The organism is Paenibacillus diazotrophicus (assembly GCF_042610465.1).
Map to the genome: position 1 here is coordinate 1 of NZ_JBGJZN010000010.1, position 57,671 is coordinate 57,671.

General features: G+C 48.2%; 46 protein-coding genes (1 of these 46 running past the window's edge). 12 read left to right on the plus strand and 34 right to left on the minus strand.

The window, feature by feature from the left end; all coding sequences use genetic code 11:
- The 6 genes from ACAN54_RS27030 to zwf form a co-directional block, all read right to left on the minus strand.
- On the minus strand, nucleotides 1-3,712 hold a 3,712-nt coding region (locus ACAN54_RS27030; RefSeq protein ID WP_379163050.1), incomplete at its 3' end, for a beta strand repeat-containing protein.
- Between the two features lie 575 nt (nucleotides 3,713-4,287).
- Nucleotides 4,288-4,773 (minus strand): VOC family protein, encoded by a 486-nt coding sequence (locus ACAN54_RS27035; RefSeq protein ID WP_379163053.1) that lies wholly within the window; start codon nucleotides 4,771-4,773, stop codon nucleotides 4,288-4,290.
- 48 nt (nucleotides 4,774-4,821) lie between these two features.
- Nucleotides 4,822-5,169 (minus strand): YciI family protein, encoded by a 348-nt coding sequence (locus tag ACAN54_RS27040; RefSeq protein ID WP_379163055.1) that lies wholly within the window; start codon nucleotides 5,167-5,169, stop codon nucleotides 4,822-4,824.
- A gap of 170 nt (nucleotides 5,170-5,339) precedes the next feature.
- Complete coding sequence (gene gndA / locus ACAN54_RS27045; RefSeq protein WP_379163058.1) at nucleotides 5,340-6,758, minus strand: NADP-dependent phosphogluconate dehydrogenase; 1,419 nt, start codon at nucleotides 6,756-6,758, stop codon at nucleotides 5,340-5,342.
- Between the two features lie 36 nt (nucleotides 6,759-6,794).
- Nucleotides 6,795-7,463 carry a fructose-6-phosphate aldolase gene (gene fsa / locus ACAN54_RS27050; RefSeq protein WP_074113640.1) on the minus strand — a complete coding sequence of 223 codons (669 nt, stop codon included), beginning with the start codon at nucleotides 7,461-7,463 and terminating at the stop codon, nucleotides 6,795-6,797.
- 39 nt (nucleotides 7,464-7,502) lie between these two features.
- A complete protein-coding gene (zwf, locus tag ACAN54_RS27055; RefSeq protein WP_379163062.1) occupies nucleotides 7,503-9,014 on the minus strand; it encodes a glucose-6-phosphate dehydrogenase in 1,512 nt (503 codons plus the stop codon).
- A gap of 99 nt (nucleotides 9,015-9,113) precedes the next feature.
- Between zwf and ACAN54_RS27060 the strand changes: the two genes are divergently transcribed.
- Together ACAN54_RS27060 and ACAN54_RS27065 are read left to right on the plus strand one after the other, a co-directional pair.
- A complete protein-coding gene (locus tag ACAN54_RS27060) occupies nucleotides 9,114-9,995 on the plus strand; it encodes a LysR family transcriptional regulator (RefSeq protein ID WP_379163065.1) in 882 nt (293 codons plus the stop codon).
- 294 nt (nucleotides 9,996-10,289) lie between these two features.
- Nucleotides 10,290-10,853 (plus strand): GNAT family N-acetyltransferase, encoded by a 564-nt coding sequence (locus ACAN54_RS27065; RefSeq protein WP_379163067.1) that lies wholly within the window; start codon nucleotides 10,290-10,292, stop codon nucleotides 10,851-10,853.
- Between the two features lie 78 nt (nucleotides 10,854-10,931).
- Here the strand turns inward: ACAN54_RS27065 and ACAN54_RS27070 are convergent, their stop codons facing one another.
- From ACAN54_RS27070 to ACAN54_RS27100, 7 genes are all read right to left on the minus strand, one after another.
- Nucleotides 10,932-12,629 (minus strand): hypothetical protein, encoded by a 1,698-nt coding sequence (locus ACAN54_RS27070; protein ID WP_379163070.1) that lies wholly within the window; start codon nucleotides 12,627-12,629, stop codon nucleotides 10,932-10,934.
- Between the two features lie 61 nt (nucleotides 12,630-12,690).
- Nucleotides 12,691-12,816, minus strand: a complete 126-nt coding sequence (locus tag ACAN54_RS27075) for a hypothetical protein (protein ID WP_379163073.1) — start codon at nucleotides 12,814-12,816, stop codon at nucleotides 12,691-12,693.
- A 35-nt stretch (nucleotides 12,817-12,851) separates the two neighbouring features.
- Entirely contained in the window at nucleotides 12,852-13,199 is a 348-nt protein-coding gene (locus tag ACAN54_RS27080; protein ID WP_379163076.1) for a cupin domain-containing protein, read from the minus strand.
- Nucleotides 13,200-13,223: 24 nt separating this feature from the next.
- Nucleotides 13,224-14,465, minus strand: a complete 1,242-nt coding sequence (ulaA, locus tag ACAN54_RS27085) for a PTS ascorbate transporter subunit IIC (protein WP_379163079.1) — start codon at nucleotides 14,463-14,465, stop codon at nucleotides 13,224-13,226.
- Between the two features lie 388 nt (nucleotides 14,466-14,853).
- Entirely contained in the window at nucleotides 14,854-15,876 is a 1,023-nt protein-coding gene (locus tag ACAN54_RS27090; protein WP_379163346.1) for a LacI family DNA-binding transcriptional regulator, read from the minus strand.
- A gap of 269 nt (nucleotides 15,877-16,145) precedes the next feature.
- Entirely contained in the window at nucleotides 16,146-16,457 is a 312-nt protein-coding gene (locus tag ACAN54_RS27095) for a hypothetical protein (RefSeq protein ID WP_379163082.1), read from the minus strand.
- Between the two features lie 2 nt (nucleotides 16,458-16,459).
- Entirely contained in the window at nucleotides 16,460-18,013 is a 1,554-nt protein-coding gene (locus ACAN54_RS27100) for a glycosyltransferase family 39 protein (protein ID WP_379163085.1), read from the minus strand.
- Between the two features lie 195 nt (nucleotides 18,014-18,208).
- Between ACAN54_RS27100 and ACAN54_RS27105 the strand changes: the two genes are divergently transcribed.
- From ACAN54_RS27105 to ACAN54_RS27115, 3 genes are all read left to right on the plus strand, one after another.
- The gene (locus tag ACAN54_RS27105) at nucleotides 18,209-19,198 is read left to right on the plus strand and encodes a DUF4003 family protein (protein ID WP_379163088.1); all 990 of its coding nucleotides are present in this window, start codon (nucleotides 18,209-18,211) and stop codon (nucleotides 19,196-19,198) included.
- A 146-nt stretch (nucleotides 19,199-19,344) separates the two neighbouring features.
- Entirely contained in the window at nucleotides 19,345-21,120 is a 1,776-nt protein-coding gene (locus ACAN54_RS27110; RefSeq protein ID WP_379163091.1) for an ABC transporter ATP-binding protein, read from the plus strand.
- Nucleotides 21,107-22,882: an ABC transporter ATP-binding protein gene (locus ACAN54_RS27115; protein ID WP_379163094.1), complete on the plus strand. Its 1,776-nt coding sequence runs from the start codon at nucleotides 21,107-21,109 to the stop codon at nucleotides 22,880-22,882. The genes ACAN54_RS27110 and ACAN54_RS27115 overlap by 14 nt, the downstream gene beginning before the upstream one ends.
- A gap of 84 nt (nucleotides 22,883-22,966) precedes the next feature.
- On the opposite strand, the gene ACAN54_RS27120 is transcribed toward ACAN54_RS27115, so the two are convergent.
- Entirely contained in the window at nucleotides 22,967-23,872 is a 906-nt protein-coding gene (locus ACAN54_RS27120; RefSeq protein ID WP_379163097.1) for a GNAT family N-acetyltransferase, read from the minus strand.
- A gap of 274 nt (nucleotides 23,873-24,146) precedes the next feature.
- Between ACAN54_RS27120 and sstT the strand changes: the two genes are divergently transcribed.
- Together sstT and ACAN54_RS27130 are read left to right on the plus strand one after the other, a co-directional pair.
- A complete protein-coding gene (sstT, locus tag ACAN54_RS27125) occupies nucleotides 24,147-25,376 on the plus strand; it encodes a serine/threonine transporter SstT (protein ID WP_379163100.1) in 1,230 nt (409 codons plus the stop codon).
- A 213-nt stretch (nucleotides 25,377-25,589) separates the two neighbouring features.
- A complete protein-coding gene (locus tag ACAN54_RS27130; protein WP_379163103.1) occupies nucleotides 25,590-26,012 on the plus strand; it encodes a VOC family protein in 423 nt (140 codons plus the stop codon).
- Between the two features lie 50 nt (nucleotides 26,013-26,062).
- Here the strand turns inward: ACAN54_RS27130 and ACAN54_RS27135 are convergent, their stop codons facing one another.
- The 3 genes from ACAN54_RS27135 to ACAN54_RS27145 all read right to left on the minus strand — a co-directional run bounded on the left by ACAN54_RS27135 (nucleotide 26,063) and on the right by ACAN54_RS27145 (nucleotide 31,375).
- Entirely contained in the window at nucleotides 26,063-26,917 is an 855-nt protein-coding gene (locus ACAN54_RS27135; protein WP_379163105.1) for a formylglycine-generating enzyme family protein, read from the minus strand.
- 85 nt (nucleotides 26,918-27,002) lie between these two features.
- Nucleotides 27,003-27,641 (minus strand): glycoside hydrolase family 11 protein, encoded by a 639-nt coding sequence (locus tag ACAN54_RS27140; protein WP_379163108.1) that lies wholly within the window; start codon nucleotides 27,639-27,641, stop codon nucleotides 27,003-27,005.
- 389 nt (nucleotides 27,642-28,030) lie between these two features.
- Nucleotides 28,031-31,375, minus strand: a complete 3,345-nt coding sequence (locus ACAN54_RS27145) for a HEAT repeat domain-containing protein (protein WP_379163111.1) — start codon at nucleotides 31,373-31,375, stop codon at nucleotides 28,031-28,033.
- A gap of 110 nt (nucleotides 31,376-31,485) precedes the next feature.
- Here ACAN54_RS27145 and ACAN54_RS27150 point away from each other — a divergent pair, with 110 nt between their 5' ends.
- Nucleotides 31,486-32,442, plus strand: a complete 957-nt coding sequence (locus ACAN54_RS27150; protein ID WP_379163114.1) for a phosphotransferase — start codon at nucleotides 31,486-31,488, stop codon at nucleotides 32,440-32,442.
- 80 nt (nucleotides 32,443-32,522) lie between these two features.
- Here ACAN54_RS27150 and yaaA read toward each other — a convergent pair whose 3' ends face one another.
- The 3 genes from yaaA to ACAN54_RS27165 all read right to left on the minus strand — a co-directional run bounded on the left by yaaA (nucleotide 32,523) and on the right by ACAN54_RS27165 (nucleotide 36,632).
- A complete protein-coding gene (gene yaaA / locus ACAN54_RS27155) occupies nucleotides 32,523-33,281 on the minus strand; it encodes a peroxide stress protein YaaA (RefSeq protein WP_379163118.1) in 759 nt (252 codons plus the stop codon).
- A 156-nt stretch (nucleotides 33,282-33,437) separates the two neighbouring features.
- Entirely contained in the window at nucleotides 33,438-35,600 is a 2,163-nt protein-coding gene (gnpA, locus tag ACAN54_RS27160; RefSeq protein ID WP_379163121.1) for a 1,3-beta-galactosyl-N-acetylhexosamine phosphorylase, read from the minus strand.
- A gap of 12 nt (nucleotides 35,601-35,612) precedes the next feature.
- Entirely contained in the window at nucleotides 35,613-36,632 is a 1,020-nt protein-coding gene (locus ACAN54_RS27165; RefSeq protein WP_379163124.1) for a glycoside hydrolase family 88/105 protein, read from the minus strand.
- Nucleotides 36,633-37,040: 408 nt separating this feature from the next.
- On the opposite strand from ACAN54_RS27165, the gene ACAN54_RS27170 reads away from it, so the two are divergent.
- Nucleotides 37,041-37,982: a helix-turn-helix domain-containing protein gene (locus ACAN54_RS27170; protein WP_379163127.1), complete on the plus strand. Its 942-nt coding sequence runs from the start codon at nucleotides 37,041-37,043 to the stop codon at nucleotides 37,980-37,982.
- On the opposite strand, the gene ACAN54_RS27175 is transcribed toward ACAN54_RS27170, so the two are convergent.
- Nucleotides 37,966-38,607, minus strand: a complete 642-nt coding sequence (locus ACAN54_RS27175; protein WP_379163130.1) for a hypothetical protein — start codon at nucleotides 38,605-38,607, stop codon at nucleotides 37,966-37,968. The genes ACAN54_RS27170 and ACAN54_RS27175 overlap by 17 nt on opposite strands.
- Before the next feature lie 228 nt (nucleotides 38,608-38,835).
- Here ACAN54_RS27175 and ACAN54_RS27180 point away from each other — a divergent pair, with 228 nt between their 5' ends.
- The gene (locus ACAN54_RS27180) at nucleotides 38,836-39,198 is read left to right on the plus strand and encodes a hypothetical protein (RefSeq protein WP_379163132.1); all 363 of its coding nucleotides are present in this window, start codon (nucleotides 38,836-38,838) and stop codon (nucleotides 39,196-39,198) included.
- 56 nt (nucleotides 39,199-39,254) lie between these two features.
- Here the strand turns inward: ACAN54_RS27180 and ACAN54_RS27185 are convergent, their stop codons facing one another.
- The 12 genes from ACAN54_RS27185 to ACAN54_RS27240 all read right to left on the minus strand — a co-directional run bounded on the left by ACAN54_RS27185 (nucleotide 39,255) and on the right by ACAN54_RS27240 (nucleotide 54,962).
- Nucleotides 39,255-40,421 carry a DUF4317 domain-containing protein gene (locus ACAN54_RS27185; RefSeq protein WP_379163135.1) on the minus strand — a complete coding sequence of 389 codons (1,167 nt, stop codon included), beginning with the start codon at nucleotides 40,419-40,421 and terminating at the stop codon, nucleotides 39,255-39,257.
- A gap of 148 nt (nucleotides 40,422-40,569) precedes the next feature.
- Nucleotides 40,570-41,310, minus strand: a complete 741-nt coding sequence (locus ACAN54_RS27190) for a hypothetical protein (protein WP_379163138.1) — start codon at nucleotides 41,308-41,310, stop codon at nucleotides 40,570-40,572.
- Nucleotides 41,311-41,658: 348 nt separating this feature from the next.
- Nucleotides 41,659-42,225 carry a DUF4256 domain-containing protein gene (locus ACAN54_RS27195; protein WP_379163141.1) on the minus strand — a complete coding sequence of 189 codons (567 nt, stop codon included), beginning with the start codon at nucleotides 42,223-42,225 and terminating at the stop codon, nucleotides 41,659-41,661.
- A gap of 272 nt (nucleotides 42,226-42,497) precedes the next feature.
- Nucleotides 42,498-43,067 (minus strand): GNAT family N-acetyltransferase, encoded by a 570-nt coding sequence (locus ACAN54_RS27200; protein WP_379163144.1) that lies wholly within the window; start codon nucleotides 43,065-43,067, stop codon nucleotides 42,498-42,500.
- Nucleotides 43,068-43,178: 111 nt separating this feature from the next.
- The gene (locus ACAN54_RS27205) at nucleotides 43,179-43,358 is read right to left on the minus strand and encodes a hypothetical protein (protein ID WP_379163147.1); all 180 of its coding nucleotides are present in this window, start codon (nucleotides 43,356-43,358) and stop codon (nucleotides 43,179-43,181) included.
- A 137-nt stretch (nucleotides 43,359-43,495) separates the two neighbouring features.
- Nucleotides 43,496-45,061 carry a limonene hydroxylase gene (locus ACAN54_RS27210; protein WP_379163150.1) on the minus strand — a complete coding sequence of 522 codons (1,566 nt, stop codon included), beginning with the start codon at nucleotides 45,059-45,061 and terminating at the stop codon, nucleotides 43,496-43,498.
- A 272-nt stretch (nucleotides 45,062-45,333) separates the two neighbouring features.
- Nucleotides 45,334-45,642: a hypothetical protein gene (locus ACAN54_RS27215; protein WP_379163153.1), complete on the minus strand. Its 309-nt coding sequence runs from the start codon at nucleotides 45,640-45,642 to the stop codon at nucleotides 45,334-45,336.
- Between the two features lie 298 nt (nucleotides 45,643-45,940).
- Nucleotides 45,941-46,729: an SDR family oxidoreductase gene (locus tag ACAN54_RS27220; protein WP_379163156.1), complete on the minus strand. Its 789-nt coding sequence runs from the start codon at nucleotides 46,727-46,729 to the stop codon at nucleotides 45,941-45,943.
- Nucleotides 46,730-46,967: 238 nt separating this feature from the next.
- Nucleotides 46,968-47,984, minus strand: coding sequence for a carbohydrate-binding protein (locus tag ACAN54_RS27225; protein ID WP_379163159.1), 1,017 nt, complete (start codon nucleotides 47,982-47,984; stop codon nucleotides 46,968-46,970).
- A gap of 242 nt (nucleotides 47,985-48,226) precedes the next feature.
- Nucleotides 48,227-48,796 (minus strand): SF0329 family protein, encoded by a 570-nt coding sequence (locus ACAN54_RS27230; RefSeq protein ID WP_379163162.1) that lies wholly within the window; start codon nucleotides 48,794-48,796, stop codon nucleotides 48,227-48,229.
- Nucleotides 48,797-48,969: 173 nt separating this feature from the next.
- Complete coding sequence (locus ACAN54_RS27235) at nucleotides 48,970-53,649, minus strand: fibronectin type III domain-containing protein (protein WP_379163165.1); 4,680 nt, start codon at nucleotides 53,647-53,649, stop codon at nucleotides 48,970-48,972.
- 323 nt (nucleotides 53,650-53,972) lie between these two features.
- A complete protein-coding gene (locus ACAN54_RS27240; protein WP_379163168.1) occupies nucleotides 53,973-54,962 on the minus strand; it encodes a tRNA dihydrouridine synthase in 990 nt (329 codons plus the stop codon).
- Nucleotides 54,963-55,322: 360 nt separating this feature from the next.
- On the opposite strand from ACAN54_RS27240, the gene ACAN54_RS27245 reads away from it, so the two are divergent.
- Both ACAN54_RS27245 and arr read left to right on the plus strand, forming a co-directional pair.
- The gene (locus tag ACAN54_RS27245; protein ID WP_379163172.1) at nucleotides 55,323-56,621 is read left to right on the plus strand and encodes an MFS transporter; all 1,299 of its coding nucleotides are present in this window, start codon (nucleotides 55,323-55,325) and stop codon (nucleotides 56,619-56,621) included.
- A 326-nt stretch (nucleotides 56,622-56,947) separates the two neighbouring features.
- A complete protein-coding gene (gene arr / locus ACAN54_RS27250; protein ID WP_379163174.1) occupies nucleotides 56,948-57,364 on the plus strand; it encodes an NAD(+)--rifampin ADP-ribosyltransferase in 417 nt (138 codons plus the stop codon).
- Nucleotides 57,365-57,380: 16 nt separating this feature from the next.
- Here arr and ACAN54_RS27255 read toward each other — a convergent pair whose 3' ends face one another.
- Nucleotides 57,381-57,671 carry the 3' end of a hypothetical protein gene (locus ACAN54_RS27255; protein WP_379163176.1) on the minus strand. Its footprint extends 723 nt past the window's final position, so 291 of the gene's 1,014 nt are visible here — the last part of the coding sequence; the start codon falls outside the window, past its right edge — the gene reads right to left on this strand; it ends in the stop codon at nucleotides 57,381-57,383.

The window sequence follows — 57,671 nt, forward strand, 5'->3', positions numbered from 1 at the left end:
CCGTCACTGTGTTCCCTTGCTGATAGCTGTTGCTGTCGGTCGGTACTGCACCGCCGGTGTTCCCGTTTCCGTTATACGTTACGGTGTAGGTCGGATTCGCCGTCCACTTCGCATAGAGAATGGCATTCGCCGATCCCATGCTGAAGGTGGCATTCGAAGCGTAGTCGGTGCCGCTTCCGTTAGCAGCAGTGTTCCAGCCTGCGAACGTATAGCCCGTCTTCACCAGCGTTCCGATGTTCCCCAGCACCGTCACCGTGTTCCCCTGCTGATAGCTGTTGCTGTCGGTCGGTACTGCACCGCCGGTGTTCCCGTTTCCGTTATACGTTACGGTAAAGGTCGGATTCGCCGTCCACTTCGCATAGAGAATGGCATTCGCCGATCCCATGTTGAAAGTGGCATTCGAAGCGTAGTCGGTGCCGCTTCCGTTAGCGGCAGTGTTCCAGCCTGCGAACGTATAACTCGTCTTCACCAGCGTTCCGGTGTTCCCCAGTATCGTCACTGTGTTCCCCTGCTGATAGCTGTTGCTGTCGGTCGGAACCGCACCACCGGTGCTGCCGTTTCCGTCATACGTTACGGTGTAGGTCGGATTCGCCGTCCACTTCGCATAGAGCGTGGCATTCGCCGATCCCATGCTGAAAGTGGCATTCGAAGCGTAGTCGGTGCCGCTTCCGTTAGCAGCGGTGTTCCAGCCTGCGAACGTATAGCCCGTCTTCACCAGCGTTCCCGTGTTCCCCAGCACGGTCACCGTGTTCCCCTGCTGATAGCTGTTGCTGTCGGTCGGAACCGCACCACCGGTGCTGCCGTTTCCGTTATACGTTACGGTGTAGGTCGGATTGGCCGTCCACTTCGCATAGAGGGTGGCATTCGCCGATCCCATGCTGAAGGTGGCATTCGTCGCGTAGTCGGTGCCGCTTCCGTTAGCCGCAGTGTTCCAGCCTGCGAACGTATAGCCCGTCTTCACCAGCGTTCCCGTGTTCCCCAGCACGGTCACTGTGTTCCCCTGCTGATAGCTGCTATTGTCAGTCGGAACCGCACCGCCGGTGCTGCCGTTTCCGTTATACGTTACGGTGTAGGTCGGATTGGCCGTCCACTTCGCATAGAGGGTGGCATTCGCCGATCCCATGCTGAAGGTGGCATTCGTCGCGTAGTCGGTGCCGCTTCCGTTAGCCGCAGTGTTCCAGCCTGCGAACGTATAGCCCGTCTTCACCAGCGTTCCCGTGTTCCCCAGCACGGTCACTGTGTTCCCCTGCTGATAGCTGCTATTGTCAGTCGGAACCGCACCGCCGGTGCTGCCGTTTCCGTTATACGTTACGGTGTAGGTCGGATTGGCCGTCCACTTCGCATAGAGGGTGGCATTCGCCGATCCCATGCTGAAGGTGGCATTCGTCGCGTAGTCGGTGCCGCTTCCGTTAGCCGCAGTGTTCCAGCCTGCGAACGTATAGCCCGTCTTCACCAGCGTTCCCGTGTTCCCCAGCACGGTCACTGTGTTCCCCTGCTGATAGCTGCTATTGTCAGTCGGAACCGCACCGCCGGTGCTGCCGTTTCCGTTATACGTTACGGTGTAGGTCGGATTGGCTGTCCACTTCGCATAGAGGGTGGCATTCGCCGATCCCATGCTGAAGGTGGCATTCGTCGCGTAGTCGGTGCCGCTTCCGTTAGCGGCAGTGTTCCAGCCTGCGAACGTATAGCCCGTCTTCACCAGCGTTCCTGTGTTCCCCAGCACCGTCACCGTGTTCCCCTGCTGATAGCTGCTATTGTCAGTCGGAACCGCACCGCCGGTGTTCCCGTTTCCGTTATACGTTACGGTGTAGGTCGGATTGGCTGTCCACTTCGCATAGAGGGTGGCATTCGCCGATCCCATGCTGAAGGTGGCATTCGTCGCGTAGTCGGTGCCGCTTCCGTTAGCAGCCGTATTCCAGCCTGCGAACGTATAGCCCGTCTTCACCAGCGTTCCGGTGTTCCCCAGCACCGTCACTGTGTCCCCTTGCTGATAGCTGCTATTGTCAGTCGGAACCGCACCGCCGGTGTTCCCGTTTCCGTTATACGTTACGGTGTAGGTCGGATTCGCCGTCCACTTCGCATAGAGCGTGGCATTCGCCGATCCCATGCTGAAGGTGGCATTCGAAGCGTAGTCGGTGCCGCTTCCGTTAGCGGCAGTGTTCCAGCCTGCGAACGTATAGCCCGTCTTCACCAGCGTTCCTGTGTTCCCCAGCACCGTCACCGTGTTCCCCTGCTGATAGCTGCTATTGTCAGTCGGAACTGCACCGCCGGTGTTGCCGTTTCCGTTATACGTTACGGTGTAGGTCGGATTGGCCGTCCACTTCGCATAGAGCGTGGCATTCGCCGATCCCATGCTGAAGGTGGCATTCGAAGCGTAGTCGGTGCCGCTTCCGTTAGCGGCAGTGTTCCAGCCTGCGAACGTATAGCCCGTCTTCACCAGCGTTCCTGTGTTCCCCAGCACCGTCACCGTGTTCCCTTGCTGATAGCTGCTATTGTCAGTCGGAACCGCACCGCCGGTGTTCCCGTTTCCGTTATACGTTACGGTGTAGGTCGGATTGGCCGTCCACTTCGCATAGAGCGTGGCATTCGCCGATCCCATGCTGAAGGTGGCATTCGAAGCGTAGTCGGTGCCGCTTCCGTTAGCAGCGGTGTTCCAGCCTGCGAACGTATAGCCCGTCTTCACCAGCGTTCCCGTGTTCCCCAGCACCGTCACTGTGTTCCCTTGCTGATAGCTGCTATTGTCAGTCGGAACTGTACCGCCGGTGTTCCCGTTTCCGTTATACGTTACGGTGTAGGTCGGATTCGCTGTCCACTTCGCATAGAGGGTGGCATTCGCCGATCCCATGCTGAAGGTGGCATTCGTCGCGTAGTCGGTGCCGCTTCCGTTAGCGGCAGTGTTCCAGCCTGCGAACGTATAGCCCGTCTTCACCAGTGCTCCAGTGTTCCCCAGCACCGTCACCGTGTTCCCCTGCTGATAGCTGCTATTGTCAGTCGGAACCGCACCGCCGGTGTTCCCGTTTCCGTTATACGTTACGGTGTAGGTCGGATTGGCATTCACTGTAACCGTAATTGTCCTTATCGCAGTTGACGTACCATCACTAACTTGAATAATAAAACTGTCAGTCCCTGCATATCCGCTGGCAGGTGTGTAGGTGATGGTTCCTCCTGGTGCAATATCAGTACTGCCACTGGCTGCTGTTGCGCTTGAGAAATGGAGTGTCCCATGATTTGGCGACGTAATTTGTGACCATGTCTCTACCTGACTTGAATCAGTATCGCTTACATGTAGCAGACCTTTGATATCTGTTGCACTTGAATCTTGATTTACGATAAAACTGGTTGTTGCACCAATAAAAACAGGTGTTGTGTTTAAGTTTCTGAAATTAACTGCATTGATATTGTCGATTCCGAAAGCCCCGGTAACTTGATAAGATCCATCGGTCTGGATACGAAATTTATCAATACCTACAAACTTAGTATTGGAAGACACATTAAAAGTAACAAGTTGACCTCCAACATATACATCCATAACAGATAGTGACATCGTTGCTCCAGTAACGACTGAGCCATTTTGATACCCTATAAGTTGAATATTTCCACCTATTCCTGCACTTGAACCAGCCATTGCAATATCTACGGACTGAAGATCAAATATTTGTCCGCTGTTTGAAGACACTTCCATATAGGATAATGGAGTTCCGTCATCGCTCACTCCGTCTATAAGATTGGTTTGACCTGTTAGGGGTTCTGCAGCAATGTAGCAATTTGTTGCGCTGCTTGACTTGAGCACAAAATCATATCCATTAATATTAGTCGCCTTTAGTCCTAGACCAGTAGACGGTCCAGATACTATGAGCGGTCCATTAACTGAATTGAAATCTGTAATACCGTTTGCGGGGGTATAAGCACTTGCAATCATTAACGTGTTCGTTCCAAATATAAGAACCAATACGAGGATAAAAACCCTCTTTACTACGTTTACTTGCGAACTGTGAATTCTTGCTTTTCGCCTTAAACTATTAGCCATAATTACCTCCACTGAATTTAGTCACAATAATAACAAGATAGATCAAACCCGATAAATTCACTATACCTATTATGGAGTATTTTCCTGATTTCCTAGGTGTCCGAGAATGAAAGTGATATTAGCGGCAAGATAGTCTATTTAATATGCTTTTCCATTTTCATCCTTTGGTCACTTCGTCGAAGCAAAAAAACTGCCCCGTTCGTAGAAAATTCTACTCACGGGACAGCCCTCTGTTCACTTCTATTCCAGTTGTCCATTCCTTAGAGTTGTTCTCCGCTGCCCTCACGAGCCCGCTCTAACGCGGCAATGTCCAGCTTGCCCATCTGGAGCATGGCCTGCATGACTCTTTGTGCTTTGACAGGATCCGGATCACTCAGCAATCTCCCCGCTTCAGTCGGGAAAATCTGCCAGGACAAACCGTATCTGTCTTTCAGCCAACCGCACGGTCCTTCTGAGCCGCCTTCGGACAGCTTCTCCCACAGCTCGTCGACCTCCTCCTGTCCTTCACAGTTCACCATCAGCGAGATCGCTTCCGTAAATTTGAACTCCGGGCCACCGTTGAGTGCAGTGTAGACCTGTCCGTCCAGCACAAACGTCACCGTCATCACCAACCCGGCTGGACGTCTGCCGCCTTCCCCATAATAAGAGGTATTCAAGATTCTGGAATTTTTAAAAATCGAGGTGTAGTATTTCGCCGCTTCTTCCGCTTCCGTATCGAACCATAGATTCGTGACAATTTTCGGCATTACCGATCCCTCCTAAATGTTGTTGTACAGTTGGTACCTTATTCAACTCTACATTCCTGCAATGGGTCTCACTTCTACACTGGTACCTTCACCTAGCAGAATCGGGCAGTCCTTCGCAAGCTGAACCGCTTCCTCCATATCCTCTGCATTTACCAGGATATACCCGGCCACGGATTCTTTATGCTCGGTGTAGGGTCCAACTGTTGTAATGCCATGGGGCCGCAGAACTCTGCCTTCTGCAGATAGATGATTCCCGCCTACTGCAAGTCTGTCCTGTGCAGCAAGACTGCTGATCCATTCTCCCCACTGCTCCATGTAAGCTTGCATTTGTACTGGCGTAGGCTGTGCTTCCATGGTGGTGATATCCATACGAAATACGAACAGGAATGTATGCATTGGCTTGCCCCCTTGTCTCCTACATTATAGTACAAAGCAAGGGCTTGGACTTCTTCTGAATTGCTGATAATTCCCGCTGCCTTCTTTCTTCACCAAAAAGCCCGGACTTAATCGCCCGGACTCCTGGTAAATCTATAAACAATCATGATTTGCTGTTTATTCGTTACTGTTTATTCGTTGTTGTCCATCCATTGAAAATGGAAGCTGCCCGGCTGATCCAGCCGTTCAAAGGTATGGGCTCCGAAGTAGTCCCGCTGTGCCTGCAGCAGGTTGGCAGGAAGACGTTCGGAACGGTAGCTGTCATAATAGGCCAGTCCGGAGGCAAACGCCGGAACCGGAATTCCTCTTTTGACGGCAATCGCAACTACATCTCTCCAGGCTTCCTGATAGTTGTGCACTACACCGCTGAAGTATTCGTCCAGGAACAGGTTTTTGAGTTCAGGGTCGCGGTCATAGGCGTCTTTGATATTCTGCAGGAAGCCTGCGCGGATGATGCAGCCCCCGCGGAAGATCATCGCAATGCTGCCATAGCTCAAGTTCCAGTTATACTCGTCCGAAGCCACTCTCATCTGGGCAAAGCCCTGGGCGTAGGAGGCGATTTTGCTGGCGTATAGCGCTTTGCGGACCGCCTCAATGAATTCCTTGGCATCGCCGTCATAGCCCTTAACTTCAGGACCCTTCAGACGTTTGCTTGCCGCCACGCGTTCTTCCTTCATCGCCGAGATGAACCGCGCAAAGACGGATTCGGTAATGATGGATAACGGAACGCCCAGATCGAGGGCATTTTGACTTGTCCATTTGCCTGTTCCCTTTTGTCCGGCGGAATCCAGGATCACATCGACCATCGGTTTGCCGGTATCCGGGTCAGCCTTAGCGAAAATGTCGGCTGTAATCTCAATGAGATAGCTGTTTAGCTCCCCGCGGTTCCACTCTGAGAAAATCTCATGCAATTCATTGGTGTCCAGGCCCAGTACATCCTTCAGCAATTGGTATGCTTCGCCAATCAGCTGCATATCGCCGTATTCGATGCCATTATGCACCATTTTGACATAGTGTCCTGCACCGTCTTCTCCGATGTAGGTAGAGCAAGGATCACCGTCCACTTTGGCGGAAATGGCTGTCAGGATTGGCTCCACCAGTTCGTAGGCATCCTTTTGTCCGCCCGGCATAATCGCCGGTCCCTTCAGCGCCCCTTCTTCACCACCGGATACCCCTGCGCCGATAAAGCGGAAGCCTTGGGCCTGCAGTTCCTTGTTCCGTCTTTGCGTATCCGGGAAAAAGGCATTCCCGCCGTCAATCAGGATATCCCCCGGCGACAAATGCGGCACCAGCTGCTGAATCGTATCATCTGTCGGCTTGCCGGCCTTGACCATAATCATGATTTTGCGAGGTGTCTCCAGAGATTCGACAAACTCTTCGATGCTGTAAGCACCGGCGAAGTTTTTACCGGCTGCTTCTGCAAGCAGCTCATCCGTTTTCTCACGGGAACGGTTGTACAGGGCCACCGAGAACCCTTTGCTCTCCATATTCAAGGCCAGATTCTTGCCCATAACGGCCAAACCGACCACACCAATCTGCTGTTTACCCATCGTTAATAGACCTCCCTATATATGTGCTGGACCGTATTAGACCTGCGGTGCTTTTTTCCAGTCGGCGGCGAACTTCTCAAGTCCTTGATCAGTCAGCGGATGCTTGGAGATTTGCTCAATGACGCTGAATGGAATGGTGGCAATATGCGCACCAGCCATCGCTACTCGGGTTACGTGATCCGGATGACGGACCGATGCGGCGATAATCTGCGCGCCCAAGTTATGAATACGGAACAGTTCAGCAACTTTCACGATCAACTGGACTCCATCCTCCGAAATATCATCCAGGCGGCCCAGGAATGGCGATACATAGGTAGCTCCAGCACGGGCAGCGAGCAGCGCCTGGTTCACAGTGAAGATCAGGGTTACGTTGGTTTTTACACCTTTTTTGGTAAGGTAGCGGCAGGCTTCCAGGCCTGCGAGCGTCATCGGAAGCTTAATGGTAATGTTCTTGTCGTTGTTATTGATCTTGATCAGTTCGTTAGCCTGTGCGATCATCTCTTCAGCCGTAACCGCATCCGGTGTAACCTCGGCGGATACCGACTCCACCTCAGGCACGAGACGCAGAATTTCTGCAATGCGGTCTTCGAATTTCACGCCTTCTTTAGCGACCAGGGATGGGTTCGTGGTAACACCGGACAGGACGCCGATCTGGTATGCCTTTTGGATGTCTTCCACATTAGCCGTATCGATAAAAAATTTCATATTCATAAACCTCCATTTTTAGTTGAATGAATTACAGTATTAAAAATTTGAAGCATCGGGCAAAGAAAGTTCAATTTCTTCTTCATTTGCAGCGTCGAGCCACCAGTGATGCCCGTCTTTTGCCAGAAGCTGATCCGACTCGGCGGGGCCAAACGTGCCTGCAGCATAGGGATACAGGGGAACAGTATTTTGGGCAAAAGCATTCAGGATCGGCTGCACCCATTTCCAGGACAACTCCACCTCATTCCAATGCGCGAAAAACGACGGATCTCCATGCAAAGCATCATATATCAGATTCTCATAAGCCTCCGGCACTTCAATAGAGCTGGTATGAAAATCAATGTGCATCGCCTTGAACTTTCCTTTATGCTGAGGATCTCTTGCCTTGAGCTGCAGGGTAATGCCTTCGTTCGGACTGATCTCGAACACCAGAAGATTAGGGATATCATCCTCAGCCGCTGACGAATTCTGCTTGAGTGGCTCTTTGAACTCTATAACAATGCGCGTCGATTTCTCTTTCATTCTTTTCCCGGTCCGGATATAGAAAGGAACACCCTTCCAGAAAGGATCATCGATCTGCAGTCTGGCTGCAATAAAAGTATCGTTCTTAGATCCTGCTGCAATTCCCGGTTCAGAGGTATAGCCTGGGACCGATTTACCCTGGATAGAGCCTGCGCTGTACTGCCCACGGATCACATTGAACTGGACATCTGCTTCTTTCAGCGGCTGTAGTGCTTCCATTACTTCTTTCTTCTTGAAACGGACCTCTTCTGCAGAGCTGTCCTTCGGCAGCCGGATGGCCAGCATCATGAGCAGCTGCAGCATATGATTCTGGAACATGTCTCTGAGCGCACCTACATGATCGTAATAGCCCGCTCTTTCCTCCACGCCCACAGTTTCCGCTGCGGTAATCTGCACATTGGCAATGTAGCGGTTGTTCCACAGGGCATGAAGCACCGGATTCGTCTGCTGGAACACATCCAGCTCCTGCACCATCGGTTTGCCGAGGTAATGGTCGATCCGGAAAATTTCATCCTCCGAAAAAGCTTCACTCAGCTTCAAATTCAGCTCCTGCGCAGACTGCAGATCATGGCCGAAGGGCTTTTCAATGACCAGACGTTTCCAGCCTTTGGCGGCACCCAGACCACTTTCTTTAATATTCAAGGCAATCGGTTCAAAAAACTCAGGACCAACGGACAAATAGAACATCCGGTTAGGGGATTTCCCCATCCCCACTTCCTGCTGTTCAACGCGCTGCAGCAGCTTGAGATAATCCTCAGTGTGCCCGACATCCAGCACATTATATCGGAAGGCCTTCAGGAAGCTGCGCACGGATGCGGAATCCTTTACTTCCCGCCGGGAAAAGTCCCGGATCGACCGCTCTACCATCGCCTGAAAGGCTTCATCAGCCACTTCTCTTCTTCCAAGACCAATCACAGAGAATGAATGGTGCAGCTTGTGATCGAGAAACAGATTATACAGCGCAGGATAGATTTTTCTTCGGGCTAAATCTCCTGTCGCTCCAAACAAAACAAATGTGGTTGCCTCCATCTCCATTCTCCTTCTGCTCTGGTTTAACTTTCCTGGTTACACTATAATACAAATACGACCCATACAAGTAATTAATATATTTCACAGGAGCTATAGACCATGTCTATGAACAATTTTGAACTGTACAAGGTTTTTTACTGGGCTGCCAAGACCGGAAGCCTGACCCAAGCCGCCAAATCCCTCTATATTACCCAGCCGAGCGTCAGCCATGCTATTAAGCAACTGGAGGACAGCTTTGGCCTCAATCTCTTCACCCGGAATTCCAAAGGTGTCACCCTGACTCCGGAAGGCGCCACCCTGTACTCCTATATCGAGCAGTCGCACATTCTGATCACCCAAGCCGAGAAGAAGATGACTGAGCTCAAGAACCTCGACAACGGTGAGCTGCGTATCGGCGGCAGTGACTCCCTGTTCAAGCATTATCTGCTGCCTTTTATTGAAATCTTTCATCAGCGTTACCCCGGCATCCGGCTGCATCTGATCCATGGAACCACACCGGAAGTCATTTCCTATTTAAAAGAAGGGCTCGTCGATCTCGGAGTAGTTCGCATGCCCATCTCTGATCCCCAACTTGAAGTGCGGCAGGGGCTGCAGCTGCAAGACTGCTTCATCGCAGGCTGCCATTATGCGGAGCTGAATCAGAAGGTGCTCTCTATCGAGGAGCTGCTTCAGTATCCCATCATCCTCTTCTCCCGCAGCAGCCGGGCGCGTATGGCAATCACAGATTTGTTCCAGGGCTACGGCTACGAGCTGAAGCCTGAATTCGAGGTCGGCAGCGTTGGCCTGCTGATCGAATTCGCCCGCAAGGGACTCGGCATCTCCTTCGTCACCCGTGAATTCGTGTCCAAGGAGCTGGAAGAAGGCTCCCTCTTCGAGATTAAGCTCGACGTGCAGCTGCCCCCTGCCCAGGTGGGCATGATGACCATGCGCAACATGCCGCTGACGACGGCCGCAAGCAAGTTTATTGAGCTTACGAAGTAGGATGGTTGGGGCATGGACAACGGCATTTTGCCGTTATTAAGCCGCAACCCCATCCCCGGGGCTTCAACAACGGCATTTCTGCCGTTGTTCCCGTACGATTTCATCCTTGGACGATGAACCAGAACGAAGGAACATCATCCTTCCTTAAAAGACACTCAAAACCCGGTTCCTTCTATGCGCTCTATTGGAAAAGCCCAATATGAAAATAATGTATTTTTCATCGATAAATACAAACAAATGTTCTAAAATAAAGATCTATATTACTCGGGAAGGTGAGTCAAGGAGATGAATATTATGAATCCATTTGAACATTGTCCAATCTATGAAACCGATCATTTAGTATTCACAAAGGTTAAAGAAGAAGATGCAAAAGACCTTTTTGAATGTTATTCCGACCCGATAACGAAAGGCCATATGAATAATGATAATTGTGGCGGCGAATGGGATTGTCCCAGTATAGATAATGTTAGACAAGGGATTAATGCATGGAATAAAGAATTCGACGCCAGATTTTTCATTCGATGGAGTGTACGTTACAAGCAGCTAAATAAAGTAATTGGAACCATTGAATTAGCACCCATCCCTAATACAACTAGGTTTTTGGATGGTGTATGCCAATCAGGCATTCTGAGAATTGACATAATTTCATCCTTTGAGGATCGGGCCATTTTTTCCGAGATTCTACAAATAGTAACTGATCATTTTTACATAGATTTTGGGATAGACAATATTATTACGAAAGTCACAACAGATGATATCGAAAGAATTCAAGCCGTAGAGGATAACCATTTTATTAAGCTAGAGGATAACCCCTTTATACCTTTTGATAATTATTATCTAAAAAAGAATAAGGATTAATATCAGCATAATAAAAAAAATTGGCACTCAAACCTTGATCAGTTTGAATGCCGATTCTAATATCAAGCGCCTCCCGCATTATTTCAACGGAATCGAGTAAAATAACCGGCTGCCCTGGTTGTTGGTGTACCAGACAACTTCTCCACCGACAATAACAGGATTGGTCTCAGATAAGGCAAAATGCGCGAGGGTCTGGATACCTCCTGTGGCCTGCCCGTTGCCATCAATATATACATATTTCAGGTCGCCGGAATTCCCTTCCTTATCGAATTCCTGCCACAGCACCATCAGCCTGTCCTCCGAGATTTTAACCAGCTTAGGGATCGATGCGATCTTGTCTGTTCCTACATATTTAGCCAAAGTGGTGTGCTGGACAGAAGCACTGGACATACTGGCCTTGGGGAGCACACTAAGTATGATATCCCGCTGGTCAATCTTCAGTCCTACCATCTCATATGAGGTATATTCCGTAACTGCAGAATGGTCCACGCTGTTCATGGCAACGATATAGCTGCCCGCAGACATTTCAAATCCGCCGATAGAAACCCCTGTACAATTCGCTCCAATATTACCTGGAATCTCAAACAAATCTACCTCGCTATAGCTGTTACCGTCCCCTTTATGCAGCACAACCGAGCGGGGATAAGCATCCCCATGATCCACAAGAACCTGGGTACTGCCGTCAAACAATACATACTGATCGAAGGAATGACTGACATGGTTTTTCTGGAATCGCCCCAGATCATTAGTCACCTTCATGGTTGATGTATTCACCATAATCGTAAGCTGGGACTGATGATTCAATCCATCGGATGTGGTGTATCTTTTACGTGCGGTGTGTAGCACCAGGGTATCCCCGTACTCCGCCATCCGGCCGGAACCCGCTTCAAAAGGTTCTATCGTAAAGCTCTCCCCGCCTTTAATAGAGACACTGTCGATCCGATTGAAGCTTTTATCATACCGGACAATACGAATCACTTCTTTATCATTGTTCTCTTCCTTATTCTCTTGCCCAAAAGCGATATAGTTATATTTCGTGCCGCTATAAAAAGCCCCGAACAACGGAAGCTCATAAGCCAGTTTGTTGCTGGCAATCAAGTCATACTTCTCATTGTAGGTTTCAATGGTAATCACTTTATTGGCCTCTATGACACTTACCGTCTGATCCTGATTATTGACCAGGTATGAGGTGACCGGACTTTTCCATCTTGGAAAATCGGAAGTTTCACCGTTATCCTTGGCGGCAAACGCTGTTTTCACCCGATAGGCATTATCAGGAATCTTCGAGAAGACCGATATCCGATTGGCTTGATTGTCGTATTCAACGTCAAATGGAATCTTGCCCGACAAATCTCTTAATTGAAAATAATTGCTGCCCCCAATCGTATAGGCTGTAATCTGCTGCTGCGTTCCATCGACCAGGAGCTTGGAAGCGGAGAGTGAGGCTATGTATTTTTTGCTGCGGCTATAATAACTGCTGTTGGCTGACCCCTCAGGCGTATAGGCCCGTCCTGTTACAATCTCTACTGCGTTCTGCTGTTTATTCCAAGTCACATCGAACTGACTAGCCGTTCCCGATAATTGCTTGGCGATATCCCGCAGACTGTAATAGTTGCTGCCCGCTATGTTGAAGCCGTATAGCGACTGCTCCTCTCCATTAAAATATGTCTTGCTGTCCGTCAGCACAGCCTGCACCGTATTGCCGGCAAACGCTGGCCTGCTTAGTGCTGGTGCAACCAATAATAGGACCAGCAGTAACCTGAAAAACCTTTTCATCCTTCATTTCCTCCATGACTTCATTCGATTTACAGAAGACGTTTCGGCTCCCATATAGACTTTATCGGTTATCCGGCAGTACAAGATCACCCCCCCAGAAACCTTCACCCTGCTGGAAAATAAAAAACACGCCGTCCAATTTCATCAGCTTCTGACACTGATCAAACGGTACGGCGTATTTTCTCATACGTATCTTCTCATACTTCTCTTCTCACATTTCTACTATTTCTTCAGGAAATCCGCACGTGCCGGGGTAAATGCATCCAGCAGGATGCCGTTATCCTCCAGCGGAATGCAGCCATGCAGAACATCAGACGGGAAGTGGATGGTGTCGCCTTCCTTGACGATCTGCACATCCTGGGTTTCACCGTTATCGATCATAAATTGAAAGCTTCCCTTCAGCACATAAGTTACCTGTTCATGGACATGCTTATGAAGCGGTATCTCCCCTTGCTGAGCTTTCGCAAACATCACTTTGGCATACATAATCTGCTCGCTATGCGCCAGCACCTTACGTGTAGTATTGCTGTCGACGGTATCTGTCTGAATCTCTTGATCTTTGAAAAACATAAACAATTCCTCCACTAAATCGATTTAGTTAAACCAATGAAAAATAGCCCACAGTACACCGGACAGCGTAGTGAAATCCGGATCTGCAAAGGTTACCCCTTCGGCTCCCAAGTAAGAAAACAGCGGCAGGGTCAGCGCAGGCAGCAGGCAGAGCAGGAACCCGTTGAGACAACTGGAAATGATAGCGCCTCTGAAACCACCGCTGGAGTTGCCGAAGATCGCAGCCGCACCACCGGCCAGGAAGCAGGCCATAATCCCAGGGACAATAACCGGCAAGCCCACAAGCGGGAAAAGGAAGACACAGGCTACTCCAGTGAAGAAGCTGGTCAGGAATCCTACCAGTGCCGAGTTGGGTGCTTTATCAAAAAGAACCAATACATCCACGCCAGGTATAGCGCCTGGAGCAAACACTTGCGAGAATCCTTTGAAAGCCGGGACAATTTCCGTTGTGAACAGCTTAACACCCGCCTTGGCGATATACAACCCGGCCGCAAAGATGGCAGACTGTTCAAGGATGAAGACGATATATTCTTTTCCATCCGCTAATTTGGTTACATAGTCAGGTCCGGCAACCAGTCCGGATACAAGCAGCAGCACCAGCATGGTCAGCGTAGTCGCCACATTGGAGTCCCGCAAAAAGCTGATCCGGTCATTGATTTTGACATTTTCGGTGTCATTGTCTTTGTTCCCGAAGACTTTGCCCAGGTATGTACCGAGTATGTACGAAATCATGGACGCATGGGCAATCGTGTATTCATCTGACTTGATGATATTTCTGCTGGCATTTCGGAGCAGGTAAGGGAACACCGCCATATAGCTGCCGATCGCCAGCGAACCGACGATAATCGTAACTACGGAACTAAGACCGAGGCCCTTCATTACTGCAGTAGCTGCAAAGCTCATGAACAGAACCAGGTGAAGAGACAAATAAATGTATTTGAATTTGGTTACCCGTGCAAGCACGATATTAAGAATCATGGAGAACAACAGAATGAGTGCCGCATCCGCACCGATCTGATCAATGGTCAGGGACATGATCGCTTCGTTGCTCGGTACAACCCCTTTGAGATTGAAAGCGTAGGAGAAAATCTGGCTGAAGTTGGTAAGCACTCCCCCCAGAATTCCGCCGCCGACCTTAATCATGGTGAAGCCCATGAAGGAAAGGGTCGTTCCGGTGATGACTTCAGGCACGGTTTTACGCTGAAAAAGAAGACCAAGCAGTGTTACAATCGCAATAATGATGGATGGTTCCCTGATAATGCTCATAAACATATGCATGATGAGTTCCAACTACTTTCTTAATTTATTTTGTAATTTCGCTATTTACTAAATCGATTTAGTAATAATCCAAAAAATTTTCTCCCGCTCAGGGAGTTACAAACAAACCGTAAACCTAATCTTGTGAACAAAATCACAACCAAGTTCAAAAATATAATCCTCTAAGCTCAAGAGTCCTCCCCTCTGTTCATATATAGCGCTATCATTGTTAAAAACAGGAGTATCCGGGAATGCAAGGGTATTCATGACTCGAATCATAGGATCATTATAACGTGGAATTTCCATTTTGCAATAGGAAAAATAAAACCGTTTCCAAAATGACAATTAGAAACGGCTGCCCCTCTTAACGGGGCGGTATTCGTTTCAGAGAGAACGCTCAAGTTAACCTTCGTACAGATTCTCTATGGTTGATCGTTGGGTCCAAACGGATAATGTCAGACGGATGCTCCTGCTCCTGTTCCTTCTGGTCGATTTTGTCCAGCAGCAGCCGGGCGCTTCTCTTCCCCATCTCAAAGGTGGGCTGGGAGATGGTAGTGATCGGCGGGTTATAAAAAGCCGCAAAAGATACATCATCAATCCCGATCAGGGAAAAGTCATCGGGGATGCTTAGCGAGTTGTTTTTGGCATAGATCAGCACCTGCTCCAGAATCATATCATTGGTGGCGATGATCGCCGTCGGGGGTTGCTCCATTTGAAACAACTCATCTATAAGGGCTGGCATCTCTTCCAGCTTGCCGTTTTTGATATAACCTTCATCCACAGGGATACCGTTCTGCTTCATAGTCTTCCGGTAACCGGACAGCCGCTCTATACGTGTGGTGATTGTCTTTTTACCCAGAGGGAAGGTGATAATTCCAATGTGCTTATGACCATGCTGAATAAAGGTTTCGACAGCCAGCCCGCTGGCTTTTTCGTTATTAAGAAGCACCGTATCTACGCTAATATCATCAATTTTCCGGTCCACAAACACAAAGGGATACCCGTTTTTGACCATGGAAACATACAGTTTCTTGTTCTCCTCGGTAGGAAAAATGACCAGCCCATCTACTTGCCGGGCAATCATCGACTGGACGTAATTCTTCTCCTTGAGGGAATCATCATCGGTGTTGCAGACAATGACCTGGATCCCTTTGAGCTGGCATTCATCCTCTATCGCACGCACAACTTCCGTAGTAAACTTCGATAAAATGGTGGAAGAAATCACCCCGACAATGAATGTCTTCTTATGCTTGAGACTTCGTGCCACCTCATTGGGTATGTAGTTAAGTTCTTCAATCGCCTGCTCAATCTTCCGCTTGGTGTCCAGGCTCATATAGTTATATCTTTTGCTTAGAAACTGCGAAACCGTACTCTTCGACACCCCTGCACGTTCCGCAACCTCCTTCATCGTGATTACCATCAAATATTCAACCTCCTGCAACGCCATCCGTTACCCTACTTGTGAGTTCTACTGTATTATATACCTTCTCGCAGGGCATGTCTTTATCTGGACAAGGGACGGCTCCAGCGGGATACCTTAGGCTTCCCATGCATAATTTCACCTTAGAAGCTGAGTATTCATTGAACGTAATCAGGTAGAGTGGGAATTGGAGCAAGGTGGATCCATATCCATTCGGTAGCACTCTTCACAAGCTTTCGAAGAAAGCTCAGAAAGTGGAGGAAACACGTTCATTGGGTTCCTGTTGATCCGTCTGTTGTTCCGCCAGTCGACCCATCGGTTGATCCGCCGTTCATCCCTTGACCGCCATTTCTTGGCGTCCCGCCGTTTCTTCGCGTCCCGCCGTTCACACCAGGAAAACCGCCGTTCCCCCGGCCTCCACCTTTAAATGTACCGCCATTCATTCCCGGGAAGCCGTTCATCCTGGAGCCGGAGCCTGTATTGGTGATCTGCTGGGCGGTAATTGCGTCACAGGAGACAAGCACCATGGAACAGCTAAGTACTACAAGCAGCACGGCGAAATCCCTTCTCTTGGTCCGCATCCTTATGACACCTTCTTTCTGAATATATAATCGTGTACATCCTTAAATCCCATATAGGAAAATACGATCAGCAGCGGATACACCGGATATATGTACCGCGACTTGATCTCCCAGAGCAGATAGAATCCGATGAACCCCAGAATCACCAGGATCAGGGGGGTCTCGGTATACCGCCCAGCTTTTATTCCACCGATCAGCCGGACCAGAATACCAGCGTACATCACCATATTCAGGACATACATCATCCAGATCAATCCTCTTCTGGCATCCGAATCTCCCTTGAACCAGTCCGAAGCAAACGTATTGTAGACATAGCTGTCCATGACGAAGTTCATTCTTCCGCCATTACTGGACGAACCTTCATTGCCCATCCCATACCGCTCCATCTGGTACGTCCCCTCGGTCCAGGTCCATATCAGCTTTTTATAATACATATTCACTAACTCGCCAGCCGTGGCCGCAGAGAACTTATCTGCGATGGATTCCTTGAACAGCTTCGTACTTTCCGCCTTGTTATAGCCCGCATCCTGCTGATAAATACTGTAGCTTTCCCGGTTATCCCAGAAGCCAAAAGTCTCCAGATTGATCCCCATATTCAGCCACATGTAGACAGGCGCTGAGTTTGTATTAACCGGCTCTTCCACAATATTTGTTCCCTGAAGCACAGCATTTTGCGTCCAGGCCGGAACATTGAAGAGCACTGCCGTCATACCTATCGCGATGATGAGCTTGGTGAACCCAAGGGTCCGCATGTGAAACAGAAGGGTAAGCAGCACTGCAATCAGAACAATAACGCCAATACTCCGGAAATAGTTCCCGACCGCCAGCAGAATCGCTGCGAACAGGATATCCCTCAGCGAAGTAGTTCTGACGAATCTTACCGCACAATATAAGGCACTTGTGAGAAAAGCGGTGGCAATCACGTCGTTATAGATGAGATTACTCATGAACAATGAAGGAATGTAAGTGGCGGCAAAGACCAGGACGCCATAGTCATTCCGCTTGGATGTCGTGTTGAGCTCTTTGTACAGCAAGTAGATCATAAGCGTAGTGACCATCGAGAACAGGATATTGAAGCTTTTGATCACCAGATAGTTATCCGGGAACAAGTACAGCAGTGTCTTCAGATACAGAACCATTGAGAATTGGAACGGGAACATATGCAGATAACCACTGGTGTCAAAAGAAGAGTAATCCTTCTGGTACAGCATATCCATCGCCAGGGAAAGCACCGTTTGCGAATCATCTGTCGGCATACGGGTAAACAGGAAAATAATCACGACTTGGATGGCACAGGAAAAAAGCAGCGTCATCGGAATGACTATCTTCGGGCTGTACTTATCAAGCTTCAGGCACATTCTATACAGCACGAAGCTTAAGGCAAGAACGGCAGCGATCAGTACAATATACAGAACCAGCTTCTGCTGTTCCAGAATAGGCACGTCACCGTATGCAAAATAATTATATTCCGCACGAAAAAAAAAGGAGGACGCGATAAACAGACTTATCCCTAAAGACAGCATGATATACAATGTTCGTTGAATTCCCTTTACCATGGACAACCTCCCTAGCGGCAGTGTCAGTGTTCTTTTCATCACATGCCTTGATATATAGAAGAAGTATAATAGTCCAATCTGAAAATCAGTTGAATGTGAGATGAAATCTCGCAGGATAGACCCGGAACGGTGGAGAAAGAACTTACGTAGGAGAACATATGCTATTCACACAGTCTAAAATAAGGAGTGTATTCGATGAAAGAGCCCTATACGGCCAGGCTTGAATTGTTTGCAGAGAACGCCCAGAGAGTCAAAAAAGGATTTGCCTGGAAAAACGCACAGGTCAACCGCCTGGCGGCACTGCTGTATACTGCCGAGAACAAAATAGCCGACAGTGACGCGATTCGTGCCAGCTTTGAACTGATTAAAGAACATACCGGAAGCTTCTCTTCATTTAGGGGCACTACCGCAATCAGCATTGCTGCCCTGCTCTCACTGGCTGTAGATCAAGAGAGACAACTCACAGACACATTGGCTATCTATGAAATGCTTAAGGATGCCAAGTTCAGAGCCTCTGACTATCTCGTCGTTGCCGCCTATCAGATCGCAGCGAATACTACACCCGATCAATACCTGCGGACCATTGAACGGGCAAAAGCATTCTACGACAGCATGAAAGCACACCACCGTTTCCTTACAGGACAGGATGATTATATCTTCGCTGCCATGCTTGGCCTCTCCGATATCGATATTCATAACGGTGTGACTCGAATGGAGCAGCTCTATGCGGCTTTGAAGCCAGAGTTTCTGTCCGGTAACAGTGTACAGGCGCTGACGCAGGTGCTGGTTCTTGGGGAAGACTCCTCGGACACAGCGGCTCACGTTCTTGCATTGCGCGATGCCTTCCGCGCCAGAGGGCTGCGGCTGGATAAAGAATACACCCTGTCCTCCCTTGGCGTCTTATCACTGCTGCCCTGCAGCGAGGCGGACATCGTGAACGATGTCTCGGAGACTTATGAGTTTCTGCGCACGCAAAAGGGCTTTGGCAGTTGGTCCATTACGAAGCAGGAGCTGCTCCTGCTGTCGGCTGCTATGGTAGCCTTCAAATACGTAGATGAAGCCAAAAGCGGTGTAGTCACCACGATGCTCTCCACCAGCATTACCAACATTATCATCGCCCAGCAAACCGCCATAGCTGCTGCCGCTGCCGCATCGGCTGCTGCTACCTCTTCAAGTTCAAGTTAAACCTTTGGATGCGCATTCAAAAGTTCAATCGATTGTAACAAGAAAATTTCTCATTTCCCGTTGCTGGCTGCATGTAAGTGTTATAATCACTTTGATTTATTCACTCCTTCATGGCAAGGATAGAACATGCAGAAACAGGTGATCAAATGTTTGAACTGAAATGGCTGTGGCAGAATCTGGAGGGAAACCGGGCTCGCTACATTATGGCGCTATGCCTATCGGTGGCGGGCTCAAGTCTGACGATTGTGAATCCGTACCTCAGCCAGCGTATTGTCGATACGTTCATAGCCGGAGACGATGCCGTACAGAATCTGACGACAGAGCGCGGGCTGCTCATCGCGCTCGTCCTGGGGATGATCGGCTTTTCCCTGCTGCGCACAGGACTGGCTTATTTTACAACCATGCAATATGAGCGCTCGTCGCAGAACATGCTGTACCGCGTCCGCATTTATTTGTACAACAAGATTCAAGGACAGGACCGGGAATATTACGACCATAACCGCACCGGCGATCTCATGACCAAGATGACAGGGGATTTGGACATGGTCCGCCACTCCATGGCCTGGATTTTCAAAACGATCATTGAATCGCTCACGATTTTCGCGGCCGCCGTTATCTACTTTTTCAGTATCGACCCCGGGCTGACGTTGTGGATGCTCACCCTGTCACCGCTGATTTTTATCGTGGCCTACATATTTGCCAAGCACGTACGCCCCATGTATGTGGATCTGCGCGAGCGGCTGTCCCAGCTTAACACAACCACGCAGGAGAACATCTCAGGCAACCGGGTAGTTAAGGCATTCGCCCGCGAAGAGTATGAGATTAAGAAATTCAGCGAAAAGAACGTCAACTTTTCCACAGCGAACAAAAAGGCAGCACTGGTATGGCTCGATTACTTCCCGTATCTGGAAACCTTCGCGCAGGGCTTCAATGTGATCCTGCTGCTGGTCGGCGGGCTGTACCTGATGAATGACCGGATCACCTTCGGGGAGTTCGCAGCCTTCTCGTCGCTGGTCTGGGCTATATCGAACCCCATGCGCAATATCGGCATTATTATCAATGACATTCAGCGTTTTTTCGCCAGCCTGACCAAGATCGTAGAGATCTATTACGCCCGGCCCGCTATTGTTAACGAGCATAATGCCCTCATCACACGCCGTTATGAAGGCCGGATTACCTTCGAGCATGTCACCTTCAAATACGACACGGCAACCGTTCTGGACGATGTCAGCTTCACGGTGGAACCTGGCGAGACGATTGCGATTATGGGCTCAACAGGATCAGGCAAAACAACTCTGATCAATCTGATTCCCCGCTTCTATGACGTGTCCGGCGGGCGTGTGCTGGTAGACGGTGTTGACGTCCGTGAGCTGGAGCTTGACGAGCTGCGCGGCAATATCGGCATGGCCACCCAGGATGTTCTCCTGTTCTCTGATACCATCGACGGAAACATTGCCTATGGCAATCCCGAGCTTCCGGAGGATGAAGTTGTAGCCTATGCCGGACTCGCAGCCGCCCACGATTTCATTGTCCGTATGCCTGAAGGGTATGATACCGTGGTCGGAGAGCGCGGCGTCGGCCTGTCCGGCGGGCAGAAGCAGCGCATTGCGCTCGCCCGCGCCCTGGCTGTCCGGCGGTCCATCCTGATTCTGGATGATACCACCTCCGCAGTGGATCTAGAGACGGAGGAGCACATCCAGAACAGTCTGCGCGGGCTGGATTATCCCTGCACGAAGCTGATCATCGCGCAGCGGGTATCCACCACTGCACAAGCGGACCGGATCCTCATCCTGGATGGCGGACGACTGATCGAAGAAGGCACCCATGCCGAACTGCTGGCACAGCGGGGCTATTATTATGATGTGTTTATGCTGCAGAACGAGGGTATTGGAAGGCAGGTGATGGCTCATGGCCAGGAATAAATTCGACGTCGACGAGAATCTGGAGTCTCCTTTTGACATTAGGCACTTCCGCCGTGCAATGGTCTATATCCGGCGGAAAAAGACACCGATGATTGTGGCGTTTATACTAAGTGCGCTCTCGGCAGCCATCGCCTTGTCAGCCCCGCTGATCATGCAGCATGTCGTTGACGTAACGATCCCCGCCAAAGAGAAGCTTCACTTGCTATGGTGGTCGCTGCTGATGCTGCTGACCATCGTGGTCAGCGTCATTCTGGCTACCATCCGCTCAAGGATTATGACGAGCGTCGGGCAGGATATTATTTTTGACATCCGCACAGATTTGTTCGCGCACTTGCAGGAGCTGCCCTTCAAATATTATGACGACCGTCCGCAGGGCAAAATCCTGATCCGGGTCGTGAACTACGTCAATGCGGTGTCGGATGTGTTATCGAACGGGATTATCAACTTTATTCTGGAGATCGTCAATCTCATCTTTATCGCCGCATTCATGTTCGCCGTGGATGTGAGGCTCTCCTTCGTCATTCTTGCAGGACTGCCTGTATTCCTGGGCATCATGCTGCTGATCAAAACCCGTCAGCGGCGCGCCTGGCAGGCTGTATCCAACAAAAGCTCCAATCTGAACGCCTATACGCAGGAGAGCATTACCGGCATTGGTGTGACACAGATCTTTTCCCGTGAACAGCAGAATGAAGGGATATTCACACGGCTGTCCGGCAATTTCCGCAAGGAATGGATGCGTGCAGTATCTTACAATATGCTGATTCCTTTTTCGGTAGATAACCTGTCCACCATCGTTACAGCCCTGATTTTCCTGGTGGGTCTGCTAACTCTGGATCCCAAGGATGTAACCTTTGGCGTTATTCTGGCTATGAGCAGCTACGCCGCCCGCTTCTGGCAGCCGATTCTGAACCTTTCGAACCTGTACAACAACTTCATCAATGCTGTAGCCTATCTGGAGCGCATCTTTGAGACACTGGATGAGCCGGTTACCGTAAGCGATATTCCTGATGCGCTGGAACTTCCGCCCGTTGATGGCCGGGTCACATTCGATAATGTGACTTTTGCCTATGATCCGGGGCTCAACATCCTGGAGAATATCTCCTTCGATGTCAAACCCGGGGAGAGCATTGCCCTGGTTGGACCGACAGGTGCCGGTAAAACAACGATCGTCAATCTGATCTCGCGTTTCTATGACCTGACCGGAGGTAGAATTCTGATCGACGGACAGGATATCTCTGAGATCACCCTGAAGTCTCTGCGCAGTCAGATGGGGATTATGCTCCAGGACAGCTTCATCTTCTCCGGGACCATTCTGGACAACATCCGTTACGGGAAGCTGGATGCTACGGAAGAAGAAGTCATCGCTGCCGCCAAAGCGGTCTGTGCCGACGACTTCATCCGTGAATTTGATCAGGGTTATCTGACCGAGGTCAATGAGCGCGGCTCCAAGCTGTCACAGGGACAGCGGCAGCTCATCTCTTTTGCCAGAACACTGCTCGCCAATCCGCGGATTCTCATCCTGGATGAAGCGACCTCCTCCATCGATGCGAAGACGGAACGGCTGCTGCAAAAGGGCCTGAATGAACTGCTCAAGGGGCGAACCTCGTTCATTATCGCGCATCGGCTGTCCACCGTCAGGAACTGCGACCGTATCATGTATGTCTCGAACAAAGGCATTGCGGAGAGCGGATCACATGATGAGCTGATAGCCCGCAAAGGCCTGTATTACAGATTGTATTCGGCGCAAAAGATGGAAGCCTGAGATACAGAAAAGTTACCATAGCAGAAGAAGACCCCGGTTCTTGGAACCGGGGGCTTTCTGTATTCATTGGATTCTGCCGCCCGGTTAATCAATTTCGTAGCCAACCGTCAGTCTGAATCCGTACAGTTCGTAGCCGATCTGCGTGTAGAGGCGGATGGCCTTCTGATTAGTTCCGTGAGTTCCCAGGGTAGCTATGGTTTTCCCCTGCCTTTTCAGGTGATCCAGCGCGGTGCAGATGATGCTCCGGGCGACGCCATGCTTCTGCCATTCCGGAATGACAAACACATTCTCTGTTGCACTTCTCTCCTCGGATATTCTCCATGTAGAGGTATTAGCGATCAGCTCGCTGCCGTGAAACGCACAGAAATTAACCTTTTCCTGCGCCCCCTGCATCCATCTCAAATGGTTCATGCTCCACGCCACGCCGTCAAAGGAAGCAAGCTCCGCCTGGTGATACTTCTCCAGAGACTCATTGTTATCCAGCGCATAAGGCGTCACCCGTACCCCTTCCGGTAACGGATACCGGGGAATCTCCCGCTCCAGGTCAAATTTGAAGACCACAATTGTATTAAAGATCGTAAATCCTCGCGCAAGATAATAGCTCAATTCGTTCATATTATCTGCGTCTATATATTGGGCTATCACAATCCGTTTATCCGGATACTGCGCTTTGATTGCTCTGGACCGTTCAATCAATGCAGCGGTCAGAGCATCCTTGAGACGTTCATCCTCCTTACCTTGCGCAAAGTTAATCTCACAGGTCAGGTAGCGGATAAAGCTTCTGTCCTCCGCCGGCCGGACCGCATGAAAGGTATCATGCTCCATCAGATAGGCCACGGCTACGATCTCCTCATCCCCATTAACCGCGCAGAACATATTTCTTTTATCCAGATCACCATGATAACGCACCAGCAGATTAAGAATACAGTCCAGTCTTTCGATTTGCACCACGTCTGTCTCCAGCAGATTTCGAATGATAAAGTCATTCATTTACAAAGATCATCCCCTGTTAAAAGAGTATAAGTAAATTGTGGGCCTGTATGCGGAATTCAGCAAGGTAGAGTTATTGTATAGGCATCTTTTACAGGCTCAGATGATATACCGGTTTAATGTTTTAAATGATTAAAGTGACTATTCTAGTACAATTCTTTCCACACGCCCACAGTCGGCAATTTTCATGATAAACTAACAAAAATATTAACAAGCCACTTAACAGCCTCGGCTGGGCTCCGTTATATTTCCACAATGAACCCGGAGGGAATACATGACAACAGTACTGCATAAGTGGAATCGGATGAGCTTGGTGAAAAGAATCATGATCGGAATTATCGTTGGTGTTATTTTGGCTTTATTGGTTCCTAATGCAACAGGGATCACTCTTTTTGGTTCTTTATTTGTATTTTCACTAAAGGCGGTTGCACCCTTCTTGGTCCTGCTCCTGGTAATGTCCGCCATTTCTCAACACAAAAAAGGCCAAAAAACCAATATGAAAGGGATTCTTGTCCTTTATGGGGTAGGTACTTTCCTGGCGGGACTGATTGCCGTTATTGCCAGTTTTATTTTTCCGGTAAGCTTGTCACTGGTAAAAGGGGCCACCGACCTAACTCCACCTGATGGGATTGTGGAAGTATTGAAGTCACTGCTGTTCAAAGTGGTCGACAACCCGGTAAACGCCCTGCTTAGTGCCAACTACATCGGTATCCTGGCTTGGGCTCTCCTGCTTGGCGTTGCACTAAGAAATGCCCATGACAATACCAAGACCATGCTTACCAACTTTTCAGATGCCGTATCCCAGATTGTCAAATGGGTTATCAACTGGGCGCCGCTGGGAATCATGGGACTTGTGTTTGATTCCATTACAGCAAACGGACTTTCCTCCATGCTCGATTACGGGAAACTACTTCTTGTCTTGGTTGGATGTATGCTATTTATAGCGCTTGTAGTAAATCCGTTAATTGTATACGTGAATATTCGCAGAAATCCATACCCGCTAGTGTTCACCTGCCTGAAGGAAAGCGGCATTACCGCATTCTTCACCCGAAGTTCAGCTGCCAACATTCCTATCAATATGAGGTTGTGTGAGAAACTGAAGCTTGACCCGGATACGTATTCGGTCTCCATTCCGCTAGGTGCCACGATTAACATGGCCGGCGCAGCGGTTACTATTTCCGTCCTAACACTCGCAGCGGTTCATACGCTTGGCATTGAAGTGGATTTCGGTACGGCACTTGTACTGAGTGTTCTATCCGCTATATCTGCTGCTGGTGCTTCTGGTGTTGCCGGAGGGTCCCTCTTGCTCATTCCTCTGGCATGCAGCATCTTCGGCATCCCGAATGATATTGCGATTCAGGTCGTGGGGGTAGGTTTTATTATCGGTGTTCTGCAAGACTCCTTTGAAACCGCGCTGAATTCATCTTCGGATGTACTATTCACCGCCACCGCTGAATACGCAAAGAATCGTAAAGAAGGCACGGAATATGTGACTAATGTGTAGGAAGAATATATTAAAAGCAGAAGGCCCGCCAAACTGGGTCTTCTGCTTTTTTTGTCCCGGTTAATGGCTATAACTTCCTGTTCCCTGGGATCTACAAACTGCTCTAATGTGCCTATGGCAATTCTTATATTCGGCGTCTAAGATAGGGTTAGAGCACCGTGGTTAGAATGGATTCGGATTAACTGCAGATCCCTTATGACTGGAGACGAAGCAATGATTATAACCCCTACGTTACATTTCCATGGAGAATGCGAAGAAGCCATCAGACTATATCAGCAAGCTTTTGACATCAGAATTGACTTCATATTGCATTATACCGACGCTAACAAGCATGACTGGAATATCGAATTAACAGAAGAACAACAAAGTTACGTGTATCATGCTGAGGCTTATCTCGGAGGGCAGCGTCTTATGTTATCCGATGAATTAGAACGGAATCCAGCGGCAAGCACCTCACTATTCCTTACGATCACCTTTGATACTGCCGCTCAGGTAAAAAAGGCCTACGAAGTGTTGAAGGCTGGAGGTACGATCATTCATCCGTTATGCAGCACGACCTATAGCTCTTGTATGGTTTCACTGGTCGATAGGTTTGGGATTCGCTGGGGACTTATGACGGAACAGACCGATAGGTAGAATCCAAAGGTACAGAATCAAGGTGGTTCTTATCCCGCCTTGATCCCCTTTCACTCACTGCGGAACACGCGAAACCCTTGATCCGGGCCTACGCCATTAGCCTCGAACTTGCCCTGATAAGTCAACTCGCTGCTGCTGACGTCGCCCATCCAACCGCCCCCTTTTAGAACCCGGAAAGAGCCACCGCTATTACTATTCGAGTCCCCATACCAGTTCCAGCACCATTCCCTTACATTACCCGACATATCATAAAGTCCCAACTCGTTGGGTTTCTTGTTACCGACAGCTTTAGTCTGATTATGGTTATTTTCTATCACAGGCCAATTCCAGTCTCCAGATAAGTATTGATCTCCGGCGTTCTTCCAATACCATGCCACCTCATCTGCATTATTACTGCCGCTGTATATGTAACTCTTGCTCAGCTGACCTCCACTTGCGGCATATTCCCACTCCATCTCCGTCGGCAACCGGTAACCATTCGCTCCGGCATTGATCGTTACTGTCCATTTGACCACATCGTTATCACTTCTATTATTCGGATCTATTGTTTTCTTATCTATATTGTAATAGGGTTTTAGCCCCTCTTTTATGCTCCTTTTATTACAGTACTCAACAGCGTCATACCAGCTCACCATTTCTACTGGAGAATTGTCGCTTCTGAAAACTGATGGATTACGGCCCATGATCTCCGCCCACTCTTTTTGGGTTACCTCATATTTCCCGACATAAAAGTCGGTTAGGGTTACACTTTTCCCGAAATAGCTGGACTTAATGTTCGTAAAAGCCCCGCCTTGAACCAATACAAAGTTATCCGGCTTTTCCTGCGAGCTGTCAGGCTTTTCTTGCGAACAAGCACTGAGAACAATCATAATCGTCATTAAAAGGATACTGGATAGCTTTCTCATGGATTCAGCCCTTTCACTCTTCTTTAAAATAAATACTGCCGGCCGTTAGACCGGCAGGACTTCATATCCATAGTTTATAAGACGGTTACCACACCGTTACGTTAGAGCTCCCGCTGCTTTGGTATCCCTCTGTCGCCAATACCTGGTAAGACCAGCTGCTGCCCAGATTCATTCCTTTACTCTTCCATGCATTCACGTGGTTGCTAAAAGTAATAGCGGAGTTGCTGCCTGTAGCCCGCTTAGACTGTCTTACGCTCCAGAACTGGGTAAATGTCTGTGTGCCGTCAATGGAAGGGGCATTGTATCGCTGAGTCGTATAGATATCATAAGTACCTCCATCACTGTTCACAGTACCTTTATAAGCACCAGTTGGTCTATATGTGCCCCAACTATCAACGACGTAATATTCTATGAGGGAGTTTCTTGTCCATCCATAGAGAGTCAAATATCCATTGCCGCTAGGCGCCCAGACCCCGGCATTGTAGTTAATGGTCCGGTTAGGAGACCCTGTAGTCCAGCCTTTACCGACAACGAAATTACCGGTATTGGACCAGTTCACACTGTAGTTCCCGCCAGATCCATTCACAGCATTTACGGTTCCGCCGCCATCGGTCCAATTCTGCCAGTAATCCGTCGCTGCACTTGCGGTTGCAGCAAACAGGCCTGTACAACTCACTGAAACGGCCATTACTAACGTGAGGATTTTCTTGTTAAACTTAAACATGACATTACCTCCCATATATTCTGAATTGTAATCAGGTACCTCAACCTGCTTCATTATTATTGCTTTTAATCTATCACTCCCCTTCGTTTGGAAGTCCATGTTCCATGAACTTCTGACTGTAGCCCCATCCCCAGCAAAAAAATGATCTATTATATGTAAGACAAGCATGTCCTACATATAGTAAATTATAGAAAGTAAGCGCATACACTTCAAATTACCAAATTCAAGATTTTCCCCCTATTTTTTTCACTAATTTTTGGAAAGTCTTCCAAGATAGATGGTCCCACAACACAAAAAACCCCCCCTTTTACAGGGACGGATACGCATTAACAACCCTTGTTAGCACTGAACTCTTGAACTGATATTGGCAGCCGGTGGCTGCCACCGCACTAATCCTCCGCTGTCCAAATGTTAAGCGCATGGGACCGAACCGCAATATTCGTATGATTCCTATATAACCTCAAACGCTCTGCACACTCCGGACTCCACAATGAAGCAACTCCAGCAGCCTCAAGCAAAGAAAGTCCAATAAACTGGGATGTGTAAGATTCTTTTGACCCTAATACATCTACAATTTCTAAAAGAATTTCTGGACTCCAATGCCCTCTGCTCTCTCTTAAGTTGTGCGCAACCCGCTTATAGACCTCACCCAAAAGATAGGGCTGTTTCGATAGTTCAACCGCTATACAATTCAGATAGTTAACGGATTCTTCCACGTCATTCCACTCTATAGCTGCTATATAGAAATTCATCACCACTTGCTGTAACGTCTCTTCAGATGCCAGCACCTCAATAATCCCCAAATACAAAGGAATCAGGCGACTACGTGTGTACATTGGCAATGATGTCAGTTGGTCTGCAAATTTCAGAAGCCGCTGCCGGTGAGGCAAATCTCTCTTGGCATTGGCATTCCAATCCTCACGGATTACAGCACTGGCCAAATCCTTAAACACACCCGTTACCACCTCATTAACCTTACCATCGCGACATGTCTCTACCAGTGTGTTCATGGCAAATTCCCACCGGGTGCTGTCTTCCAGATCCGTAATCGCCTGAGCTGTGGCGGCTGCAATGACGGCCTCATTTCCACTAGTCCACTGCATCATACAACTGAAAGCATATCTGCCAACAAACGCATCCGGATGACCCGCAATTTCGATGATTAAGGCTAAATAGCGGGGTCTATAGTCTAGCGGAAGATCATTAGGCTGCTCAGTCAACAGACTTCTCACGATGTCACTTTCTGCAGAAGAAGCCATTGCCCTTAGAATCGTCCAGCCGCGTTCATCATCCAGTAGCTGTCTCGCTGCATGCCCTATGGCAATAATGACGTCCTTGTGTGCATTTGTTTTCCCGAACTCGCTCATTAATAACGTAACGCTGTCCCTGCTTCTATAGGCTCCCAGTAACCGGATCGCCTCTTTTCTGACCGTGATTTTCAGCTTGTCCCGGTTTAACAGCTCTTGCAGCATTGAAGTCATTAGCACCGGATTCACTCTGCGGATACACCGGGGGATCGAGTACATGGCAACACGGGCCCGGTCTCCATCCAGATTCTCCAGCAGAACAGGGAGCGCCTTTTCCGGTTCTTCGGTAAGTGAAAGTGCATGCAGTGCAGCTTCTGCTACAGTGACTTCCGCATTCTGCACAAGCCCTATTATCTTATCTGGAGAAAGATCAGGCATTCTAGCCATGGTCTTAATAATGCTTGAACGCTCACCCTGACTGCGCTTGGCATCCAATGCTATTCTTTCTAATAAGGAATTAAAAGATTGTTGCTGCCTTGGCAGCCACCTGTGAAATCCGTGGGCAGCCGGCAGAAGATAAATCGTTTTGCCCGATAAAAACCTGCCCTTAATCACAGCCCCCGAAATAAAAGGATCCAGCCACTCTTGACGCTGCCGGTGCAGATGCAGGAACACTTCATATACAGTAATGAACGATTTATCCAACGCCAGTAATTCTGTGACTCTTGCATCACGTGTTGTATGGGGGGCAAGCCAATGTCTGGCCGCCCGCAGGGCAATTGAATCTGTTGTCGCCTGTATTGCTTCCCTTAACAGATTTTGAAGTCTGGTAATGCCGTAGCCTCTTTTTCCGAATGAGCAAGCTAGGCTAATCACCAGATTGTAATCTTCCCTCCGGTTGGCCTGCACAACCAATGGATAAATTGCCTCAAAGATACTCTCTTCGATTCCCTTGGGTAAATTCTTCTCCAGTGAAGGAAGGGACAACTGACCCTTCTGCTTGCCCAGCTTCCGGATCGTATCCAAAGAGAACTTGAACAGCTCCCCATGAGGATATAACGCATTATGCCGCAAAATAGAAAATGCCAATTGTTGGACGCAAAACAATGTACCGTGTGATGTATCTCTGGCATCCATCACACTATCAACGAGTCCAGTAAGCTCTTGCACGTGAGCATCCGTGAACACAGAGGCGGGACTCTCCGCAAGCTCCTTAAACACTGCGCCGCGAACAGGATCCTGATCATTTTGGATTCGGCTGAGGAACTGCAATGTCTCATTCATACCCTGTCTGGACAGAACCGTACTCCGGATCAGCTGCATAAGCGCCGTTGCGCGTTCGTCTGCATTAGATACACGTGTTGCTTGTTCCAGCTTCTCTCTTGAGTGACGAATAGAACGGCAAGCCGTAATCCGAATCATCCGGTCCCGGTCCTCATAGATTTCACGAAGGCCAAGCATCCGGGCGGCTTCCTGGTCACGTAAGGTATGCGGCAGCTGATGCAGTAATATTTTAGGAAAAATACGCTCTTGGCGCCGATCCTCATCATAGACGGACTCAAAAATCGCTTTACGGTTGGAAGGAGCCATGTATTGAAGCAGTTTTGCTACATGCACAGGGTTATCCGCAAGTAATTTAGCCAATGCGATCCATTGATCTATGGATAAATAATTTCTTCTGTTAAGAACGCCTTCAGGTACGCCATGAGCAAGCAGAGCGCTGCGCGATTCGTTACTTATAAGCAGCCTATACACCGCATCAGGATTCATTCGAACCAAAACGCCCAGTTGTTTTTTTAGCACAGGAGAGATTGTACCCATAGGTCCATGATTCATAGCACATTCTAATAGAAAATCCGCCTTCAACTGGCCTAGAATCTCCATAGCCGATGAAAATCTCCACCAGACATATCCCTTTTCCCTGGGAGGAGCACTTTCCAGAGCAGTTCTGAAATACTCCGCTACCACGTCCAGATGACGGCTAGTCAATTTGCGCCAATGATTAATGGCATATCCAATATCCACAAGCCATTTACTAACCGTTTCCTTATAACATGCCGGCAGTAAAATGGATGCCTCTTCCGCCCCCCACCCCGCATACACAAGAGGCAACAAACGCTCTGCCAACTCTTGACGATTCATATAAGTAATACTGCGCAGCAGCTTCCGGCGGCAATCATGGGACAGATTAGGAAGTTCGCGTTCAATATCCTGATCTGAAGCGACTTTGGCCAAAAGCCCCGCGGCCGTATTTCTGACACTTGCCATAGGATGCCGAAGGGCGGACCAAACAACATTAGCATCTTGAGTGACATCCGCACCGATTAAGGCAAGACGTGCTTCATACACACCATCCTCCAGTAATGAAGACAGCAATTGGGAGTACTCAGTGGAGCCTTTATGATCACGACCTAGAATGGCTACTTTTCTCACTCTGTCTGAATATCCTAGTACATCCAACTCTTTAAGCAGACTTTTTTTATTCAATGGATCTCTTTTGAAAATCATAAGTTCCCCACTTTCATCTGTCCTTATTTCCATTTCCTAGTATAACATGTGTTATGATCAAAAGAAGTTTGTAGATTTGGAGGGGTGACATGGGACTCGAAACTAACGAAATTGTAGAGTTGATACAGGAAACGACGAAGCAATTCTTTTCCAAAACAGCAATTGTTCTTGAAGTGGAAAGCACACCTATACATGTGGGATATCAAGCGGTTGACTTGTCCCGGCATAAGGTTCTTATGGATGACCAAGGTACAAAAGAATACGTTTCATTAATCACGAAGATGGCGAATAAAACGGAACGCCGAATCCTTCACCAGCTATATACGCAGTCAGCTAACGTACCTTTTAGTAGAACGCATGACCTCGATTCAGATCATCGGGCTCTTCTATGTATTCAGGATGTGGACTACAAGACGAACTACCAAAGCCTTGATTTCGAGATGCTTCAAAAAAGGGAAATGCATGCATTGGCTTATATTCATAGAACTAATCACGGATTAAGCGGGGAATTATCTTGGCTTCCCTTAGCGAATCGCAGCCATATCGAGGAAATGATCTACGGACAATGGAAACCTGTATGGGAAGAAGCCAAAAATAATGAACAGTTTATCAAAACCTTCGGTCATTATATTCCTGAAGTCGAAGCTGTAGCAGACAGCATAGTGAATGACATGGAAATGGTATGGAACGATGAACATTCACACACGTTAATACATAATGACCTCAACCCCGGAAATGTATTGGTGCACAATAATGAGGATGTTGTATTCATTGATTGGGAGGAATCGAGGTATGGGTCGTTATTCTTAGACATCCCCTTGAGATTGGAATTACATACAGCAAGAGAATATCGTGAAGTGTTGGCTTCGCTGGGATTAGAGATTCCTGTTGACCGGTTTGAAAAGTTGTATAGGATTGCTTCGCGATATCTCGGCCTGCGTTATATGACCTGGAATTTGGGAACATGGACAAACAGCCCCTACGCAAAGGACGGTCTACAAAAATATTTGAACATGGTCACTCTTGCTCCCCATAGGGAGACTTAGACAAAAAATACGGGTAACCCCGAGGCCGTTAATTAAACAGCCTTCAAGATTACCCGTATTGTAATGCTTACTCTACTATTTCATTCTTTTACTCCGCGTTGTTGGATAAACACATAGGTACTCTCATCTGACAACTCGTCAGCAAAGCGAAAGTCAAACCCTTCGAACCCTTTGATATCCTCCACGGAGGTGATGTGCCGCTCAGCCATGAAGCGAACCATTTCACCTCTGGCCATCTTGACCAGGGTCGCTCGCTCAACCACCTTACCGCCCACTTCCTGTCCGAATACAACACTAACCATTCGAACGTTCCCTTCCATATACGGGGTGATGCACTTGCTGTATTCCTTGGAGGCCAAATTCACAATGCAGTCACTCTCCGAGAATAGCTGATCCGCGAGTCTTCTGTTCCAGAACTCATAGAGAGAGCCGAACCCTGGCCCGCCCAGCTTGGCCTGCATCTCCAGCCTGTACGGAACAACTCCATCAAATGGCCGGACGATCCCATAGAACCCGGACAATATCCGCAAATGCTGCTGAAGATACTCGAGCTCCTCCATTTGCATCACCCCGGGTGCCATGTACTGATATTGAATACCCTCGTAGGAAAAGATGGCCGGCGTCAGATTCCGCGTTACATCCATATCCCGAATCCGCTCCACATTCAGCGTGGCGATGGCATCATTGCATTTCCATAGAGATTTGGCTTCTTCATAATTCAACTGTTGCAGTAAGGCCAGAAGAGTCTCCGAATCGCTTATGAATTGCGGCAACTGGCGGCAATCCAGGAAATCCGTGTCTGTCTTCATCTTCTTGGCCGGCGATATAATGATTCTCATGCTGCTCCCTTTTCTTGTCCCCGCGGGGAAAATATTTATAACTTTATCGTATCATATTTTATACTTTAACTTCACATTTAGCTTCTTACGAAAATCATAACAAAAAAAGCCCAAGCAACGGCACTGCCGCAGACTTGAGCATTTTCAATATTGTTCCTATTCGCCTATCCTTCTGATCACAGTATCAAAAGGAGCTAATTCCACAGTCTGTTCTCCATACTCCGTATCGACCGTAGTCCTTTGCAGCTGGTCGCTGTTGTTAATCACAACGAGCATTTTACTCTCCGGATAGTAGGCGCACTCTGTATAGAGGTTATCCGTAATGTACTTCGTCTCCTGTAGCTCATTGCCAGCATAGCGGATGAGATTCAGCAGCAATCGGGTATTTTCCCAGTTGAATTCGAAAGAAGGAAGGTAGATTCCTTTGCCTTTACCAAAGGTATTCGTAGAAAGGGTTATCTTGCCATCCGTTTCATTCATCACCGTGGCTGACCCGTCTGTAAGATAAATGTTCGCCTTGGGCGTAATGCTAGCCCCTTCAGGTACCAATCCTTGCTCAGCCTTCACTTCATAGATCCATCTGCCATGGGCCACCCTGGAGCCGGTATCCTCATCCAGTCCAAGCACATGTGCCATTCTGAACAAGCTGTCGTATCCGTTGACTGCCGAAGGCTGGTTAATACCGATAAAGGTACCTCCCTCATACACCCACTGGGTCAGAATGTCCACACACTTGCTGTCTTTCCAGTAGTCGCCGCCGCTCCAGGCTGATCCGGCAGAGCCGGCATTGATCACCACATCAACACTCTGCAGAACACCCTGACGGATATCCTCAAAATCAATGAACTGCACTTCAACCGGCAATCCGGATAAAGCCTCATTAACATGAATCAAGTCATGCATATACGTCTCGTGGAAGTGACCGGACAAGGTCCACGATCTCACCTTCCCCCAAGCGTGCAGAATAGCTACCTTCGTCTTAATATGATAAGGCTTGCCCTGTTGATGCAGTTCCTTGATCTCTCTGAACTCACCCGCAATCTTCTCGATGTAATCGCAGAAATCCGGGTAAGGCTCCACCAGATGCAGATATCCGCCCAGGCCAATCCGGTCAATCGGTTCGCGCAAGAGGGCGCGCCGGATGTTGATCCAGTATTTTTTGGCATCCAGCGTTGGGTTGCCCCCCTCCATAAAGGTAGGCGCTCCGCCCAGGCCCACTGGAAAAAGATACGGATGCAGTCGGATCTCGTGCGTATCCACTTTGACCCCTGAACACAACCTGGCCTCATAACCAGAGAACACACATTTAATCATTCCGTCGAAGCCGAACTCCTGAAACCGGTCATTGTAAGGCTCCACACCCACCCAACTGTCATCATAGAAGACATACGCCAGCTTGTCATGCTTATGCACAATGTCAATCAATTGCTTACCAAATTCAATGACAAAATCATTGATAAACGCCATATAGTCGAGCTTGCACTGCTCCGCCGGGATATGACTGACGCGGTATTTGCCGCCATTCACGAAATCCTCAGCCGTCAGCGAATAGCCATATTTCTGCGCAAACAGATCCAGCCCTCTTGCACTCACCGTGAAGTCATAAGAACCCCAGTCCGAGAACAGATGGCGGTTGCGCTCACTGCTGCCCCAGATCCAGGCGAAATTATAGAAAAGCGAAGTGAACCGGACAACCGTTGTTTCCTTATGCTGCAGACACCAGTCCTCCATCCAGTCCAGCAGATATTTTTGCGTGTCTGCATACATGGGATCAATCTGCATCAAATGCTCTTTGTCCCAATGATTCGTGGTGTGATTATACATGGAGATCTCTTCCCAGATCCGGTAGGCCATGAAGCTGACCGTGTATTTATGCCAAGGCGTAATGCCAGTAAGAACCACATTTCCCGATTCCCGTTCATAATTCCACTGCTCGCGGGGGACTTCCTCCCCGGTTGTCCGGTCAACCACCTGCCAATACTTAAACGCCTCTTTGGAATCATTCACTCTGAAATGTTCAGCAAAAAAATCCTCCATCAGATAGATGGATACATAATCCTGCACAGCTACCTTCGGGTTCGTGATTAAAAAACACTGCTGCAGCTTATCCGTATTGTGCGATGCCCACTCATTATGATCCCGAATAATACAGATTGTAGAGTAGATACCGTATCCCGCGTTGATAATCTCATCAGACAACTTCGTGCCGTCACTGTCACGGATGACATCGGCACCCCACCGTTCAGCGAGTTCCAGGGTCAGCGCCTCATAACCGGATTCTCCCGGCAAAGTAAAGGCTCCTGTGGTCTGTTTGGACAACCTTAATCCCTCCTATTTAAGCATATCGGACAGAAAAGCGAGCGCCAGACCTTGTCCCCAGCCCTGGATCCAATCCTTAGGGATATTACGGTATCCTTCCCGATCCTTCATAACCGCTGTACCGCCCGACACCTCCAGCACGCGTCCATCTTCGCTGATATTGCTCAAGATACCTTTCAGCGCCTTCTGCACATACTTGGTATGCAGCGGATTGCCGTTACCCACCATAGCCGCCGCAATCCCGCAGGATGCAGATACTTCTTCATAGGATTCCTCGTCATCCAGTACCGTCCGCCACAAGCCGTTCTCCGTCTGTACCAGCTTCAGCGCAGCCAGTTGATCCCGTAGCGAGCACTCTACGTCCATACACTGCGGATACAAATACCAGTCATTGAGCAAAGGTTTGACCTGAGACATGGTATAGGCACCCCAAGCATTCGCTCTGCCCCAGTATAATCCGGACATGTGATCCTGCTTCACATTATTGTAGCCATGGTACCAGAACCCGGTGCTGGGGTTTTGCAGGTATTTGATGTGCCAGTAATATTGATTCAAGGCATCCTGGATCATGGCCTGGTCCTTCAGTCTGCTTCCCACCCGCAGCAGGAAAAATGCCGCCATAAACAGCGTATCCGCCCAAGCCTGCTCCGGAAAGTCATTCGATATGGATACCGTATGCTGCAGCACGTTTTCTCCGAACCTCAGCGCATGATTCTGGAGATAATCCACCTTACTCATCACAATATCCCAATATTTCTGGTTGCCCGTCTCTTCATACAAGGTAATCAGCATATGGCCCATGGCACAAGTGTTCACCGTCCAGTCCGGCAGGCCCAGCTCCATATATTCATCCGCCCAATGGATCAGCATGTTCAGATACTCCTTATTCCCTGTGGTCTGATAGGCTCTGGACACCCCATAATAAGCCACCCCGCAAGGCCAGTCCCACGTTAAATCCATGGCCAATGTCTTTCGGGTTACTTTGTCGATGACGCTTAAGATCTCTTCCCTGTCATACGCTACTTGAAGCATTCAATTACCCCTCTCTTGTCGCACACGCCGCTAAGGCGCTTAATATCCGTCCATGTTATGCAAGCGCTTTACAGACTCTATTGTAAGCAGTAAAATGATCTGTATCTAAGCATATTCATAACAAAACTGCGCAGTTTCGACCATTTATTGTGGAGTGTTTTATAGAGCGAACTTAAGGTTTTCGAGTACAGGTCAGTCGCCACTACAGAGAATATTTGGACCTCCGGCCGCTGTTGTCTGCAGATTTCTTGATTGTATACCGTTTATAACGGGTGAAATCTGCAGACAAAGACGGTCGCTACCGCTCCTCCAGTTCCAAACTTCTCCTCCGCCACTCCTTTTCCTTATCTCAAGCTTTTAAGTTCAATCTATATAGTAGAAGTTTACCTACCGAAGGAGCACCCGAATATGCCCAGAAAAAAGAAACCCGTCATCGAGTACCGCCACTACAGCCTGCCGATCCAGTTTCCTGTCCTGCTGTTAAGCGGAGACCGCTGGAGGATTTCCGATATCAAATCTGAGCACCTGCATTTTCATAACCATCTGGAGATTGGCATTTGCTATTCCGATGGCGGCATCATGGAGATCCAAGGAGAAGCAGTCCCTTTTAAAGCCGGTGATGTAACCTTCCTCCCAAGGTATCTCCCCCATACAACATACAGCTCGCCGGGTACAGCCAGTCTGTGGTCCTATCTCTTTTTCTCACCAGAGGACCTGTTCCAGCATTCATTTACAAGCACTTACAGCAATTTCGAGCCGAATCTATGGGCAGTTAAGGGAATGAATTGTATCCTGAATAAGGAGCACTATCCCAAGGTGTATACCCTCGCCACATCGGTAGTAGAGGAATTGAAGCAACAGCATCCCTACTATAAGGAAAGTGCCTACGGTTTGTTGCTATCGCTATATATAGAACTGCTTCGAATTCATTCCACGAATGACACTCTTGCCGAACAAGACACCGTGCATAACCTGAAGGGCGATTTTGTCATTTCTCCCGCGCTGGAGTATATCACTACCAACTACATGACCCCTGTTACCATCGACTTCCTGGCGGATCTGTGCCACTTAAGCACCACGCATTTCCGCAGAAAGTTCCATGAGATCATGGGCACGGCACCGCTTGATTTCCTTACCAGCACCCGCATCGAGGAGGCCTGCAAGCAGCTCAAAAGCTCAGAGAATTCCATCCTCTCGATCTCCGAACAAGTCGGCTTCCACTCCATCTCCAGCTTCAACCGCTGCTTCTCCAGACTGATGGGCACGTCGCCCAAAGAATGGCGTAAAGGCGCACAATCCGAGGCACAGTCGGCGAAAGCGTCCATTCTTGAGTTTACAGGGTGGGTCTGACGTGCTTGTAGAGCCTTACACCGAGAATGACAAACCAGGCTGAGAAGAACAACTGTGTAACCAATATCATAGCAGTTCCAATCAACCAGGGAAAAGCGCCGATCAAGTCTAGTATGCCTACTACTAATCCGATATACGCTGCCGGTTTACCCATCACACTTTTTCTTATTGCGAGACACAGGATTATGGTGGCTATGCTGAATAGGAGCGCTACTAAGTGTACCCCTCCATAATATTCACTGATTACCAGCTTGTAGATATCAGGTGAAAGTTCAATATTATACACTGGATAGACCAACCGTCCCAGAACAATGACCAACACCAGATTAATGGGGATAACGACAGAGAGCAGACCACATCCCAACATCGTTTGGATCGTATCCACCTTCACTAATACCTGGTACAATCCCACAATAGAAGGTATCAAACATATTGTCGCAAAAAACATCAATTCGTCTGCCATGGATAGATTGAACCGCCATTCCTGCAGCCAGGTCATCAGCTCTGTATCCGGGAGCGGCGGACCCGGCATGGGGAGAACAAATAGATACTGGGCAAAAAAGAGAACACCCGCAAGGATCAATGAAATGCCGCCAAATTTAATCACACTCATTTTTGATTTCATAAGGTCTTATCACACTCCTTATCTTCTAATCCAATGAACCATATCTATGAATCCAAAAGCAGCTTTGCTAACGTAATCCACAAGATCATCCTACCATTTACTCTGCTATTTACACCTGTAATAAAATGGTATATATTGTAGATGACATACATGTAAACGCTATCATAAATTACATTTTGAGAGGATGAGCAATCTATGAAAAAACGTAGCAGTATAGTATTCATCATGATGATGGGCCTATCTCTATTGTTTGGCCTGAGTGCATCAGCGAATCCTAGCATTGTAAGCTATGGGGGTACCTATTCCAACACACTCACCGAAGGTCAGGGCTACGCCTACATTCTTCCCAACGCCAAAACATCCGGCACAAGCATAAAAATCACGACGTCCGTTGCAAATACACTTCGCCTACACTACTACTGGAGCTATAACAACACATCGATCGACCTGGGAACAGCCATCGTCAACAGCACCAGTTACAACGGCGGATCTGGCTACTACGAATCTGGAACACTGGTCACTGTAGTAGAACGAGTTCCTGGCTCCACTACGCCATATCCTTCTGTATCTTACACCATCACTTTCAATTAATCCCATAATGCAAACAGCCGTCCCTTAAGGGACGGCTACACAAGATTAATCCTGAACTATAACGTCTCCGTACTCAGTGTAAAGCCTTCGATCACAACATCCTCGTCAACCTCGATCATGATACAACGTTTCCCTTGATGATTCACCTGCTTCACATACCGTAGATCCTGCGGGCTGACAGAGATGGTCGCTACCTTGGTCTCGATCTTGATCGATTTGGTAGTGAATTTTGGAATAACACTACTCGCCTTCATTTCATAATACTTATCGTCGATGACCGTCTCGAACGCCCGCTCCACCTTTTCAGCCGTCACATCTTCTACACCACTTGCTGCCAGGACCCGCTCCACATCCTTGTAATCCAGCTTAGGAGGTTCTTCCTCCCCTTCATCGGATTCAATGACCTGCTGGATATGCTCATACACCTGGGCGAGGGTAGTCGTATCAAGCTGTTCGCCCGCCACTTCCTTCACGATGTCCTCAAAGTAAGATCTCTCTTCCAAAGCCGTTATGGACCTCTCAGCAGTCAAGACTTGCTCGATGAACTGCGGATCCGGATAATTCGATTTTCCCGTACAATACAGAATTCGGTTCACATCGGAATAATTGTCCGTCACACTAGGATAAAAGAACCCTTGCTCCGGCGTACTAAGCTTCACAATGGGATCTACGATGATATTGTATTTAAACTCCCGCTCCACATAATCGAACATGAGGTTTTTGCGTTGCTGTTCCGTAGAGTTCACGCTGCACAGAATGAACGGATGCGCGAACATCTCATTCTTCTCACTCTCTTCGGTTTCTTCATTTCTGGCCTTAGTCGGGCGGTAATACTGACCACGTACGAAAGTGATCACCATATCCTTTTCATACTTGGCATCCGCCAGCATTTTATCCACCAGTAGCATCATCAGGTCCTGCCATTCTTCAGGGTCACCGGTCACCAAGCCTTGGTGAAGCATTACCCGCGCCGGATCTTCCGCATCCTCCTGAAACTTCAATTCAAACAGCTTATGATCTAGCTCGCCGGTCAGCAGTTTTTTGAAATTGCCCATATAGAGCTCCTGCTTCTCTCTGTCCACGAGGCCAAACGGCAGCCGCTCCCAATGATAAATCTCGTTAGTCTCCTTCATAATATACACGTTAAGAATATCGTAGAGATTCAGCAAATCATGATCCAGCTTAAATTGCTTGCGTATGTGTGCTACTTCTTTTTTATTCATAATTGATTTGGCAACTCCTTAGATGTGTTCTGACTTTATCCAGTATAAAGGATCGGGGCGGAATTTGTTACATTTTACAGCTGACAAAATACCCGTAACGGATTGTCACAGGTATTTACCGGAGATTGCATTCCGACTGTGCTATTTGTCAGCCCTGTAGCTTCTCGACATATTCCTTCGCTTCGCCCAGCGGCAGATCGGTATGCATACGAACCAATTGAATCGCCCGAATGAGCTTTCCTTCTTTCTTCAATTGCCACACGGAGGCCTGAATGTCTTCGGGGAGAATACGCCGTGCGTTGCCTTCTTCTTCTCTGCGTTTCATCTCAGCGGCTACTTTCTGTTCCAGCTCTGGCGGCAGAGTCTCGTCTACCGTCTGAATGAGCGTATGCCCTCGTTCCGGCATTTTTCTAGCCACCGCCCCAAGCAGGGTCCCGAGTATAGAATAGACAACCAGATACTGTACACAGCGATACAGATACAACCATGCCGTGTTAAGCGTGATCGTCTCCCCGTCCTGCTTGAGAACCGTTAGGTTATCGGAAATAGCATATTCGCCGGGCGCATAATTATTGACATCCTGCATGACCTGCAATTCCCCGACAGGAGACACGATCCATTCAAGCGGCTTATTGTAAATGGCGTTGCCTGCAGTATCCATCATCATGCCCAGTAGTGCAAAAACGGCGATAACATAGACGATATAATGACTCCACGAGAATCGTCTCCAAAGCACGACCCCGCTAAAAATCACCAGCAGGGTAATTCCCCTTATGTAATAGTTATACAGATAAAATTGTAAAACTGCAGGCAACACCCATCCGAACAACAGCACCATAGCGGCTGCAAATAGAAAAACAACGATTAGAATCGTGGCGTTCTTCTTCATCCAACGTTCGCTTCCTTTCTCTGGTTGGTTATTTTCTTCCTCATAAAGTGCATACCCGTTCTCCTATTCTTTACTTTACTTATTGATCTCTACGCCCCATCCATTATATCCCATACGTTACGTATGGTAAAAGTAACGCAATGGATGGGGCAAACAGAGGAACAATGGCAAAGCAGCTTGCAATTTGCACTCAACCAGTAAATCCCCCCCGAAACCGGGCATGCTTCAACTTGTAATCGGGTTCTGGGAATGAGCGCGAAAAGCCGATTGAATATCAGGAAGATTCCTGATATTCAATCGGCTCGGCGGCACACTTCTTGGACTCAGTGGTGGAATTTGTGGGTCAAATCAGACTCTGAGCGAGCCACGAAACCCTCTAGCGCCATAGTAAGATTCCGCACCGTTGTGATACACGAAGACATTGCCGTAACGGAAATCAGCAAAGATAGCCCCGCCAAGTTGTCTAATCTCAGAAGGTGTTTTCACCCAACTCGATGTCTTCGAATCGAAATTCCCCAGCTTCTGCAGCTCCCGGTATTGTTCCTCTGTTAAAATCTCAATGCCCATGGCAGCCGCCATATTAAGTGCACTATCTTTCGGTTTATGTTCTTTCCTAGATTCCAGCGCTTCGTTGTCATAACAAACACTTCTGCGCCCTTTAGGGCTTTCTGCTGAGCAGTCATAAAATATATACTCACCCGTCGCTTCATCATAACCGACAACATCCGGTTCACCACCGGTTCTTTCCATTTCATGAAGTGACCACAGCTTGTCTGTATTCGCTTCCAGCTTTAGTTGTACTTTATCCCAATCCATACTTGGATGGCGGTTCATATGTTTCTCGAATCGGGCTTTCAATGCACTGAGCAGTTCTTCACGTTGTTCTGATGACAACTTTCCTGTTTCATTTGACATAATGAACCCCCTCGAAGTTTTCGATAACTCCATTCACCAGCTTACCAGCTAGTTATTTACAATTTTAATTATAAAAGAGATTTTTCTATTTGTATAACGATTATATTGAATAGGAACCATCGAAATTATACTGCGTTCACCAATGAACCATTAGATAACGAAACTTAAAGTTCTCTTTCACAATAAAAGTCAGCCTACAAAAAATCCCCCAAACTTATCCGTTTGAAGGAAGATAGAATGTACTTCATATTTTTTCGAATAAATAATCTTCATCATTTTATATAGTCTTCTCTTACAATACTGTACATTTCTATATCGATAATCCCTTTACCTGACCATAAGGTTGCTTGTCTTAGCGTTCCTTCTTTGATGAAGCCGTTCTTCAACAGGACCTTCTTGGAATTCTCATTTGGAGGCATGACTTCAGCCTGAATTCTGTTGACGTTGACCTCCCTGAACAAAAAATCGAGCAACCGATTTACCGCTCCAGTAGCAATTCCTCTTCCCCAATGCGATTCCGCCAAAAAGTATCCAATCGTCACCACGTTTACCTTTTGATTAAAATCTTGAGCTTCAATAATCCCCAACAACCGGCCGGGCTCGGAATTGTAGAAGATTCCCCACTTGACCCTTGATTTCTTATGATAGTCTCTCTCAAAATGCCCTATCATGTTCTTCACAGTATCTTTATTGTGCTTCGGGATGATGCCGCAGTATTCAAACACATGGTCATTGTTATAGATTTCAAACACTTCGTCCAGATGATCATCTTCAATCTTTTTCAATACGATATCATCGGACTGCAGGATCGGAAACTGCGCAAACACTGCTTCTAGGTTCATTCCGGTACCACTCCCTGTTTTCTTGTATATAAAATAATACAATAATCCTTTAGATTTTCTTGATCATCTATGCGCTTATTTGTCCTAATCTGTGCTAAATCCAGCCTAAACTTAAATATTCCGAACCTCCACAACCTTTCCCAAATCCACATACTGCTCATGATCCAGCTTCACCTGCACTCTGCCCTTGCGGCGCTTCTCCCGCCATTCGTGCAGTGCTTCCTCCGTTTCCAGACGGAGCTCGGCAATCTCCAAGGCCCGGTCCAGGATGTACTTGCTCGTATAGAGCACTGTGTAGATCCCTTGACCTCCTAATGTAATAGGAGGTATCTTCCCTTAACCGGGATTCCCCCAGACCCGCACGCCGTCTATATTTTGATAAGCCATACAAGCATTCAACTCCTACATAATGGATGTACTTTCCATACTTACAAACCCTTGGCCTCACGGAGCTTATGCAGCCGTTCCTTTACCGGGTCTTCAGGCTCGATTACTAATAAATGAGCGACAGCGTGAACCAGCTGCTCGCCCCAGGATGAAACGTCCCAGCCCTCCAGTGCCTCGATCGCCATGTTCCGGTTGGAGGTCACTGGACTGTTCAGGCCAGTGAGGATCAGCTCTGCCCCTATCCCTTGGAACCGATCCAAGCTCTGCAAGATAGCACCCAGCTTCCTATGTGCTGCATATTCTTCGCCGAACCCCATCTCACTCCCGGGGCCAGTGGCGATCTGCTGCAAGGGAAGGTGGTGGGTGGCGAATTGAACGAACCTATGAATTCGGTCCCGATCATCCGATTTCATGAGCTGATAGTAATAGAAATCCTGTAGCGGGTTAGCTACAAGCTGATTGTAGAGAGTGTCCCAAATATCTATGCCAAGCTTCTCGGCACAGGCTACGCCGTAGTAACGGTCCGGTGAATCGCCGCTGCTCACAACATCCATAACTATGCTGATCCATTTGGTGTCGGCCATAATCGACCCGCAAGCCTCACGAATAACGCTTCTTAACTGCTCACTCCAGCCTGCTGACATCCGGGTAGTCCACTGCTCCTCATCCTCAGCCAGGAAGTCGTAAATGCTGAATATAGCTGACAGATGCTGTGCAGTTATCCCATTCTCCCGGATGAGCCTCACATAATCCAATAACACCTGTGGAGCATGCTCATAATCATCCATGTCCTCAGCCGGCCCGCCATTCAATAACGCTTCAATGATATCGGTTGCCCCATTAAGTAATGCGTTATCTACCTGGTCAACCGACATTGCCTCCCGCAAATCACCATTTCTTGCACAAGTACAGGCTAAATATTCGTTCATGACGTTGTTGCGGCATCCATGCCGCAGTAGCCAATCTTTGATCTCCTGACTAGACGGTTCAAGTCTCTCGACGATATGTATTTTGCCCCAGCCATGAACCTGCCCAGCGAGTTTAAATAGAACCTGGTTGCTGTCTTCCATTCCATTATGTATCGCAACCACGGCATATAGCGTGAATTCCTCGTGGCTTCCCAGCGTTAGAAGCAGCTCCTTTACTTGCCCGTTCTGAAAAAGGCCCAGCATTGCAATTCCGAATTTGACGGCATTCCGGTGCGCCGCATGTTCCGCCAGCCATTTTGCCTCAAGGAATAATGAATCCGGCTGTATTCCAGGATGCTTGCGTACTTCATCAATAACTTCATCCATCATGCCGCCTACATCTGTCTTCACAAGCTTGGCGTATAAGGCCTTTCTTGTTGAATTCTTAGGCTTTCTGGTTTGCTTCGCCAGCAGGTGGACCAGCTCTCTTGTCTCATCCGTCATCTTAGCAGGTCCGCCATGATGTCCAAATGCTCCATCCAGACCGCCCGCTACCCATCTGATTTTACTACCAGACCAGAATTCTTCGTCATCCGGCAGCGATCCGTCCACGGATTCTCCCTGTCCCTGAATATGGGAGTAAATGGAGGTCCTGCCCTCCCAAAGCGGCCGTTTAGCTCTATCGAAGAAAATAACCATTGTTCACACCTCTTCCTATACTTCCTTAAGCTTATGTATTTATATTGGCTTATTTTGGGATAAACGTACATGGCGAATGTATTACAACTGGGCATTTAATTTTTACATTTTACCTAATTCACTCTACGCAAGACTAAAAAAGCCCTCCAGTTGTTGCATTAATTTGCTCCATGACGTGTAATTCCCCTCCATAACAAAACAGAGGGCAGGTCTGTTGGCTCCGAGTTTCCCCCTTCCCCATCTAATCCTTCTCTCTTGATATTTTTCTTTATTCATATAAACCCATCCTCAGGTTCACCAACATTAAACCCTAATGCTTTTGTTGCTTCTGATTTAAACCGTTCTATCCAAGAATCCCAATCACTCTGATCCATCTGCGCATAAAATGATAATCCACTCGGCTCAACGGATGCCTCAATAAACACAGCATCATCCTCTTGCCCAAACCAATATGGAATTCCATTTCGATACCCTATCCAACCAGGCATAGACTTATAGATATCAGCAACCTTATCCCATACCTCATCAGGCAGATGGCCCCATATATTCAGATTGCAGTTATGAGAGTGTACTTCCTCCATCTCCCTTCCCCTTTCGTCCGCAACTTCCAACTAAACTCCTTCCCATCGTACCATATCCTGGAATCCTCTTCACTGAAGAGAGGGCGATCCCTGTTAACTTCTCTGTCGTTTACTCCGTTCGAAACCTCTCATTCGCTTCCCCGGTTCAAATTCCCACCATACCCCTTCCCCACTCGGGAGCAGCATCCTTGAGGTCATCAACGGCGCAAATCATCAGGTAGCTAAATTGCCTGGCGCTCGCCAGGTGGAGATTCCCTCAATTGGAACAGCCTTCCCTCCGGGGCATAGTCTCTTTGTTCTAAATCAGCCTATCTTTACGAAAACCAGCTGTCAAAAAACGCCATGCAGCCTTTCTGTTTGTCAGCCAGGCGATTTGGGCACCATTCTTGGTGTTGCTGAGTATTCTTGGTATGAAAAATTTGGCGACCGTCTCAGGCTTGTCTGCTAAGATATTAAATACCTTTTTGAACTTTTCATCTGCGATGACCTCAGACTGCCCACCGTCGGGCGTTTTGGTGATAAAATCAGTCAGCATCATGCCGGGAGATAACCGCCCCGCTATGATTCCTGTACCCTCCAGCTCCTTAGAAAGCCCTTTCATAAAATACGTTAATGCGTGCTTAGTAGTACCGTACAATATGGTCTTCAGCTGGATCATGTTGTTGGAGCCCAGACCCTCCATGCTGTATACCGCGCCATGCCCCTGTTTGATCATCCCCGCTGCCGCAACTTGTGAGCCGTATATCATGCCTGTAATATTTGTGTTTATAACATTTTCCGTGTAAGCTTCGCCCGTTTCCCAGGCAAACAAGTGCGGTGTGTTCTGCCCCGCGTTATTGATCCAGATATCTATCTGGCCCCATTTATCCAAAGAGGCGTCCCAGAGGTTTTGCAGGCTTGCCTTTTTCTGAACGTTGCATGGGACATAGATGTATTTCCCCTTAAAGGGCGAAAGTGTTGCCTCAGCCGCTTCCGTTAACAGGTCTCCTCTGCCGGACAGTATAACATTACAGCCTGCTTGCAGAAATTCCGTTGCCATAGATAACCCAATCCCTCGGGTGCTTCCTGTTATCACTACATTTGTCAAAATAAGTCCTCCTTCACCTTAAGTGGAGCTATTCCTGAACGGGCTAGGTGTATCAGTTTCTAAAAGTATTTCTATACCTTTATGCTTTCTCCTTTATCGATCCTTATCTTTCACGAAAACAACTATTCCGGGATAAAAATAAAGACGCTTCGAGGGGGAATCCCGAGCGTCTTTCTGCCTTCTTTTAGTTGCTGCGAATAAAATAGAATACAATAAGATGTGGCTGGAATGTAATCTCTTAATTTTTACCGCCATACCCCTTATAAGTAGCATAAACGGCATCTGCATATTGATCTGCCAGAATCGGACGGCCGTATGAATCTGTAGCGCCTGGATACCAGTTGTCCCCACCGTTATAGTGTAGCAATCCGTTATATATATTTCCGAACCTGACAATCTTCCCATCCAAAATCAGTGCACCCATGCAAACCTGATCCTGTTCACTGCTGTGATTATAGGCGCGGCCAAATTTGGCGCTGAATTGAGATAGATAGGCATTGCGTGTGTTGGGTTCTACCTGCATCAATCCGTCACCGGCTGATGGACTGCCTGGCAGACCTGCTCCAAAGCTGCTTTCCTTTTTGATCACGGCACTCAGCAATAAAGCAAAATCTCCGCCTTTACCGAATTGATTGTCTACATTCATTACATAGGTCCATATTTGGCTGGGAACCTCGGAAGGTTTGGTTACAGAAGTAGGGGGTGAACCCGTATAAATCTTAACCGAAGACATCTTGTCATTGACCGTGTCGCCAACCCAGGATGAATCTGCAGTATAGGTCCATTTGGTCCCTCCAAAGTTATCATTCTCATATACTTCAACCGTCCAGCCGCCAGGGACCTTGAGCGAAGACATCCAGTCATTCGGAATTCCTGAAGCATTCAGCTGAGACAGTACATAATTGCCTACTCCAAGGGTTACTGCCTTTCCACCATAGTTGATATCTGCATAGAATGTGACTCCGTTTGTTGTTGGGGGTGTTGTTGGTGTTGGTGTCGGTGTGGGTGTTCCTCCGCTCTTCCACAGAGCAGGCACATTAGGCGGCTCCCAGCCTACGAGGGAAGTATGTGCCTGAAGACAGGTATAAGTACTTCCACTATAGGTTACTGTATCATTTACTGCATATGCTGTATTTGGAGCCCATGCTCCTCTGGTGGCAGCGTGTGCCGGCGTTAAGGCTGTGAAGAATAGGGATAGAAATACTGCAATTACTACCAAAAGTGATACGGCTCTAGCTGAAACATTTTTATTCAATCTCTTAACCTCCTTAAATATTATTTATCCGGGTCTCGCCCATGAGACGATCCACAAAGCATTATATTTTATTATCATTTTTGAAATTAATTCCATAATGGATAAACTTCAACGAATCGCCGCCATAACAAATAGCCCCACTGACATCCGCCGCCAGTAGAGCTATCTAAGCTGATCATATTCCATGGAATACCGTTCCTAAGCCAAACCATTCTCTTACTGATGCTGCAACGCATTTCACTTTACAACGTCCCCCGCCGCAGCTCATAAAACCACCGCACAACCGGATGCTTCAACTCCATCTTCTCCGCCATACCTACAATCCGCTTTTTCCCAACCCGTCGATCCATCAATGCCAGAATATTGAGTACCATATCACTGCTCTCCAAGCTCTCCTCTATCGGAGTAGTCAGGAACTTATTAGCCACCACGATAAAATTCGATTTAACGAGTGCAGCCTGGGCTGCCATTAGCTCTTTGGCGTGTTCCGTACTTTTTCTGCTTCGGGCCATTACGATTAGGCGATCCTCCGGCACTGGCCCCTTAGTGGCTTGTCTGACCGCTTCAATGTCGCTACTTGCGATAGGAATTTGGATATCCGGATCATTCTTAATGTCCAGCTCCGATTGATACCATCTGATAGGGTTCGTCTTATCACTCATGTTGAGTACGTTCTTTTTATCTACCGAGATATAACAAATCCCTGATTTATCAGGCAGATAACGGTAACCCGGTGCACGGTATTCTACTCTTCCCTCTAACGCAGGACTAAGAAAGCCCTCTAATTGTTGCTTCAATTTGCTCCAGGACATGTGATCCCCCTCCATATACAAACAGATGAACGGTTTGTTGGCCCCGGTTTCTCCCTCTCTCCATTCAGCTCGATCCTCTTATATTCTTCGTTAATTTCCCCACAAAAAGAAAAGGGTAATCCTTTCATGTCTCTTAGGACATCAATAGGATTACCCCCGCTTTTGAAAGGATACTAAATTAATTCCGACTTTTGAAGAAGCCGCTTCACGATCGTTGCGACCTCAGCTCTAGTCATGTAGTCTTTTGGTGCAACCTCTGTGCTGCTTCTTCCCGATACAATGCCAGCCTGTATGGTGTCAGCAATACTGCTCCGTGCCCAATTGGAAACCTCGGCCATATCAGCATAAGGACGAAGTGCTGCTTCTACCGATGGAGTGGATAGCTTCGCTTTTAAATTCGTGATCGTCATCGCTTTGGAAATAATCACCATCGCCTGTTCGCGGGTAATTTTGTCGTTCGGACGGAAGGTTCCATCTTCAAACCCGTCGATCAAGTGATATGCCTTAGCTGTATTTATGGCATTGTTGAACCAGTCTGCAGCCTTCACGTCCGAGAAGCCACTCACACCATTCTCCATCTTGATCCCCAGTCCGCGAACGATGATCGCTGCAAATTCAGCTCGTGTAACATCTTGTTCGGGATTGAACATACTGTTTCCTGTGCCTTCAACCACCATTCTTGACCCCATGTCGTTGACATCAGCTTTTGCCCAGTGGTCCGAGACATCACTGAATTCAAGCGGATGCCAGACAATCGAATAGGTACTATTCGTCAAGCTGTTGACCTTGGCGTAATATTTACCGTCGATTGTAACTATCTTAGTGGGTACATGACGAACTGTTCCGTCCGGTTCAACTACAACGCCTGTCGTAATCTTATTAGGATCAATTCCTTCTGGAATAGCGATAGTGCGTTCTACATAAATATTAAATTTAGATACTTCAACTGTTGTACCAGAACTTGTTGCTCTCACTGTAAAATCAAGGGGTGGTGCTACCAAAGTAAATGATCCATTTGCTGCCGCATCCGCTACCTTTTTCATACTTTCTGCTGTAGGCACTGCAATTTCAATCTGAATGGTGATATCCTTCAGTGCAACTGCCTTACCAACTTGATTGGAGATCGAGTCAATATTAATTTGCTGTGCGGGCAGGACGTACGTTCCCCGATCCGTTTTCATCTCTAATACAGCCTGTTTATTCTCCATATTTTTAACCATTTGACCATTCAGTTCGCCTACAATTATGTCGGACTTCACATTAACCGGAATGGTTACAATCGCATTTAGGCCTTCAGAGACAAGCTTGTCGTCCAGCTTTTTCTGGTCAATGGCAACTGTCGTCACCGTTTGATCATTTCGGTTACTTGTTGTTGCCGTTCCCGCATTCTCCACCTTACCGTTAACGAGCACATCAACGCTTGTTCCGGTCTGTGGTGTTGGTGATGATGTTGATGCCGGTGTTGCTGCTGGTGCTGGTGTTGCTGCTGGTGTTGCTGTTACTGTTGCTGTCGCTGTTGCTGTTGGTGTTGCTGTCGCTGTTGGTGTTGGTGTTGGCGTTGGTGTTGGTGTTGGTGTTGGTGCCGTTGGGATAACAGCACTAGATGCACCAGAAGGTACACTACTGCCTACTCCATTAATCGCCTTCACCGTAAAGGTATAACTTATTCCATTGGTTAAGCCTGTTATTGTAATCGGACTTGCAGTTCCGCCCATAACTACGTTTCCCGGTGAAGCTGTCACTTCGTATCCCGTAATTGCCATTCCACCATTATCGGTTGGGGCTGTAAAGCTAATTACTGCTTGCCCATTTCCAGCAACTGCTGATACATTCGTCGGGGCCGCTGGAACCGTAGCTGTAGTTACACTTACCGTGTTCGAGTTCCCCGCATTCGCCCCGCCTGTGACTACCAATCGGAAGTCATAGTCTGTCGCTGCGGTGAGTCCCGTCACGGTCGCTGTTCCCGCATTCGCTACAATGGCACCCGTCGTCGCTGTGGTCCAGGTATTCGCTCCGGCTGGCGACTGCTGAATGATTACGCCTGTCGCTCCACCTGCTGGCGTCCAGCTAAACGTTGCGCTCGTGCTTGTCTTCGCTGTGCTTGCAAAGTCGGTGATTGGTTCTGCGTCAGTCGTTACATTTGCCGTGTTCGAGTTCCCCGCATTCGCTCCGCCTGTGACCACGAGCCGGAAGTCGTAGCTCATTGCCGGACTTAATCCCGTCACGGTCGCTGTTCCCGCATTCGCTACAATGGACCCCGTCGTCGCTGTGGTCCAGGTATTCGCTCCGGTTGGCGACTGCTGAATGATTACACCTGTCGCTCCACTTGCTGCCGTCCAGCCAAACGTTGTGCTCGTGCTTGTCTTCGCTGTGCTTATAAAGTCGGTGATTGGTTCTGCGTCAGTCGTTACACTTACCGTGTTCGAGTTCCCCGCATTCGCTCCGCCTGTCACCACCAGCCGGAAGTCGTAGCTCATTGCCGGACTTAATCCCGTCACGGTCGCTGTTCCAGCATTCGCTGCAATGGCACCCGTCGTTGCTGTAGTCCAGGTATTCACTCCAGCTGGTGACTGCTGAATGATTACACCTGTCGCTCCACTTGCTGCCGTCCAGCCAAACGTTGCGCTTGTACTTGTCTTCGCTGTGCTTGCAAAGTCGGTGATTGGTTCTGCGTCAGTTGTTACACTTACCGTGTTCGAGTTCCCCGCATTCGCTCCGCCTGTGACCACGAGCCGGAAGTCGTAGCTCATTGCCGGACTTAATCCCGTCACGGTCGCTGTTCCCGCATTCGCTACAATGGACCCCGTCGTCGCTGTGGTCCAGGTATTTGCTCCAGCTGGCGACTGCTGAATGATTACACCTGTCGCTCCACTCGCTGCCGTCCAGCCAAACGTTGCGCTCGTGCTTGTCTTCGCTGTGCTTGCAAAGTCAGTAATTGGTGCTGCGTTAGTCGTCGCACTTGCCGTGTTCGAGTTCCCCGCGTTCGCTCCGCCTGTGACTACCAGCCGGAAGTCGTAGTTCATTGCCGGACTTAATCCCGTCACGGTCGCTGTTCCAGCATTCACTGCAATGGCACCCGTCGTCGCTGTGGTCCAGGTATTCGCTCCGGCTGGCGACTGCTGAATGATTACACCTGTCGCTCCACTTGCTGCCGTCCAGCTAAACGTTGCGCTCGTGCTTGTCTTCGCTGTGCTTGCAAAGTTGGTAATTGGCGCTGCGTCGGTCGTCGCACTTGCCGTGTTCGAGTTCCCCGCATTCGCCCCGCCTGTCACCACCAGCCGGAAGTCGTAGCTCATTGCCGGACTTAATCCCGTCACGGTCGCTGTTCCCGCATTCGCTGCGATGGCACCGGTCGTCGCTGTGGCCCAGGTATTCGCTCCGGCTGGCGACTGCTGAATGATTACACCTGTCGCTCCACTCGCTGCCGTCCAGCCAAACGTTGCGCTCGTGCTTGTCTTTGCTGTGCTTACGAAGTCAGTTATTGGTGCTGCGTTAGTCGTCGCACTTACCGTGTTCGAGTTCCCCGCATTCGCCCCGCCTGTCACTACCAGCCGGAAGTCGTAGCTCATTGCCGGACTTAATCCCGTCACGGTCGCTGTTCCAGCATTCGCAGCGATGGCACCGGTCGTCGCTGTTGTCCAGGTATTTGCTCCGGCTGGCGACTGCTGAATGATTACACCTGTCGCTCCACTCGCTGCCGTCCAGCCAAACGTTGCGCTCGTGCTTGTCTTCGCTGTGCTTGCGAAGTCAGTAATTGGTGCTGCGTTAGTCGTCGCACTTACCGTGTTCGAGTTCCCCGCATTCGCCCCGCCTGTCACCACCAGCCGGAAGTCGTAGCTCATTGCCGGACTTAATCCCGTCACGGTCGCTGTTCCCGTATTCGCTGCGATGGCACCCGTCGTCGCTGTAGTCCAGGTATTCGCTCCGGCTGGCGACTGCTGAATGATTACACTTGTCGCTCCACTCGCTGCCGTCCAGCTAAACGTTGCACTCGTGCTTGTCTTCGCTGTGCTTGCAAAGTTGGTAATTGGCGCTGCGTCAGTCGTCGCACTTGCCGTATTCGAGTTGCCTGCATTCGCCCCGCCTGTGACCACGAGCCGGAAGTCGTAGCTCATTGCCGGACTTAATCCCGTCACGGTCGCTGTTCCCGCATTCACTGCAATGGCACCCGTCGTCGCTGTGGTCCAGGTGTTCGCTCCGGCTGGCGACCGCTGAATGCTTACACCTGTCGCTCCACTTGCTGCCGTCCAGCCAAACGTTGCGCTTGTACTCGTCTTCGCTGTGCTTGCAAAGTCTGTAATTGGCACTGGAACAACTGCGTCGTCAATCACGATATTATTAATCCCGTGCCAACTTGGAGTACTTGAATACAGAAGGACTGCATCTACGTTATCAAAACTTTCATTCAGGAAGACGTTCTTGGATACATATCCATCTATCACTTCATCTGCTTGAAATGAAGCGTTCGTAACTATAATCCCGTCGCGGTATCCAACTACGGTAATTGTAATCGGAGCCACCTCACCATAATTTGAATAAAAGAAACCATTGATCTGAAACTCTGATCCATCTGCTGATTTTATCCCCATTCCTTTCCAGCCATTATTACTTAAGACAGCATCATAGCTCGAAAGTGCATTGAAAAAGTCATGCGCATACGAATCTCCATGTACTAATATCTTTGGAATTAATGTACCGTTAGTATCGCTGATATTAAAAAATTGTAAAGTACGGTTAGGAATATTATAAGAACCCCCATCGCCATCCTCAGCAATCCCGTCGTCCCATACGCCTGCGTTAGTTTCAGTCGCGTTAAAAGTCACTGTTGATGCCGCTGCAGATACAACCCCCATCATTTGGAAATTAGTGAGTCCTCCAGATAGAATGAGCATACAAAGGAGCAACATCAATGTCTTTTTTAGAAATTTCATAGTATTAATAGATATCCGTCCTTTCATAGTTAACTAAGTCTAAAGTTTCGACATAAAGCTTTGTGTTCCTTTAATTTTTTATTAAAAATTTAGAGATTTCTAACGCTAAGTAGACGCTCTTATGTTATTAAGACAGACAATTCTGTGAAAAAGTAAAAAGAGCCAAGGCTGCTACAGCCCTGACTCGATCATTTGAATCTCCGGATTATCCCAACTTCCGAATAAAATGCTGAATATATAGCAGCTTAAGCTCCACCATCCTCAGCCCCGGCCTGCTCCCTACCCCCAAACTCATCAAGCAGCGAACGCACTTCACTTGTCGACTTGGTGTTCATTAAGCTATTTCTTAATTCACTTGCCCCGCGGAAGCCGCGGACGTAGATTTTGAAGAATCGTTGAAGCGGACTGAACGAACGTGGGACCTGTCCTGCGTATTGATCGTAGAGATCCAGATGCAGCCGCAGCAGATCAAGCAATTCCTCACTACTGTGCTCCTTAGGCTCCTGCTCAAAGGCAAACGGATTTTGAAAAATACCGCGCCCGATCATAATCCCATCCACACCGTACTCTTCAGCGAGCCTTAGACCAGTCTGACGATCGGGAATATCCCCGTTAATGGTCAGCAGGGTATGGGGTGCCACCTCATCACGAAGCTTCTTGATCTCCGGAATCAGCTCCCAGTGGGCATCTACTTTGCTCATTTCCTCTCTGGTGCGCAGATGAATGGACAGATTCACAATGTCCTGCTGTAAAATATGGGTTAACCAGCCGCGCCATTCGTCGATGTCCGTGAAACCGAGCCTTGTTTTGACACTGACCGGTAACCCTCCGGCCTTTGCGGCCTGAATGATCTCCGCTGCGAGTTCAGGACGGCAGATCAGGCCGCTTCCCTTCCCGTTCTCTGCTACATTCGCTACAGGACAACCCATATTAATATCAATGCCCCGGAAGCCTTCCTCAGCCATCCCGATGCTCATCTGACGGAAGTATTCCGGCTTATCTCCCCAGATATGCGCTACAATGGGCTGTTCATCTTCTGTAAAAGTCAAACGCCCGCGTACCGCATGGTGCCCCTCCGGGTGACAATAGCTCTCTGAATTCGCAAACTCCGTAAAAAACACATCCGGTCTGCCCGCTTCACTTACGACATGGCGAAACACCACATCCGTCACATCCTCCATGGGCGCCAGTATGAAAAAAGGCCGTGGTAAATCAAGCCAAAAGTTATTTGTCATATTCAAAACCTCTCTATTTATACCGGGACAACTCTTTATCCCGAAGTAGTAAACGAACTTGTAAAACAAAGTATATCATAACCCCGTGAGAAGCATGCGCAGCCAATAAATGTGCATCTTTTGAATTGCAATTATATAGTTATTTTCAGGGATTGCACATGGTAAAATAAAGAAGAATTTACTATTAGGTAAATTCAAATTCGGGCGATAAAGAAGGAGAATACACATGAAAATATGCAGTGGCACTGCTCCGTGCAAGGTCTGAACCGGACGAAACTGCACGGAGCGAATTACAGTTCGTCCGTTCGGCTTTGCACTTTCATTGAATCGTTAAGAATTCTTTGAAAGAGGAGCAGAGTCATGATACAAACATTTAAAACGAACATCAGGGAGCTTCGGACTTTCCTGATTTTATGGATTACACAGTCCTTTTCAGCACTGGGTAGTGCAATGACCGCCTTTGCCTTGGTGATCTGGTCTTATCAGCAGCAAGGGTCAGCTCTTACCAGCTCGCTATTGGTTATCTGTTCCTACGCACCCTATGTCCTGCTAAGTATCTTCGCAGGTGCACTGAGCGACCGGTGGAACAAGAAGGCCACCATGCTGATCAGTGACAGCTTTGCGGCACTTTGTACCATTACGGTCCTTATTCTGCTGACAACGGGTACACTCCAGATTTGGCATCTGTATTTGATTAATACCTTAACTGGACTTATGAACACTGTACAGCAGCCGGCGTCGGATGTAGCAATCAGCCTGTTGGCTCCGCAACAACACTACCAGAAGGTTAGCGGGATGCGCTCCTTTTCCAATTCGCTGGTTACCATACTGACGCCTATACTCGCCACTTCAATGCTTTCCTTTGCCAGTATCCGGTTTGTTATCCTGTTTGATTTGATTACATTTATTACAGCATTCATGGCGCTGCTATGCTTTGTCCATATCCCGCCAGTTCCAACCCGAAGCAGCACGGGAAGCGAGACAATATTACAATCTGCCAAAAACGGCTTGCGGTATCTCCGGGACAACCGGGGCATTCTGGATTTGATCCTTTTTTTGGCCGTGATCAATTTTACCGCCTCGATCTTTAATGCTGCCCTGCCCGCAATGATGCTCTCACGTGTTGGCGGCGGCGAGTTCGCGCTGGGTATGGTCAACACCGTTACTGGGATAGCCATGATGGTCGGAAGCCTTTCGGTTGCTATTCTGCCGCCGCCTAAAAGCCGGGTTCGGGTCATTTTGAACTGCCTGCTCTTCTCCATGAGCTCCGAGAATTTCATCCTTGCCTTTGGCAGAAGTACACCTGTGTGGTGTTTGGGCGCCATCCTCGGATGGGTATTCATTCCGGTTATGAACGCTAATATGGATGTACTTTTCCGCTCAACCATCCCGATTGAGATGCAGGGGCGTGTCTATTCGGCGAGGAATACCTTACAGTTTTTCACCATTCCTGTGGGATATCTGTGCGGTGGTGTGTTGGTTGACAGGGTGTTTGAACCCTTTATGGCCGTGCAGTCGATAGACAGCCTGTGGGTCGCACTAGTCGGAACAGGAAAGGGCTCCGGAGCAGCCTTGCTATTTCTTGCGATCGGAATTTTTGGCGCATGTTCTTGCCTGCCGTTCCGGGCGGATAAGCATATCTGGAGATTGGAAGAATAGTATCTTCATTTCCAACAGCAATTAGCACAAGGTAGCTTATAACAGCTGCCCTGTGCTTTTTATTATCCTGCTATATCTCAGGTATCTGCCAAATGTGCACAGGGTGCTTGCCGGAGCCGCCTTAAAGAACGCAAAAAAAAGCAATGGTTCGATTCCATCACCGTGCTTTTCGTTCCTCACTCATTAAGTTTGAATCGCTACCGTCGACCGATAACCTTTCCTCTACTTTCATTATAACGCTTTATAAAAATGATTTGTAGACTACTCTTTTGGAAATTCCTAACTTATACTGTTGTATACAAATCCAATAAAAGAGGTGTACTAAAATGGAGGACAAGAAAGATGTCTTGGATATGGGGCCATTTTTCCACGGGACAAAAGCCGAATTGAACATTGGCGATCATTTAGAACCACAACACTTATCGAATTACCAAGATAAAAAATCCAACCATATCTATTTCACAGCAACATTAGAGGCTGCTAAATGGGGTGCCGAATTAGCGGCCTCTACATCGAAAGAAAGAATATATATTGTAGAACCATTAGGTGAATTTGAGAATGACCCTAACGTAACGGACAAAAGATTTCCCGGGAACCCGACACGCTCCTATCGATCTAAATCACCACTGAAAATCGTAGCTGAATTAAGTGCGTGGGAAAGACATTCCGATGAACAAATCAATCATATGATGACTTCCATAAACAAGCTGCATGAACAAGGGAAATTCGTAATCTATGATTAAGACAAATTATCTCCGTTTAATAAGCCAAACCCAAATGGGCAAATGGTAACAACTTACTTCTCATTTCTATAGACCAAAAGTCTTCCAAAAAATCTGCATGCTTAATTAACACTTCGTCTAATTCATTCTTGTTGTTACTTGAATTCATATCATCCTTGTGTATTCCTAAAGCTTCTTGATAATACAAATTCACATACTGTTCAACATTAAATAATACCTCTCTATAGAAATTAATATCTAATAATTCTGATTCCTGATAAATCGTTTGATCATCATTCAATATCTTGTAAGCATTCAGAGCACACCT

Bases quoted from the DNA above. Each gene is read 5' to 3' on its own strand.
- ACAN54_RS27035 (WP_379163053.1), bottom strand. From the start codon at position 4,773: ATGCCGAAAATTGTCACGAATCTATGGTTCGATACGGAAGCGGAAGAA.
- ACAN54_RS27040 (WP_379163055.1), bottom strand. From the start codon at position 5,169: ATGCATACATTCCTGTTCGTATTTCGTATGGATATCACCACCATGGAA.
- gndA (WP_379163058.1), bottom strand. From the start codon at position 6,758: ATGGGTAAACAGCAGATTGGTGTGGTCGGTTTGGCCGTTATGGGCAAG.
- fsa (WP_074113640.1), bottom strand. From the start codon at position 7,463: ATGAAATTTTTTATCGATACGGCTAATGTGGAAGACATCCAAAAGGCA.
- zwf (WP_379163062.1), bottom strand. From the start codon at position 9,014: ATGGAGGCAACCACATTTGTTTTGTTTGGAGCGACAGGAGATTTAGCC.
- ACAN54_RS27060 (WP_379163065.1), top strand. From the start codon at position 9,114: ATGTCTATGAACAATTTTGAACTGTACAAGGTTTTTTACTGGGCTGCC.
- ACAN54_RS27065 (WP_379163067.1), top strand. From the start codon at position 10,290: ATGAATCCATTTGAACATTGTCCAATCTATGAAACCGATCATTTAGTA.
- ACAN54_RS27070 (WP_379163070.1), bottom strand. From the start codon at position 12,629: ATGAAAAGGTTTTTCAGGTTACTGCTGGTCCTATTATTGGTTGCACCA.
- ACAN54_RS27075 (WP_379163073.1), bottom strand. From the start codon at position 12,816: ATGAGAAAATACGCCGTACCGTTTGATCAGTGTCAGAAGCTGATGAAA.
- ACAN54_RS27080 (WP_379163076.1), bottom strand. From the start codon at position 13,199: ATGTTTTTCAAAGATCAAGAGATTCAGACAGATACCGTCGACAGCAAT.
- ulaA (WP_379163079.1), bottom strand. From the start codon at position 14,465: ATGAGCATTATCAGGGAACCATCCATCATTATTGCGATTGTAACACTG.
- ACAN54_RS27090 (WP_379163346.1), bottom strand. From the start codon at position 15,876: ATGGTAATCACGATGAAGGAGGTTGCGGAACGTGCAGGGGTGTCGAAG.
- ACAN54_RS27095 (WP_379163082.1), bottom strand. From the start codon at position 16,457: ATGCGGACCAAGAGAAGGGATTTCGCCGTGCTGCTTGTAGTACTTAGC.
- ACAN54_RS27100 (WP_379163085.1), bottom strand. From the start codon at position 18,013: ATGGTAAAGGGAATTCAACGAACATTGTATATCATGCTGTCTTTAGGG.
- ACAN54_RS27105 (WP_379163088.1), top strand. From the start codon at position 18,209: ATGAAAGAGCCCTATACGGCCAGGCTTGAATTGTTTGCAGAGAACGCC.
- ACAN54_RS27110 (WP_379163091.1), top strand. From the start codon at position 19,345: ATGTTTGAACTGAAATGGCTGTGGCAGAATCTGGAGGGAAACCGGGCT.
- ACAN54_RS27115 (WP_379163094.1), top strand. From the start codon at position 21,107: ATGGCCAGGAATAAATTCGACGTCGACGAGAATCTGGAGTCTCCTTTT.
- ACAN54_RS27120 (WP_379163097.1), bottom strand. From the start codon at position 23,872: ATGAATGACTTTATCATTCGAAATCTGCTGGAGACAGACGTGGTGCAA.
- sstT (WP_379163100.1), top strand. From the start codon at position 24,147: ATGACAACAGTACTGCATAAGTGGAATCGGATGAGCTTGGTGAAAAGA.
- ACAN54_RS27130 (WP_379163103.1), top strand. From the start codon at position 25,590: ATGATTATAACCCCTACGTTACATTTCCATGGAGAATGCGAAGAAGCC.
- ACAN54_RS27135 (WP_379163105.1), bottom strand. From the start codon at position 26,917: ATGAGAAAGCTATCCAGTATCCTTTTAATGACGATTATGATTGTTCTC.
- ACAN54_RS27140 (WP_379163108.1), bottom strand. From the start codon at position 27,641: ATGTTTAAGTTTAACAAGAAAATCCTCACGTTAGTAATGGCCGTTTCA.
- ACAN54_RS27150 (WP_379163114.1), top strand. From the start codon at position 31,486: ATGGGACTCGAAACTAACGAAATTGTAGAGTTGATACAGGAAACGACG.
- yaaA (WP_379163118.1), bottom strand. From the start codon at position 33,281: ATGAGAATCATTATATCGCCGGCCAAGAAGATGAAGACAGACACGGAT.
- ACAN54_RS27165 (WP_379163124.1), bottom strand. From the start codon at position 36,632: ATGCTTCAAGTAGCGTATGACAGGGAAGAGATCTTAAGCGTCATCGAC.
- ACAN54_RS27170 (WP_379163127.1), top strand. From the start codon at position 37,041: ATGCCCAGAAAAAAGAAACCCGTCATCGAGTACCGCCACTACAGCCTG.
- ACAN54_RS27175 (WP_379163130.1), bottom strand. From the start codon at position 38,607: ATGAAATCAAAAATGAGTGTGATTAAATTTGGCGGCATTTCATTGATC.
- ACAN54_RS27180 (WP_379163132.1), top strand. From the start codon at position 38,836: ATGATGGGCCTATCTCTATTGTTTGGCCTGAGTGCATCAGCGAATCCT.
- ACAN54_RS27185 (WP_379163135.1), bottom strand. From the start codon at position 40,421: ATGAATAAAAAAGAAGTAGCACACATACGCAAGCAATTTAAGCTGGAT.
- ACAN54_RS27190 (WP_379163138.1), bottom strand. From the start codon at position 41,310: ATGAAGAAGAACGCCACGATTCTAATCGTTGTTTTTCTATTTGCAGCC.
- ACAN54_RS27195 (WP_379163141.1), bottom strand. From the start codon at position 42,225: ATGTCAAATGAAACAGGAAAGTTGTCATCAGAACAACGTGAAGAACTG.
- ACAN54_RS27200 (WP_379163144.1), bottom strand. From the start codon at position 43,067: ATGAACCTAGAAGCAGTGTTTGCGCAGTTTCCGATCCTGCAGTCCGAT.
- ACAN54_RS27210 (WP_379163150.1), bottom strand. From the start codon at position 45,061: ATGGTTATTTTCTTCGATAGAGCTAAACGGCCGCTTTGGGAGGGCAGG.
- ACAN54_RS27215 (WP_379163153.1), bottom strand. From the start codon at position 45,642: ATGGAGGAAGTACACTCTCATAACTGCAATCTGAATATATGGGGCCAT.
- ACAN54_RS27230 (WP_379163162.1), bottom strand. From the start codon at position 48,796: ATGTCCTGGAGCAAATTGAAGCAACAATTAGAGGGCTTTCTTAGTCCT.
- ACAN54_RS27235 (WP_379163165.1), bottom strand. From the start codon at position 53,649: ATGGGGGTTGTATCTGCAGCGGCATCAACAGTGACTTTTAACGCGACT.
- ACAN54_RS27240 (WP_379163168.1), bottom strand. From the start codon at position 54,962: ATGACAAATAACTTTTGGCTTGATTTACCACGGCCTTTTTTCATACTG.
- ACAN54_RS27245 (WP_379163172.1), top strand. From the start codon at position 55,323: ATGATACAAACATTTAAAACGAACATCAGGGAGCTTCGGACTTTCCTG.
- arr (WP_379163174.1), top strand. From the start codon at position 56,948: ATGGAGGACAAGAAAGATGTCTTGGATATGGGGCCATTTTTCCACGGG.